The sequence below is a fragment of the Staphylococcus sp. HMSC065D05 genome, assembly GCF_001813195.1.
Taxonomy (GTDB): Bacteria; Bacillota; Bacilli; order Staphylococcales; family Staphylococcaceae; genus Staphylococcus; species Staphylococcus epidermidis.
On the sequence record NZ_KV811746.1, the window covers coordinates 71240 to 128910 of the forward strand.

The window sequence follows — 57671 nt, forward strand, 5'->3', positions numbered from 1 at the left end:
CCAAGCGGTAAGGCAACGGACTTTGACTCCGTCACGCGCTGGTTCGAATCCAGCTAGCCCAGCCATTAGAGCCATTAGCTCAGTTGGTAGAGCATCTGACTTTTAATCAGAGGGTCAGAGGTTCGAATCCTCTATGGCTCACTTTCTAGACATCTTCAATTGAAGGTGTCTTTTTTTATTTGTTAGAATTTTTTACTTTTATTTCTTATTTAAGAATTTTTATAAAATGTTATTTTGTCGTATGACAGTGTTAATAATGATTGGTATAATAATCAATATGGAAAAGTATTACCCGGAGGAGATGTTATGGATTTTTCCAATTTTTTTCAAAATCTGAGTACTATAAAAATTATTACTAGTCTACTGGATTTACTGATTGTTTGGTATGTGTTGTATCTTCTCATTACAGTTTTTAAAGGTACTAAAGCAATTCAATTATTAAAAGGGATAGTTGTCATTGTTATCGGCCAGCAAATCAGTAAAATTCTTAACTTAACAGCAACATCTAAATTGTTTGATATTGTAATTCAATGGGGTGTTTTAGCTCTCATTGTGATATTTCAACCTGAAATAAGAAGAGCCTTGGAACAATTAGGTAGAGGAAATTTTTTAAAACGATATACGAATACTTATAGTCGCGATGAAGAAAAGTTGATTCAATCTGTATCTAAAGCTGTTCAATATATGGCTAAGCGTCGCATTGGTGCGCTTATTGTTTTTGAAAAAGAGACAGGTTTGCAGGACTATATAGAAACTGGAATACCGATGAATTCTGATATATCTCAAGAGTTACTAACTAATGTATTTATCCCTAATACACCATTACACGATGGTGCAATGATAATTCAAGGAAGTAAGATTGCCGTTGCTGCAAGTTATTTACCATTATCAGATAGTGTTAAAATATCAAAAAGTTTAGGAACTAGACATAGAGCGGCAGTTGGAATTTCAGAAGTTTCTGATGCTTTTACTGTTGTTGTATCTGAAGAAACTGGTGATATATCAGTCACTTTTGATGGAAAATTAAGAAGAGATATTTCAAAAGATGTTTTTGAAGAATTGCTTGCTGAACATTGGTTTGGTGCACACTTTCAAAAGAAAGGTGTGAATTCATAAATGCTTGAAAGTAAATGGGGATTAAGATTTGTCGCTCTCATATTAGCAGTATTTTTCTTTTTATCAGTAAATAATGTATTCGGAAATATATTTAATACAGATGATTTATCACAAAAATCATCCAAAACCATTCAAGATGTACCCGTTGATGTTATTTATAATAATAAAGACCTACATGTAACTAAAATTCCTGAAAACGTCGATGTTAATTTAACAGGACCACAATCAAAATTAATCAAAATTGAAAACCCTGAAGATTTGAAAGTAGTCGTTGATCTTTCTGGAAAAAAAGCAGGGAAATATCAAAAAAAATATCAAGTTAAAGGCATAGATAGTGGTATCAACTATCAAATTAAACCTGAAGTAGCACACATTAACCTTGAAAATAAAATAACACGAGTTATGCATGTTCAACCAGACATTAGTAGTAATAGTTTAGACCCAAAATATAAAATAAGTAAACAAAGTATTTCACCAGAAACTGTAAAAGTGACTGGTGGAGAGCAACAGTTAAAAAATATAGCTTATTTAAAAGCAACCTTTAAAAATTCTAGTAAAGTGAACAAAGATACCAATGATGTTGCAGATGTTAGTGCATTTGATAAACAATTAAATAAATTAAATGTATCAATTAATCCAAATGAGGTTAATTTAAAAGTAACAGTTGAACCATTCAGTAAAATGGTTAAGGTACGTACAAAAACAACGGGTAAGCTTAATGAAAATAAAGAATTAGATAGTGTTAAACTAGAAGATAAAGAAGTAGAAATCTTTGGTAATAGAGATGAATTACAAAATATTAATGAAATTACTGCTGAAGTAGATATTGATGGCATTTCAGAATCTACAGAAAAAACAGTATCATTTAACTTACCTAAAGATGTGACTAAAGTGAATCCAAAGGAAACAAAAGCGTATATAAATGTTAAAAATTGATAGATACAAAAGGAGCGTTTAAAAATGGGAAAATATTTTGGTACTGATGGTGTTCGTGGTGTCGCTAACCAAGAACTCACACCTGAATTGGCTTTTAAACTAGGTAGATACGGAGGATATGTACTCGCACATAACAAAGGTGAAAAGCATCCTCGAGTTTTAGTAGGAAGAGATACAAGAGTATCAGGAGAAATGCTAGAATCTGCATTAATCGCTGGTTTAATTTCAATTGGCGCAGAAGTGATGCGTTTAGGTGTTATCTCAACACCAGGTGTGGCTTATTTGACTAAAGAAATGGAAGCAGCATTAGGTGTTATGATTTCTGCGTCACATAATCCGGTTGCTGATAATGGAATTAAATTTTTTGGTTCAGATGGCTTTAAATTGTCAGATGATCAAGAAAATGAAATTGAGCAATTATTAGATCAAACCAATCCTGATTTACCATGTCCTGTAGGAGAGGATATTGTACATTATTCAGATTATTTTGAAGGTGCACAAAAGTATCTAAGTTATCTTAAATCCACAGTCGATGTAAATTTTGAGGGTCTTAAAATAGTATTAGATGGTGCAAACGGGTCAACTTCTTCTTTAGCCCCATTCTTGTTTGGCGATTTAGAAGCGGATACTGAGACAATTGGATGTAATCCAGATGGTTATAATATTAATGAACAATGTGGCTCTACTCATCCAGAAAAATTAGCTGAAACGGTGTTAGAAACTGGAAGTGACTTTGGTTTAGCTTTTGATGGAGATGGAGATCGCATTATTGCGGTAGATGAAAATGGGCAAATTGTAGATGGAGATCAAATTATGTTCATTATTGGTCAAGAAATGTATAAAAACCAAGAACTCAATGAAAATATGATAGTTTCGACAGTTATGAGTAACCTTGGTTTCTACAAAGCTCTAGAAAAAGAAGGTATTCAGTCAAACAAAACTAAAGTGGGAGATCGCTATGTTGTCGAGGAAATGAGAAGAGGAAATTATAATCTTGGTGGTGAACAATCGGGTCATATCGTATTAATGGATTACAATACTACTGGTGATGGATTATTAACGGGTGTTCAATTGGCCTCTGTTATTAAAATGAGTGGTAAAACTCTAAGCGAGTTAGCTTCTCAAATGAAAAAGTATCCACAATCTCTAATTAATGTGAGAGTGACTGACAAATATCGTGTTGAAGAGAATATTCATGTTCAAGAGATAATGACGAAAGTTGAAACCGAGATGAACGGTGAAGGAAGAATTCTTGTTCGACCTTCTGGAACTGAACCTTTAGTACGTGTAATGGTTGAGGCTGCAACTGACGCGGATGCTGAAAGATATGCTCAAAGTATCGCTGACGTTGTTGAAGGAAAAATGGGTTTAGATAAATAATATTTTCATGTTTAAATTCATATATAACAGATTTATGATGTTACTATCATAAATCTGTTTTTTTAAAACAGAATTTTATCTTTTAAAAAGATTTGAAAAATATATTTTTTTATTTTGAGAATAATTCGCTGATGTATCTATTCAGAACTATTACTATTTATAAAAAATACTGTTAAATCGTTTGCAAATTAATTCGTTATCAGTGTACAATAAATATTAATGGAAAGGAGGAAAGTCTAGGTTATTAATAATTAAAGCGCCTGTGCAAAATGCTTAAATAGTTGTTAAGTATTAAAAGTAAAATAGTAGAGCTTTTATAGATAATTATTTGGCTTTTGTAGACGAGGAGGATAGTGATCGAATCAGATCGGCGGATGCTATCCCGGATGTGGCACATTCGTTAGCTTATTAAGTAAATCATTAAGGTGACTTAGTGGACAAAGTTAATAAGATCGCCAAACTAAATAAATTATTTTGGGAAACTACGGATAGCGTGTATAAAATTCATATAATAGCACGCTTATTTCATGATGTAATCGTTAATAATAATTATGATAGGGGATTATCAAATTTAACCAGTGATAATTAATCATAATAGCCGTGTTATCCCATTTGTTGGAGGATATTATATGTGTGGAATTGTAGGTTATATTGGCTACGATAATGCCAAAGAATTACTATTAAAAGGGTTAGAAAAATTAGAATATCGTGGTTATGACTCAGCAGGTATTGCTGTAGTTAATGATGATGGTACAAAACTTTTTAAAGAAAAGGGAAGAATTGCTGAATTACGTAAAGTTGCAGATAATAGTGATGAGGATGGTACGTTAGGAATTGGTCATACACGTTGGGCGACACATGGTGTTCCAAATTATGAAAATTCACACCCACATCAGTCAACATCTGGACGTTTTACATTAGTTCATAATGGTGTAATTGAAAATTACGAAGAATTAAAAGCTGAATATTTATCTGATGTCACTTTTTCATCAGAAACTGATACGGAAGTTATCGTACAATTAGTAGATTATTTTTCTAAGCAAGGATTAGCTACAGAAGATGCATTTACAAAAGTAGTTAAATTATTAAATGGGTCATATGCTTTAGGACTATTAGATGATAATGATAAAGATACTATTTATGTGGCTAAAAACAAGTCTCCGCTTTTAGTAGGTGTAGGTGAAGGTTTCAATGTTATTGCTTCTGATGCTCTAGCAATGTTACAAACTACAAATCAATACAAAGAGATACATGACCATGAAATAGTTATCGTTAAGCGAGACACAGTAGAAATTAAAGATCTTGAGGGGCATATTCAACAACGTGATACGTATACGGCAGAAATAGATGCTGCTGATGCAGAAAAAGGCGTATATGATCATTACATGTTAAAAGAAATTCATGAACAGCCTGCAGTGATGCGTCGTATAATTCAAGAATATCAAGATGAAAAAGGTAATTTAAAAATCGATGCAGAGATTATTAATGATGTAGCAGATGCTGATCGTATTTACATCGTTGCAGCTGGTACTAGTTATCATGCTGGATTGGTTGGTAAAGAATTTATTGAAAAATGGGCAGGTGTACCTACTGAGGTTCATGTAGCTTCTGAATTTGTATATAATATGCCACTTCTTTCTGAAAAACCACTATTTATTTATATTTCACAATCTGGTGAAACAGCTGATAGTCGTGCTGTTTTAGTTGAAACAAATAAATTAGGTCACAAATCATTAACAATTACTAATGTTGCTGGCTCAACATTATCACGTGAAGCGGATCATACATTACTTTTACATGCTGGACCTGAGATTGCAGTCGCATCTACAAAAGCATATACAGCGCAAATTGCTGTTTTATCTATCTTATCTCAAATTGTTGCTAAATATCATGGTCGTGAAACCGATGTTGATTTATTAAGAGAACTTGCTAAGGTTACTACTGCTATAGAAACAATTGTTGACGATGCACCTAAGATGGAGCAAATTGCAACGGATTTCTTAAAAACTACTCGTAATGCATTCTTCATTGGAAGAACAATTGATTATAATGTTAGTTTAGAAGGTGCATTAAAATTAAAAGAAATTTCTTATATTCAAGCTGAAGGATTTGCAGGTGGGGAATTAAAGCACGGAACAATCGCTTTGATTGAAGATGGCACACCTGTCATAGGTTTAGCTACCCAAGAAAACGTTAATCTATCAATTCGTGGAAATATGAAAGAAGTAGTAGCACGTGGTGCATATCCTTGTATGATTTCAATGGAAGGTTTGAATAAAGAAGGAGACACATACGTGATTCCACAAGTACATGAATTATTAACTCCATTAGTATCTGTAGTGACAATGCAATTAATCTCATATTATGCTGCATTACAACGAGATTTGGATGTGGATAAACCTCGTAACCTAGCCAAATCGGTTACAGTAGAGTAAAATGTTTATAATTTAGAGTAGCCTAAGTGGCTACTCTTTATTTTTTGAATTAATTTTAGAATTATGCTTCAATTAATTTTAACTAAGCGTCTAATGCCGTTGGTTAAGGACTTTAATGAGGTACCCTAAATTATTAATATTGGATGAACCTACAACTGGATTGGATTTTATATAAAGAGGCAACTATTTAAAACATTAGGTAAGCATATTTTAAATGATTCACAACTTTCTGTCATACATGTAACGCATATACATATAATAGAAGAAATGCCGTTATTTGTGAAAAAGTTTTACTTAAAGACATTTACATATTTAACAAGGGTAATATTAAAGATATTATGAGACCCTTATCGGATAACAAATTTTTTGGGAGAGATGTCATTGTAAATAAAAGAAGACGACAATATAGTATGTTCAAAGTGTAATCAAAGCCGTTGCACTTTAGTATGATAAGTGACACAATTTAAGTGTATAAGTTAGAGTCTTGAATGGAGGATAATATGAAAAATATAAAAGCAATTTTTTTAGATATGGATGGAACGATATTACATGAAAATAATAAAGCCTCGGAATATACTAAACAAGTGATTAATCAATTGAGAGAACAAAATTATAAAGTTTTCCTTGCTACTGGGAGATCTTATTCAGAAATCAGTCAACTTGTTCCAAATGGATTCACTGTAGATGGTATTATCAGTTCGAATGGAACTTCAGGTGAAATTCATGGAGATAATTTGTTTAGACATAGTTTAACTTTAAAACAAGTACAGAAAATTGTGGAATTGGCTAAAAAACAACATATTTATTATGAAGTTTTTCCTTTTGAAAGTGATCGCATATCTCTTAAAGAAGATGAAGATTGGATGAAAGAAATGATTTCCACTATAGAGCCACCTGACGCTGTAAGTCAAAGTGAGTGGTCATCGAGAAGAGAAGCAATTAAAGGAAAAATAGATTGGCAAGATACCTTACCTGATGCAAACTTTTCTAAAATATATTTATTCAGTCCCAAATTAGATAAAATAACTGATTTTCGCAATCATCTTGTTGAAAATCAAACAAATTTAGGTATTACCGTATCTAATTCTTCGCGTTATAATGCTGAAACGATGCCATATCATACTGATAAAGGTACAGGTATCAAGGAAATGATTGATCACTATGGTATTCAGCAAGAAGAAACTTTAGTTATTGGTGATAGTGATAATGATAGAGCTATGTTTAATTTTGGCCACCACACTGTTGCAATGAAAAATGCAAGACAAGAAATTAAAAATCTTACAGATGATATTACCGAATACACGAACGAAGAAGATGGTGCAGCACATTACTTAAAAACTCATTTATTAGATAACTAGTCTTCAAGTCAGTATCTTGTTATTAAACGGTCGATTACGATAGTTTATATCAGTAAAAATTTTGAATTTATAAAATAGGCAAATGGCCACTTTCATATTTAATCATGAAAGTGGCCATTTTTGATTTAAATTATATGTCTATCAACTGGTTCATTATGATTATTTAAAATATGCATAAGCATTAATAAAATATTAAAGAGGATTTTCACAAAAATATATTTACAATATAAAAAAACCAACATGAAAGATTATTAAAATTTCATGTTGGGCAAAATACTTTAAATTTAAATTAATAAGGTGATCTAAAGACAATCAACTATTTCTTATCAAATAGATTTTTAGATTGTTCTGTAACATTTTCTTTATTTTCATTTACTTTTTCTTTGATGGAATCATCTATGTTATTTTTTTGGATATCAGTTTTTTCTTGTTGTACATGTGTTTGTTGATCTTTCATTTTATCTATTTCTGTATCTTTTGAATCGGAAGTATTCAATGTAGTATCTACTTTGTCGTTTACAGTATCTTTGTTAACATCTTTATTTTTATGACGTCTTTTGCTTTTGATTGGTTGGTCACCACGTTTAACGAAATAATTAATAATTCCAAAAATCAAAATGTAATAAAGACATAGACGTAATACTATAGATACGATTCTAGCTATTATAACAATAGTTTGAGCCACCATTTGAGACATACTGCTTGTTAAGTATTGTACACCGAATAATAGCGGTCTGTTAATAATACTTGCAAGTAAACCAATAAGTAATACGCCAATGAAAAATTTAAACCAAGTTTTCTTACCGTTTTTAATACCTTTAAATCCTTCTTTTAGATTACTCATTACTTTACGAGATGAATCTTCTGTATAAGCAGTAGTATAATTAATAATGAATATAATTACAAACCAATAGAAAATTGATGAAATGAAACCTGTTATGAGTAACAACACAATTTGTATTGTGATTAAAATTCCCATTGGATTTTCGTAGCCACTTATTGATTGTTGTAAGCCAATAAATAATGGGCTAAGAGCTAAATTATATAACTTATTTAATAGCATTAGAATAAGTACGATTATAATAAACAGAACTAAAGTTATTAAAGCTAAGATTACTGATTTAGCATATTTGCCTTTTTTAAAAGCAAAAAATAAATCACTAAAGAGAACTTTCTCTTTATTAATAGCTTTTTGAATTGCATATACTGTACCAGTTATCAATGGGTAACCTACAAAAATAAATAATAAAGCTAAAATGAGTAAAATAAAAATAATAGATACAATAGGTTTTGTAGTAGGTTCACCGAGTTGAGCTAACATGGGTAACCTTTGGGCTCTTAATATAACTAATGAGAATGCAATATTAGAAGTAATATAGCAAATGACAAAAGTTAGTAATGAGATTAGTATTAACTTTAGATTATGTGGTTTTGCTTTTTGAAATCCGGATTTATAATAATTAAACAAATTTTAAGCACTCCTTTTTTTTCATATAAATACAATATCAAAATTCTAATAAATTTTAAATTAATATCTAACATAATAGAGCACAAAATGTTAGAATATGCTAATAAGATAACATTGAAGGGAGATAATATCATGAAATTTGCTGTTATCACTGATATTCATGGAAACTTTGATGCGCTTCAAACTGTTTTAGATGATATTGATAGTAGAGATGATATTGAAAAAATTTATAACCTAGGTGATAACATAGGGATTGGACATGAGACAAATAAAGTACTGGATACTATATTTGACCGAGATGATATGGAAATGATCGCAGGTAATCATGATGAAGCTATTATGTCACTCGTCAATGGAACACCTTATCCTGAAGATTTAAAAGGGAAGTTTTATGAGCATCATCAATGGATTGAAGGACATTTAGATGAGTCCTATTACGATGAAATTAATCAATTGCCAAGATATATTGAAATGACCGTAAAAGGGAAAAAGATTTTATTTATTCATTATGAAATTGAAAATGATAAAATGTCAGCTCCCATTGATGAACAACCTTTTGCGCCTATTACAAAAGATGACGAACAAGCTATTTCTAAATTATTTAAAGATAAAGAAGCCGATTTAATTTTATTTGGACATAACCATAGATTGCATATGTTTGATGATAAATCTACAGTATATTTTAATCCTGGATCAGTAGGTTTGAACAACGGTTCTAACACCGTATATGGTATTATTACCGTTAATGAAAAAGGAATTTCAGTAGAAAGAGTGAAATTAGCGTACAATAATGAAGAATTTTTAGCAGGTTTTGAAGAAAAGCAAGTACCAGCTAGAGAATTTATATTTAAGAATTTCATTTAAAGTAAGATGTTTATATGTGAAAAAGTAAATATTGAGATAGATTCATCTGAAATTTATAACAACTATTGAAAATTTTTAGAGCGTGGGAACATAAACTGATGTCCCACGCTCTAAATATATATAGGATGATTGAAATGGAGTTCTACTCACATCAACTCTCTTTTAAATTAAGATATGATTTTTAGGTTGAGTCTTTGAATGCAATAGAACCTTCAATCTACATCTTTATTTATAATCAAAAAGGATCGTTAGAAATAAACGCTCTAATGAGAGTGCTCATGTATACCTGAGCATAATGTTGATTCGTCGTGTTTGTGTTCTGGTGTTTCAAGTTGTATTGTCATATGCTGAATATTTAATTGCAATAGGTCACTTTCGATTGACTTTAGCATTGTTTCACACGTTTGAACTGATAAATATTCTGGTACAACTGCATGACAACTTAATGCATTCATATCATTTGAAATGGTCCATACATGACAATCATGTACATTTTGAATTCTTTCATCTTTACTAATTGCTTTAATTACAGCATTTAAATCTATATTGTTAGGCGTTCCTTCCATCAATATGTTAAGGGATGATTTAGAAATGCCGTAAGCACTTTTTAAAATAATTAACGAAACTAAAATACTGGCTAAAGGATCCACTAATGTAAAATTAAAACCCCAAATTAAGAGAGAAGCAACGATTGCACCAACAGAGCCGAACAAGTCTCCAAGTACATGTAAAAATGCGCCTCGCATATTAAGGTTGTGAGAGGTATCTCCTCCTTTAAACATGAGTATCGCTACAATGATATTTACCATAAGACCAATCACACTAATGATGAACATTTCCTTCGATTGAACCTCAGGAGGTTCTAAAAATCTTCGTATCGCTTCGATTATTATAATAATACTAATGATAAATAGGGTAACTCCGTTGAAAAGTGCTGCTAGAATCTCAAAACGTTTGTAACCATATGTTTTACTTTTGGTAGCATGCTTTTCAGCATATATAAAAGCTATAAGAGCTACTCCTAAGGATATGGCATCACTTAGCATGTGAAAACCATCAGACAATAATGCTAGACTATTTGCCAAGAACCCACCTATAATTTCTACAAGCATGAAGAGACTAATAATAATAAAAGAAAACATGAGTACTTTCTTATTATCTGTATGAACGTGTCCGTGTGCATGAGAATGATGATGTTGATGATTATGATTTGTCATTAGAAATTCCACCTTCACTAGGATGTTTGGCGTGGTGAATAGCTTGTTTAAGTAAAGTTGAAACGTGTCTATCATCTATAGAATAAATCATTGATTGCCCTTGTCTTTTAGATTTAACAAGATGAGTGCTTTTAAGTAGTTTCAATTGATGTGATACATTTGACTGAGTCATATTTAAAGAATGTGAAATATGTCCAACACTTGCTTCACCGTTTTCAAGAAACTCCATAATTCTGACACGATTAAAATCACTTAAAGCTTTGAAAATATGAGTGACTTTAATCAATATATCCTGATTGCTTTCATCGTTAATATGATATCCACTCATTGTAAATTCACACTCCAACATATGAATATTTGTTCATATATTAATATAATGAGAATATTGAAGTATGTCAATGATACACTAACGTTTAGTATTCTCTTGAAGTGGTAAATACAAAATACAATTTTTTGAAGGAGGACGTTTGAAATGAGTATTTTAGTTATTGGAGCAAATGGTGGCGTAGGTTCTAAACTAGTAAGTCAATTAAATGAAGAACACGTTGATTTTACAGCTGGTGTGCGTAAGGAAGATCAAGTTAAAGAATTAGAAAATAAAGGAATTAAAGCTACTTTAATAGATGTAGAAAAAAATAGTATTGATGATTTAAAAAATATCTTTACAGATTATGATAAAGTCATTTTTTCGGTTGGATCTGGAGGAAGTACTGGAGCGGATAAAACAATCATTGTTGATTTAGATGGTGCTGTAAAAACAATTAAAGCTAGTAAAGAAGCGGGTATCAAACATTACGTTATGGTATCAACGTACGATTCTAGACGTGAAGCATTTGATGCGAGTGGAGATTTAAAACCGTATACAATTGCAAAGCATTATGCTGATGATTACTTAAGAACATCAAATCTTAATTATACAATTGTACATCCAGGTTCACTTACAGATGATGCTGGAACTGGAAAAATAGAAGCTGATTTATATTTCGACAAACCAGGATCAATTCCACGTGAAGATGTTGCTACAGTTTTAAAAGAAGTAGTAACTTCTGATGGTTTTAATAATCAAGAATTCCAAATTTTAAGTGGCAATCATGATGTTAAAGATGCATTGAAAAACTATGAATCTTAACATTTAAAATTAAGTACGTATTAAAAATTATTTGTCATTTTTAAAACAATTTGATGCAAAATTCATTCTCTATTATCGATAGAATTGTTGTAGTTTGCTTTTAAATACTTCAATTTCTAATCAGTATTTGAGGGGGGCAAGATAAGAAAATCAAAAAGTCTTATCTTGTTCCCTTTTTATATTAAACGTTAAATATTTCAATGAGTATAATTACACTCATTGTTCTGCTTTTAAATGAACTTGAAAAAAGAGAAATGCTGGATTCTATTGAAGCCAATTTAACGCTTTGTTATTTTAAGGCGTCATTTACAGAAAATAATGGTATAGTAATGAATAAAGCGCTTTATTAGAATAGTAAAAATGATGCTATTCAATTTATTATGCAGTTGATATAATATGTAAGAATCCTACGTCAAATGGACACAGGATACAAAGTGTATAAAATGATAGTATATTCATATAGTAGTTTGTGAAATAATCATATATGCTACACTCAAAACGAGTGAGAAAGAGAGCTAGCTTCAAATACATATCTTAAAAGAAGAGCTATGTTGTATCAAAAGTATTTTTATTATTTAACATTGTGTGATATTCAAGCATAGATAATGATTAAAGTTTAGGCTTTTAATAATGGAGGTGTGAACATGCCGTTATTTTTAAAACCCATTTTTCTCGATAAAGTATGGGGCAGTGATAATCTTCGCCAATTTGGGTATCAACTACCTAATAATCATATAGGTGAATGTTGGGGAATTTCAGCACATCCACATGGCAAAAGTGTGATTGAAAATGGTATATTTGCTGGTCAAACATTGGATCAAGTATGGAACAATCATAGAGAAATGTTTGGAGATTTTCCAAGTAAAGATTTTCCGTTAATGGCTAAAATTGTAGATGCTGCTGCGCCATTGTCTATTCATGTACATCCAGACGATTCTTATGCATATGAACACGAAGAAGGTCAATATGGAAAATCTGAATGTTGGTACATCATTGAAGCTGATGAAGGTGCAAAGATTACTATAGGTACGTATGCGAAATCTCGTGATGAATTTGAAGAGCAATTGAAGCAAGGTACATTTGAAAAACATTTGAGAACAATACAAGTGCAACCAGGAGATTTTTACTTTATACCAGCTGGAACGATACATTCCATAGGTGCAGGCATTATGGCGTATGAAGTCATGCAATCATCAGATATTTCATATAGAATTTATGATTATCATAGAAAAACAGACAATAGTGAGGAACGTGAATTAAATATAGATAAGGCATTAGATGTTATTAATTATTCAAATGAACTACCTAATATCACTCCTCAAAATGAAGTGATAGAAAATCACAATTGTACACATATTGTATCGAGTGATTTTTTTACTATGGTTAAGTGGGATATTTCTGGTACTCTAAATTATATGAAGCCTAGAGAATTTTGCCTTGTTTCTGTTTTAGATGGACAAGGTAAACTTATTGTAGATGGTGATATATATGAAATATCTACAGGTTCAAACTTTGTGTTAACTTCTGAAGATTTAGATAGTGTTTTCGAAGGAGATTTCAAACTAATCATTAGTTACATTTAATAAGTATTAAAAAATATACCAATTTAAGTATAGGTGATATAAGGAGAGAGGCTTTGTGAAGCAATTTTTATATATTTCTCTAGTTTGTGGCATTATTTCAGGAGCAGGTATATTTTTACAATTACCGCATTATCCATCTATGATGATTCCAAGATTTGTGGCGATTCTTGGAATAATTAGCGCTGCAATCACAATAAGAGATAAGGAAATAAGTGGTATGCTTAAACTTGGTGGAATAATGATTAATATAATGCCGTTACTTGGGAGTGTTATTGCTAAATGAAAGATGACGATATGCAAGTGTCTAACGATGATACTTGCATTTTTAATTTTTAAAAGCAACTTTTAATGATAAGTGTTGTTTAGAATAGTGAATGATATTATGATAAAATAAATAAAAATATTTAATAATAATGATGATCACATTTAAGTGATTACTGATGAGACCCATGGTTGTTTAGAGTGAATGATATGAAAATAGAACATAAATTAATTTTAGGATAAGGAGCATTATAATGACTGAGGAAATTAACTATTTTTGGCTTAATTGTGGTTACAATAGATGGAATCATAATGAACCATTAGTGGGACAGACAGCGTTATTTGAATCTGGCGCACATTTTAATCCTACACAAGGATATAGAGCATTTAAAAAAGCTAAAGCTGGAGATCAAGTAATTTTTTATCAAGTACAAACAGATTCTGGTCTTTTAGGTATAGGTGAAATTATAAGTGTGCAATCCGGTGCTCAAAATAAAATAAGAGTAGAATTTAAATTTAAAGAAACGCTAAAACCACTTACAACTGATTATCTTAAAAGAAGTGAAGTACTCGATTTTCGTATGAGTAACATGAGAGAAACACTTTTCAACCAAATCAGAGAGTCAGAATTTGAGTTAATAGTTAGTTTAGGTAAAGGAAAATCAAAAATTCCTCGATATTTTTTATTAGCAGAAACAGAAGCGTTTGAACCTGGTAAAAACTATACTATATTTACTCATACATTTAATGGAATCAAAAGGAATGGTTATCATTTTTACACTCAACTAGAGGTAGGTGATAACATTATTATATATAATAAATATCAAAATCAATCGGTTATCGGTATTGGCGAAGTATCAAAGCATTTACATGAGAAACCACCTATACCAGGTCGAACGAATAGTACAGCTATTGAAATTTTTTATGAGAAAGATATTAAGCCCATTTCATTAGGTCATTTGAATAAACATCCTAAATTGAAGAATTTGTATTTCTTACAAGAAAATGCGAAACAGTCAATAGCAAGTATGTCACAAGCTCAATACGATGCCATTTTGGACATGAGTATGAATAATGGTATTAAACATCCTTTTGAAACAGTAAAAAAAGCAGAACTATCAACTCAAAATGCTGAAGATGATAGTTTAAAACCTTTTGTATTATTAGTTGTTGAGCAAAAAGGAGAAGGCTTAAAGGCTGCTGAAGAATTACTCCAAAAAACTAATGCAAACCCTGTGATTACAAGTGGACATCCAGATTTTACTGAAGATATGCTTTATGGTAAATATTTACCAAATGAGTCAGGAGCGCTATATTATCGTGAAGGATTCATTACACACCTAATGCCTAAGAAAGATAAAAGTTATTTAGTCATTGATAACTTCAATCGCATCGATGTGGATATTTTCCAAACATATATTAATGTACTTGAAGGCTATGAAGTGACATTACCAAGATATAATAAAGATGGAAGCATGATTAAGTGGTCAAAAAATAAGGATTCTTTTTATCATTTTAATCCTAATTGGCATATTATTGGTATTACATATGACTCTATAGAAAAAATTAAGCAAAAATATTCGTCACAGTTTTTAAAATATACGCGTATCGTCAAAGTGAATCATGACTAATCGTGTAATCAGTCGTATGAAGAACACATAACTGATTCATTTTATAAAGTAGATTATAACTATACATTTCCTAGTGATTTAAACCTTATTAAGTTAGAATGATGTTAACTTAATAAGGTTTATTTATTATACCTAAATGGGAATCTAAATAATTAAGCAATGAAAAAGGAGTGTATACACATGCCAATAATTTATTATGATGGAAATTGTGTTTATTGTTATAACTATGCAATTTGGTTAATTCAAAATGGACTTTCACATAAATATGAGTTTGCAACAATTAAAGGTCAAATAGGTAAACAATTTTTTGAAAATTATCCTGATGCTCAAAATAAGAATAGTGTTATTCTTCAAAAAGGGAATCATTTAGAATTTGAATCACAGGCTGTTGCAACATTGATATCTTCACTACCTAATCACTCTAAATTTCTTGGAATAGGATTAAGATTAATTCCTAAACCATTAAGAGATTTAGGATATCGATTATTTGCAAATAATCGAGATAAAATGTGGAAAACACATTGGCACAAGCCAACTGATTATGAAAAATCATTTTTTCTTGATGATAATGAAAGAATCAAACTAACCTAATTGATAAAATATGATTTAATTGATAATAAAAGAAGATGAACAAGCTCAAAATTAAAATCATTTAGACAGATATTTTGAGAAATCAAAGTAATATTTATTTTGTCTCTTAGTGTTATTTTACTTTACAAATTAGAATTATTATAATATAATAACTATTGTAAAAATGAGGTTTGAAGGAGTGTTTGATATGAGTCAACAACAAGATGTAGTCAAAGAATTAAATCAACAAGTCGCAAACTGGACGGTAGCTTATACAAAGTTGCATAATTTCCATTGGTACGTTAAAGGCCCTAATTTCTTTTCTTTACACACAAAATTCGAAGAATTATACAATGAAGCTAGTCAATATGTTGATGATTTAGCAGAAAGAATTTTGGCAATAGGTGGTAATCCAATAGGAACACTTTCCGAGTGTTTAGATAAATCAATAGTAAATGAAGCAGGAAAACATTATTCAGCTGAAGAAATGGTAGAAGAATTGTCTAAAGATTTTTCTAAAATCTCTAAACAATTAGAACAAGCAATTGAAGTGGTTGGAAGCGCTAGTGATGACGTTTCAGAAGATATGTTTATCGGCATGCAAACTTCAGTTGATAAGCATAATTGGATGCTACAATCTTATTTAGGTCATTAATTTTTAGTAACTTACATTTTAATTTTAAATTGACGATCTCAAAAATTTTTAGTGTAGCTATTAGAAAAGAGTGGAACGACAAACGCATTGAATGTTTGTCATCCCACTCTATTTTTATATTTTCTATTCAGCTATTTCGAGTGCTATTTCCATCATTTGAGTAAATGATGTTTGTCTCTCTTCTGCACTAGTGGCTTCATCTCTTAGAATATGATCACTCACTGTAAAAATACCTAAAGCCTTTTTATTTGCATGGATGGCATTTAAATATAAACCTGCAGACTCCATTTCGATACCTAAGATACCCATTTTTTTCCATGAATCATTAAAAGTTGAATCAGCATTATAAAATGTATCAGATGACAAAACGTTACCTACGTGTGATACGGCACCAATTTCATCAGCAGCTTTCTTAGCTTTCGCTACTAGATTAAAATCAGCAATAGGTGCAAAGTGACCTGGTATATTAAATTGATCAACATAATTTGAGTTTGTAGAAGCGGCTTGTGCAATAATTACATCATATAAATTGACATCTTCTTGAAGAGCGCCACACGAACCTACGCGAATGATTGTATCCACATCAAAGAAATGGTAAAGTTCATAAGAATAAATGCCAATACTTGGAATCCCCATCCCAGACCCCATTACAGAAACTTCTTTGCCTTTATAAGTTCCAGTGTAACCAAACATATTACGTACTGTATTGAATTGTTCAACATTTTCTAAAAAATTTTCAGCAATATATTGAGCACGTAATGGATCGCCTGGCATTAATACAGTTTTAGCTATTTTAACTCCATTTGGGTTAATGTGAGGTGTACTTTCTGTCATAATATATCTTCTCCTTAATAGTCAGTTCGCAATATCATTATAACCGTTATATTACCATTTTAAGATAACATTTGTTTATCTTTTTTGCGAATTTTTGTACTATGTAATTAAAGGTAAATATGTTTTGTTTTTTAAAGATATATTAAAGTTATGTGAAGATTTAATATTCTGAGATAGTAATAAACTAAAAACATGGAGGAAAAATGATGAATAAAGCAAAATTAATAGACCATACATTATTAAAACCTGATTCAACAAAGGAACAAATTGATACTATTATAAATGAAGCAAAAGCATATCAGTTTAAGTCTGTATGTGTGAACCCTACACATGTACAATATGCATCTGAACAACTTAAAGGAACTGATGTTTTAGTGTGTACTGTTATTGGATTTCCACTAGGTGCAACAACTACAGCAGTTAAATCTTATGAAACAAAAGATGCGATTAATAATGGCGCTCAAGAGATTGATATGGTGATAAACATTGGAGCACTTAAGGATGGTCGTTTTGATGAAGTGCAAAATGATATCGAAGCCGTCGTTCAAGCAGCCAATGGTAAAACAGTTAAGGTCATTATTGAGACTGTTTTATTAACTGAGAAAGAAAAGATTAAAGCATGTCAATTATCTGAAGCGGCAGGTGCACATTTTGTTAAAACATCCACAGGTTTTGCTGGTGGGGGTGCTACAGTTGAAGATGTAAAATTAATGAAAGATACTGTTGGTGATCGTTTAGAAGTGAAAGCGTCAGGTGGCGTGAGAAATCTAGAAGATTTTAACAATATGATTGAGGCGGGTGCTACACGCATTGGTGCTAGTGCCGGTGTGCAAATTATTCAAGGACTTGAGTCAAATACTGATTACTAATACTAAATTTATTGTCTAAGGGAATGATGAATAATGAGAATGATTGACATCATAGAAAAGAAACGAGACGGTAAGTCATTAACAAGAGAAGAAATAGAATTTTTTGTAAACGGATACACTCGTGGGGAAGTTCCAGATTACCAAGCTTCAAGTTTAGCTATGGCGATATTCTTTCAAGATATGAATGATGAAGAAAGAGCCGCATTGACAATGTCAATGGTTAACTCAGGAGAGAGAATCGACTTAAGCGATATCAATGGTATAAAGGTAGACAAGCATTCTACAGGGGGCGTCGGTGATACAACGACACTCGTTCTTGCCCCATTAGTAGCGGCAGTAGGTGTTCCAGTTGCAAAGATGAGTGGTCGTGGTCTAGGACATACGGGGGGTACGATAGATAAATTAGAATCAGTTAAGGGATTTAATGTTGAAATCAGTGAAAAAGATTTTATAAAACTTGTAAATGATAATCAAGTAGCAGTAATAGGCCAATCAGGCAATCTCACACCAGCTGATAAAAAATTATATGCATTGAGGGATGTAACAGGAACAGTTAATTCTATTCCCCTCATCGCTTCGTCCATAATGAGTAAGAAAATTGCTGCTGGTGCAGATGCAATTGTTCTAGATGTCAAAACTGGCAGTGGTGCGTTTATGAAGACGCTAGATGATGCCGAAGCGCTTGCGCATGCGATGGTTAGAATCGGTAATAATGTAGGTCGTAATACGATGGCTATTATTTCAGATATGAGTCAACCTTTAGGAAATGCAGTTGGTAATTCGCTCGAATTAAAAGAAGCTATCGCAACATTAAAAGGAAATGGACCGAAAGATCTAACAGAGCTTGTGTTAACACTTGGTTCTCAAATGGTTGTCTTAGCTGAACAAGCAGAATCTTTAGATGAAGCGCGTCAGATGTTAGTCGATGCTATAAAAACAGGAAAAGCTTTAAACAAATTCAAAACATTTCTATCGAATCAAGGAGGAGATGACTCAATTGTGGATTCTCCTGAAAAGTTGCCTAGCGCGAAATATCAAGTTGAATTTAAAGCTAAAAAAGATGGTTTTATAACTGAAATAATAGCTAATGAGATAGGCGTTGCTTCAATGATGTTAGGCGCTGGTCGTCAAACAAAAGAAGACGTTATTGATTTAGGTGTAGGTATCGTGTTAAATAAAAAAGTAGGAGAACATGTTGAGAAGGGTGAAAATATTTTAACTATTCATACAAACACCAAAAAGATCGATGATATTTTAAACAAACTAGACAATAGTATTACTATTGAGAGTAAGGGCGAAGCTCCAACCTTAATTCATAAAATAATAACCGAGTAGGAGATGTAAATGATGACTACACCGTTCAAAAGAATTCATCTAATAGTTATGGACTCAGTAGGTATAGGCGAAGGTCCTGATGCAGCGGCATTCAATGACGAAGGATCACACACTTTAAAGCATACTTTAGAAGGATTTAAGCAAAAGTTACCACATCTAGAACAACTTGGATTAGGAAATATTGCACCGCTTCCTGTTGTTTCAAAAGTTACGCATCCGGGTGCATTTTATACCAAACTAAGTGAAGCTTCAGTAGGCAAGGATACAATGACAGGACATTGGGAAATTATGGGGTTAAATATAATGCAACCATTTAAGGTTTATCCAAATGGTTTCCCAGCAGAGCTTGTTAAAGAGATTGAATCAATGACTGGACGCAAGGTTGTAGCAAATAGACCTGCTTCAGGAACTCAGATTATTGACGAGTGGGGCGAACATCAAATGAAAACTGGAGATTTAATAGTTTATACTAGTGCTGATCCAGTTTTACAGATTGCTGCACATGAAGACGTGATTCCACTTGAAGAACTTTACGAGATTTGTGAAAAAGTTCGTGAACTAACAAAAGATCCTAAATATTTAATAGGAAGAATCATTGCTCGACCATATGTTGGAGAACCTGGTAACTTCACTAGAACTTCTAATCGACATGATTACGCGTTAAAACCATTTGGACGAACAGTGATGAATAGCCTTAAAGATAATGGTTATGATGTAATCGCGATTGGTAAAATTAACGATATTTATGATGGTGAAGGCGTGACAGAAGCTATACGTACTAAAAATAATATGGACGGTATGGATCAATTGATTGAAGTTGTAAAAAAAGATTTTGAAGGCATCAGTTTCCTTAATTTAGTTGATTTTGATGCATTGTATGGCCATCGTCGTGATAAAGAAGGCTATGCTCAAGCAATTAAAGATTTTGATCTTCGTTTACCTGAATTAATGAATCATTTAAGAGAAGATGATTTAGTTATTATTACAGCTGATCATGGTAATGATCCAATTGCTAAAGGTACAGATCATACACGTGAATACATTCCACTTTTAATGTTTAGTCCAAAAATTAAAGATTATCATGAACTTTCACAAGACACGACATTTAGCTCTATCGGTGTTACAATAGCAGATAACTTCAACGTAGAATTACCTAAATATGGAAAAAGTTATTTAAAAGAAATGGGGGTTGAGCATCAATGAAGGTTTTAAGATTCTTATTAGGACTAGCATTTGGAACAGCTGGTGTTTTACATTTTACTAGAGAGAGACAATTTAGAAATATTGTTCCAGATTATTTACCTTTACAAAAAACTGCCGTATTGGTAACAGGGGTCATAGAAATCTTTTTTGGTATCATGTTGCTTATTAAAAGGCCAGCATCATGGTTGAAAAAGGGTATTAATTTATTCTTGTTAGCAGTGTTCCCAGCAAATATTTATATGGCTCGTAAAGGATTGCCATTAGGTGACAAAGAACTACCTAAATGGGCACTTTATTCTAGATTACCATTGCAATTTGTGCTTATTAAAGCCATTAAAAAATTATAATTTTTTCAGAAAATAAGACCTTCTAAAATGATAACTAGTTAGCATTTTAGAAGGTTTTTTTATAAAAAAAGAGAAATGTCGAAGGGAAGATTTATTCGACATTTCTCCATAATGATATTAATTAAGCGTTTTATGCTTAGTTGTATGGTTAAATGGTTAACTATTTATCTTCTCCATAGATGTCGTTCCATTGCTCTCTTTTATCTAAGAATGCTTGAGCAATTGTTTTAGCACCTTCTAAAGAATGACTTGCAGCCCAACCACATTGAACCTCATTACAAGCTGGAACTTCGCTAGCATTTAACACATCATGCAATGTTTGATCTATAATATTTAATACGTCATCGTAGTCGTCATGATTAATAAATGAAACATAGAATCCAGTTTGACAACCCATAGGACTTAAATCTACTACTTTATCAGTATGATTTCTAATGTTTTCTGCCATTAAATGCTCTAAGGAATGTAGACCAGGCATATCCATATGTTCCTTATTAGGCTGTTTGAAACGAATGTCATATTTGTGTATGACATCACCATTAAGACCCTCCATAGTACCGGCTAGACGAATAAAAGGTGCAACAACCTTAGTATGGTCTAAATTAAAGCTTTCTACATTCATTTTAGTCATGCATTTATCCTCCTTATTGCTATATAGCAATTTTTGTTTAATTCAATAAATAGATTGTAACAATACTCATATACATTTACAATTTTTCTAAACTAATAGACTGTTATCTTTTAAATTGTAAGAAAATTGTGTAAAAATTAATGACAACCAATATTAAATCCGATAAAATAAGTAATAATTAAAAAAGAATGATTGATACGCAAAGTTTCAAAGGGAGTTAGATACAATGCATAATAAACAAAAGATATTAGATTTTATAGAGAATAATAAATATGATTATGTTGAAATAAGTCATCGTATTCATGAACGCCCTGAATTAGGCAATGAAGAAATTTTTGCATCGAGAACGTTAATTGACCAATTAAGAGCAAATCGATTCGAAATCGAAACGGATATTGCAGGACATGCAACAGGATTTATAGCAACGTATGATTCTGATATGACTGGACCGGTTATAGGATTTCTAGCTGAATACGATGCTTTACCTGGTCTTGGTCACGCGTGCGGGCATAATATTATTGGTACTGCTAGCGTACTTGCTGCAGTAGCACTAAAAGAAGTCGTCGATGAAATTGGCGGTAAAGTAGTCGTTTTGGGATGTCCTGCTGAAGAAGGTGGGGAAAATGGCTCCGCAAAAGCTTCTTATGTTAAAGCAGGTGTCATTGATGAAATTGATGTGGCATTGATGATTCATCCTGGAAATGAAACCTATCGTACAATTAATACTTTAGCTGTGGATGTTCTAGATATTAAATTCTATGGACGTAGTGCGCATGCATCTGAAAATGCAGATGAAGCATTAAACGCTTTAGATGCAATGATTTCATATTTTAATGGTATCGCACAGTTAAGGCAACACATTAAAAAAGGACAACGAGTTCACGGGGTTATTTTAGACGGTGGTAAAGCGGCTAATATTATACCTGATTTTACACATGCGAGATTTTATACTCGAGCTACTTCGCGGAGAGAACTTGATGTTTTAACTGAAAAAGTAAACCAAATTGCAAGAGGTGCTGCGATTCAAACTGGGTGTGATTTTGAATTTGGTCCTATCCAGAATGGTGTAAACGAATTTATTAAAGCGCCTAAACTTGATGATTTATTTGAAAAATATGCAACTGAATTAGGAGAAGAAGTGATTGATGATGATTTTGGTTATGGATCTACAGATACAGGTAATGTAAGTCATGTTGTACCAACAATCCATCCACATATTAAAATTGGTTCTCGAAATCTTGTAGGACATACCCACCGCTTTAGAGAAGCGGCTGCAAGTTTACAAGGTGATCAGGCACTAATTCGAGGTGCAAAAATTTTAGCATTAATGGGACTAGAATTAATCGAAAATAAACCGTTGTTAGACGAAATAATTGAAGAGCATACGCATATAAAGGGGCATGTTAAGTAATGAATAATAAAGTAAATGGTCCGTTTCTCACACTTAGTGATTTGTATAATGATGACATTGTTTACACATCTCGACCTTCATATGTGTCGAATCCATGGTTGAAACCAGATGAACATCAATCAAATTTCTTAACTGGAAGAGAATTACTTATAGCTAATCGTTTTCCTGTCATTGTTCATGAGGCAAGTGTTACAAACAAATTAGAACAACTTTTTAATATAGTGGGTAGGGAAATTCCACCACATACTTATAAATTTAATAATCAAGAAACATATGAAAGCTTGATAAGGAATTTAGCTCTTCATCACGGTAAAAAAATCTACTTTCAATATATTCATGATGAAGATATTCTACCTAAAGAATATTATGCACTTGATAAAGATGTTTTTGTTGCTCTTAATAATAAAGCACGAATTCCGGAATGGACTAATAACAAATATCTACCACAAAGAGAAATTGTCTCAATTAAAGATTTTGAATCTCGTATTCAAACATGGTCGTATCCATTTGTCATAAAACCAGGCGATGATTTACCTACAGCAGGAGGATATGGTGTTATGATTTGTTATAATGATACAGATTTAGATAAAGCTATCACACGCATCAACAATGCATCAGCAGAGACTGAACATTTAATCATTGAACAAAAAATTAATGCAGTGAATAACTATTGTGTACAATTTGCTTATTCAGATGATATTGGTATCAAATACTTAGGAACAGCGCAACAGTTAACTAATGACTATGGATTTTACAACGGAAATGAAAATGTTAATGATGTGCCTCAGAATGTAATAGACGCTGGTAGAGAGATTATGGAAATAGGCGTAAGCAAAGGTTTTTTTGGTGTAGCAGGTTTTGACTTACTAGTAGATGATAAAAATGATGTTTATGCGATTGATTTAAATTTTAGGCAAAACGGATCAACGAGTATGCTACTTTTAGCAAAAGATTTAACTCATGGATATCATAAATTTTACAGTTACTTTTCTAATGGAGATAATACAAAATTCTATAATGCTATTTTAAAATACGTAGAATTAGGTGTACTTTATCCACTTTCCTATTACGATGGAGATTGGTATGGAAAGAATCAAGTTAATTCTAGATTTGGCTGCATTTGGCATGGAGAAAATAAAGAATTAATTAATCGATATGAACAACAATTTATATTGGAAGCTGGATTATAAGTGTATGATTCTTTAAGGATATTAAGTAGTGTTTGATAAAGAAGTTAGAATAATCAATCATGTCCCAGTTTACAAATAAGATTTGAATTTTAACATTATTGACTATCAATCGTTAGTATTTTAAGATTTAAAGTAAGAAACACTATGAATAACTTATGAATTGAGGGTTAAGTATGTCATACAAATATGAAGCATTTTTTAAAGATATTTTGATTAATGAATATATTTATTTTGCTTCAAAAAATAAAAAATTAATTAGAATACAACATGAGAATTTGCCATTTATTGCTATGTGGACAGACGAAAATGTTGCTGAGTCTTATTTGTTACATCATTCAATCGAATACGACAAAATCATTAGAGCAGATATTGACCGTTTTGTAACATATGAAATGGATGAAATCTTTGATCCTGGTGACAAAGTTTTAGTTAATGTGAATAATGGTGAAGAAGGAAACATTGTAGATATAGTTAAAATGACTGATGAGTTAATGTCTGAATTAGATGATATAAGAATGAGAGAGTTTGTTAAAGATGTCGCAAAATATGACGAAGTATACGGATTGACAAACAAAGGTGAAAAGAATTTTATTATGATTTCAGATGATGACCATAATAAACCTCACATCATGCCTGTTTGGAGTATTAAGAGTAGAGCGCGTAAAGTACGTGATCAAGATTTTGAAGAATGTGATTTAATTGAAATTGAAGGTAAAGTCTTTAGTGAATGGTTAGACAAGTTACGCGATGATAATAAAGCAGTAGCGATTGATTTGAAATCAGGTGTTGTAGGTACTGTTGTATCAGCGCAAAAATTGTCAAATGAAGCAACATTTTAATTGATTATATTAGAAAAAGTCTGCAACATGTGTTTATAGTATTTACACCCCAAAAGTTAGATTTTAGTTTAACTTTTGGGGTGATTTTTTATAAACGAATATTATAAATTTGATAGTAAAATGATGTTTGAAGCTAACACTGAGAAAATTCAACGTATAAAGTAAGTTAGATGGTAAGGTAAGTAACAATCAATACCAATTTGCTTCCACTCATCTTCCTATTAGAGGTAAAGTGCTCCTAAAGCGCCTGAAAAAGCACCATTCTCAATATAGTATGGTTTAAATCCTCTTAGAACAGTGTAATTCTCAACAACTTCACGTAGTAATTGATTGTTATTAAATGATGAACCGATATATACAACGTGCTTAGTCTTATATTCACGTGCTAAAGTAATAGCCATAGTTGTTATAACTTCACCAACGACACCAATTGCAGAGGCAAGTTTGTTAGCTGAAGTAAACTGATTATCTAAGTGATGTAATACATTTCCAAAATTTGCTGCTGTTAAATCTCCAGGAATTGGTGGTTCAGTATCTTTATAAATATGTTTTACTTTTAAATCAATGGCATCACGATCACCATTTTGAGCTAAATTCGTTAATTCTTTATAATCTGTTATATTGGACAATAAATAGCCTAAACCTTGTATCATCCCACCTCCGGTACCTACACCTCCAACACGTTGTTGCTCTTTTCCGTCAAAATAGTGGAAAGAAGTACCTGTTCCTACATTAGCAAAAATGTAATGTTCAATTTGATGACCTTGTTCATCCAATAAAATTTCTAAACCTTTTGATGATGCATCGAACTCTACAAATATTTCAGGTGATTGATGAATTTGATCTGCTATTACTCCAGCATTTCCACCTGTAAGCTTTAATGTTTCAATTTCTTCATTGTTAAGCCAATCTATGACTTTTTGGATGTTAGTTGTTAATTCAGTTCTGTAATATCTGCGATTGTCATGCTCTTGTACAATTTTAATTAAAGTGCCTCCAGCATCAATTCCAATCTTCATATGTCTATCACTCCATAACAATTATTGTCACTCATTATAGTATAGTAAATTAACTGAAAAACAAGTGAATATTTATAGAAAGCTCTTATTAAGATACACTTATTTTAATAATAAAGTTAATAATAAATATAGGGTAGTCATTATAGTGATGACATACATATTAATAAAATGAGGTTGTAATGAGTTGAATTAGGGTAAAATGATGTTGAGCAAGAGAAAATGTTATACATAACGAGTCCGATAGTCATAATTATTTAATTCATATATAATATAAATGGTAATTAATAGATAGGGGTAAAGCAATGTTTATAAAAAGGGATTTTGATGATATTACAGTTCAAGTATATGAAGAAAAATATAGAAATGCACTTAACCAATTTGAATTAAGTGAAAGACAACAAATATATTCTTCATTACCTCAAACTGTTTTAGATGATGCATTAAAAGATGAAAATCGAATTGCCAATGTAGCTTTAAATAAAGAAGGAAAAGTAGTGGGGTTCTTCGTATTGCATCGTTATTATCAACATGAAGGTTATGATACACCAAACAATGTTGTTTATGTACGTTCATTGTCAGTTAATGAAAAGTTTCAAGGCCATGGATATGGGACAAAAATGATGATGTTTTTACCAGAGTATGTTCAAGCATTATTTCCTGATTTTACACATTTATACTTAGTAGTAGACGCTGAAAATCAAAGCGCTTGGAACGTTTATGAACGTGCAGGTTTTATGCATACAGCTACAAAAGAAGAAGGACCTATCGGGAAAGAAAGACTCTATTATTTAGATTTAGATTCAAAACATGTGTCTTCTTTAAGGTTAAAAGAGGGGGAGTCAGCATATAGTGATGATATTCATGTGATTAATTTGCTTAAAGATGATGTAAAGGTAGGGTTTATTGCACTAGAACAAAATGATAATAAAATGAATATTTCTGCAATCGAGGTTAATAAGCAAAATAGAAATGAAGGAATTGCAGAAAGTGCTTTACGTCAATTAGCAACGTATATACGTAAACATTTTGAAAACATTGAAGTTTTATCAATTACTTTATATGGCGAACGTAATGAGTTAAAACCATTGTGCTTGAATAGTAATTTTGTAGCAATAGAGGAAACTGAGGATTATACACGTTTTGAAAAATATATTAATTATTAACAGTGATTGCTAAATCACAACTTGTCATTTATAATTTATTTTTGTTACTATTAATAAATGATTATTTGACGTTAATTTAAAGAAAATCCTTTGAAAGGAAGTATTTTTATATGAAAATTCAAGATTACACAAAAGAAATGATTGATGAGAAATCATTTATCGACATGGCCTATACTTTATTAAATGATAAACAAACAACGATGAATTTATATGATATTATTGATGAATTTAAATCTTTAGGTGGATATGAGTATGAAGATATTGAAAATCGAATAGTCCAATTCTATACCGATTTAAACACAGATGGTCGTTTTTTAAATGTAGGAGAAAATCTTTGGGGTCTACGTGACTGGTACTCTGTAGATGATATTGAGGAAAAAATCGCACCAACAATTCAAAAATTCGATATTCTAGATGACGAAGATGAAGAAGATCAAAACCTTAAATTATTAGGTGATGACGACACTGATGAAGATGACGATATTCCTGCTCAAACAGAAGATCAAGAAACATTAGACGAGTCAGATAATGATGAAGATGATGTTGAAATGAATGATACAGATATCGTTATTGATGAAGACGAAGACGAAGATATTGCTGAAGGTGAAGAAGAAGCCTTTGAAGACGCCGAAGACTTTAATGATTAATCAAGTAACTATATTTTAATTTAAAAATATGTCTCGCTTTATAACAGAAACATTAAAGTGGGACTTTTATTTTTATTTAAAAGGTGGTAGTATTTTATTTGGGCTCCTTTAATTAGGACACGTGTATTAAATAGATACGCTCCCCTTACAATTGCTGTGAGAGGGAGCGATTTTTTTATTTTTAATATTCATAATGAAATGTAAAAGTGAATCAAATTGTTGAGTAATATACCAAATTTATTTCATTATTATTGTTAAATACATAGTTTACTCACAGTTTTTAATAGATTTTATCAATCATTAAATAGTTTACTAAATTATACAGGAGGTCAGACAATGACAAAGTTTATTTTTGTAACAGGCGGGGTTGTGTCATCATTAGGAAAAGGGATAACAGCCGCTTCTCTAGGAAGATTACTTAAAGATAGAGGACTTAAAGTTACAATACAAAAATTCGATCCATATTTAAATGTAGACCCAGGTACAATGAGTCCTTATCAACATGGTGAAGTGTTCGTTACAGATGATGGTGCTGAGACTGATTTAGACTTAGGACATTATGAACGTTTTATAGATATTAATTTAAATAAATATTCAAATGTTACTGCCGGAAAAGTATATTCACATGTGTTGAAAAAAGAGCGTCGTGGTGATTACTTGGGTGGTACTGTACAAGTTATTCCTCATATTACAAACGAAATTAAAGAAAGATTGCTATTAGCTGGTGAGAGTACTAATGCGGATGTTGTAATTACTGAAATTGGTGGAACAACAGGTGATATAGAGTCTTTACCTTTCTTGGAAGCCATTCGTCAAATTAGAAGCGACTTAGGTCGTGAAAATGTAATGTATGTACATTGTACTTTGCTTCCATATATTAAAGCTGCTGGGGAAATGAAAACAAAACCTACACAGCATAGTGTTAAAGAATTACGAGGCCTAGGTATCCAACCTGATTTAATAGTAGTACGAACAGAATACGAAATGACACAAGATTTGAAAGACAAAATCGCGCTATTCTGTGATATCAAAAAGGAAAGTGTTATAGAATGTAGAGATGCAGATTCTCTTTATGAAATTCCGTTACAACTTAGTAAGCAAAATATGGATGACATTGTTATTCAACGTTTACAATTAAATGCCAAGTATGAAACGCAACTGGATGAGTGGAAACATCTATTAGATACCGTTAATCATTTAGATGGTAAAATTACAATTGGTTTAGTTGGTAAATATGTGAGCTTACAAGATGCTTATCTATCAGTTGTTGAATCACTTAAGCATGCTGGTTATCCATTTAAAAAAGATGTTGTGGTAAAATGGATTGATTCAAGTGAAGTTAATGATCATAATGTTGAGGCTTATTTATCCGACGTTGATGGTATTTTAGTTCCTGGTGGATTTGGATTCAGAGCAAGTGAAGGTAAAATTGCAGCTATTCGTTATGCCCGTGAGAATAACATACCGTTCTTTGGCATTTGTTTAGGTATGCAATTGGCAACTGTTGAATTTGCGCGTCATGTTTTAGGCTATGAAGGTGCGCATTCAGCAGAATTAGATCCAAGTACACCTTATCCAATTATAGATTTATTACCAGAACAAAAGGATATTGAAGATTTAGGTGGAACCCTAAGACTTGGTCTTTATCCTTGCCACATTAAAGAAGGTACATTGGCAGAGAAAATTTATAATAAAAATGATATTGAAGAACGTCATCGTCATAGATATGAATTCAATAACGAATTTAGGGAACAATTAGAAAGTAACGGTATGGTCTTTTCAGGGACAAGTCCAGATGGTCGTTTAGTAGAAATTATAGAAATACCTAAAAATGATTTCTTTATTGCATGTCAATTCCATCCTGAATTCTTATCAAGACCTAATCGTCCACAGCTTATATTTAAATCATTTGTAGAAGCGGCGTTAAATTACCAACAAAAATAATTGTTTTGATGCACAAACAATATAAAGCTAAATAAAAATGGTCATTTCCTTAAAAGCAAAAGGAAATGACCATTTTTTAATTGTCCATTAAACTTTATCAGTGTACTTTATTTATCATTATACATTAGATGTTTTGGTTATAATTATTATACGTTCTTGCTTCATCAGTTAATTACACGGATGAAATTATTTTATAGAAAATAATTGAACGACTACACACATATTCTACAAATCCAAATCTCTAGTCATTTCAATCATTTGAGTATAAATATCATAATAAATATAATTTAAGGCCATCGGATGTGGTTGAATGATTTTATCATAATCTTCTGTGTAAACAATGGGCCTAGGTGTTGATAAATTAACATAATGAATTAAATGATTTGGAAAATCATCTCGTTTAGGGTTATTACAAATAAGCACTAAATCGACATCTAAATCAATAAGTTGGAGTACATCACTTTCAACTTCCGAAGTGTAGTATGGTGAAAATAACAGTACCCTATCTGTAGTATCTATATCGTTAAAATTTTGTAAATCTTCAAGTGGTAAACTAGACGCTAATTTTTCATGGCTTTGTAATATGAATGATTCATAGAATTTTAAATCATCGTACCCTTTGATATAGACATGTCCTTCTCCACCAATTGCTTGAATGAGGCATTGAGCTGCCATTTGAATATCTAACTCTTGTTTTTCAAGCCGATTAAAAATACCAGTTAATTGTGTGTTTAAGATTTTTGACATTGTAAACCTCCAATCTCTTTACTGAAATATTGTAAATAATCCTAGGTAGATATGCAATATGTGAACATTTTTCGAAATGTATTCGCTTCCAAAAACGTAAAAACAATTAAATTCGAAAAATATCAATATTAAATAAAATATTCGAATGCAATCAGTATATATTTTTGATATAATGACGTTGAAAAAAACGTGCACTGATGCACTCAAGGAGGAACTTTCATGCCTTTAGTTTCAATGAAAGAAATGTTAATCGATGCGAAAGAAAACGGTTATGCGGTTGGTCAATACAATCTTAATAACCTCGAATTTACACAAGCTATTTTAGAAGCGTCTCAAGAAGAGAATGCGCCAGTTATTCTAGGTGTTTCTGAAGGGGCAGCTCGTTATATGAGTGGCTTTTATACAGTTGTGAAAATGGTAGAAGGTTTAATGCATGACTTAAACATCACAATCCCAGTAGCAATTCATTTAGACCACGGTTCAAGCTTTGAAAAATGTAAAGAAGCAATTGATGCTGGATTCACATCTGTAATGATTGATGCATCTCATAGTCCTTTTGAAGAAAATGTTGAAATCACTTCTAAAGTAGTTGAGTATGCTCACGATAGAGGCGTTTCTGTAGAAGCTGAATTAGGTACAGTTGGTGGACAAGAAGACGACGTAGTTGCTGATGGCGTTATCTATGCAGACCCTAAAGAATGTCAAGAACTAGTAGAAAAAACTGGAATTGATACTTTAGCACCAGCATTAGGTTCTGTACATGGACCATATAAAGGCGAACCTAAATTAGGATTTAAAGAGATGGAAGAAATTGGTGCTTCAACTGGATTACCTTTAGTACTACACGGTGGTACAGGTATTCCGACTAAAGATATTCAAAAAGCTATTCCTTATGGTACTGCTAAAATTAACGTGAATACTGAAAATCAAATTGCGTCTGCTAAAGCAGTTCGTGAAGTATTAAACAACGACAAAGATGTGTATGATCCACGTAAATATTTAGGACCACCACGTGAAGCTATTAAAGAGACAGTTAAAGGTAAAATTAGAGAATTCGGTACTTCCAATCGCGCTAAATAATTTAAATATCTTTGTTATTGGTCATTGAACATAAGTTCAGTGACCTCTTTTTATGCTATAATAATGACAGAAAATTACATTTTATGGTTACAATATTCAATATTGGGAAGATTTCATATAATAAAATAGCTTACAAACGAATAATTAACAAAATAAATGATTAACTGAAAAGATAAGTGGTATTAGTTCATTGACTATTCTTAGTCGTAATTAGCAATCTTTATAAAAAGCAAAATGATGCTATAAATAAATTGTATTTATTGTAAAAATAAGTATTTTACAAATAAAGTAAAATTATCTTATAATGCTAATAATGTGATATTTTAAAAAGAAGGAAACAAAGGAGAAAAGTGATATGGCTCAAGAGGTAATAAAAATTAGAGGTGGACAAACACTAAAAGGAGAAGTAGAAATTAGTGGAGCAAAAAATAGTGCAGTTGCTATTATCCCCGCAACTTTATTAGCTCAAGGACAAGTAAAGTTGGATGGCCTTCCTCAAATCTCTGATGTCGAAACTCTAGTAAGTTTGTTAGAAGATTTAAATATTAAAGCAAGATTAAATGGTAAACAATTAGAAGTGGATACTACACAAATAGAGAATGCACCTCTACCTAATAATAAAGTTGAGTCTTTACGTGCTTCTTATTATATGATGGGTGCAATGCTTGGTCGTTTTAAAAAATGTGTAATTGGATTGCCGGGTGGATGTCCACTCGGACCAAGACCTATTGACCAACATATTAAGGGGTTCAAAGCATTAGGTGCAGAAATTGACGAATCTAGCAATACATCCATGAAATTAGTAGCAAAAGAACTTAGAGGCGCTCATATATTTTTAGATATGGTAAGTGTTGGAGCGACGATTAATATTATGCTTGCGGCAGTTCATGCTAAAGGTCAAACTGTTATTGATAATGCAGCCAAAGAACCTGAAGTTGTAGATGTTGCGAACTTTTTAATGAGTATGGGTGCTGATATTAGAGGAGCTGGTACAACATCAATAAAAATTAATGGTGTTGAGGAACTAAAAGGTTCAGAGTATCAAATTATTCCAGATAGAATTGAAGCTGGTTCTTATATGTGTATGGCCGCAGCAATGGGTGAAGAGGTCATTTTACATAATATAGTCCCTAAACATGTTGAAGCTTTAACTGTTAAGTTAAAAGAGTTAGGTGTAGATATTGAAATAGAAGATGAAAAAATTATCATTCGTAAACAAACACCGTATAAAAATGTAGATATAAAAACGCTTGTTTATCCAGGTTTTGCAACTGATTTACAACAACCTATTACACCATTATTATTCATGACAGAAGGGCCTTCATTTGTGACTGATACTATTTATCCAGCGCGTTTTAAACATGTAGAAGAATTACAGCGTATGGGCGCTAATATTAAATCGGATGAGGGAACAGCTGTAATTAAACCTTCGACACTTAATGGAGCTGAAGTATATGCAAGTGATTTACGTGCAGGCGCTTGCTTAATTACTGCAGGTTTAATAGCTGAAGGTGTGACAACAATATTTAATGTAAAACATATTTATAGAGGATATACTAACATCGTTGAACATCTTAAAGCACTTGGTGCTGATATTTGGACGGAAACGGTTTAATTCTTAACACAATTTTTAAATTAACAACATTTATATTTGAGTGATATGTAATAGTGAGTGTATCAGAATTCAAGTTAAATACGTTGTTTCTCTGCAACAAATCCCAAACTTATAATGTTTGTAAAATGATCTGATGAATTAATCTAATTTAGGATGTTTAAATAGAGTACAATAAAGATTGATTTAAGCGCAATTTAAATTTAGTGATTGACTTACTTATAAGTTAAGAAAGTCTGGGACATTATTGTCTCAGGCTCTTTTTGATTCGAAATCAAATTTGAGAAATGTAATTTCATATTTCAATTATAGTAAGCGCATTTTAGTAACTAGTATTTATTTAAATCAACCTGTGAGCAAGTTATGTTTATTATCTGTAAAAATAGGATAGTATATGTATATAAGTTTTCTAAGGAGTGAATATAATAAGATGAGAAATTTCACTAAACAATATATAAACGGTGAATGGGTTGATAGTGCAAGCGGCGAAACTATTGATGTTATTAATCCTGCAACTGAAGAAGTAATGGGTAAAATTGCTAACGGTAACGAAGAAGATGTTAATAAAGCTGTAGATGCTGCAGATAAAGTATATTTAGAATTTAGACATAGTTCTGTTGATGAAAGAAGAGAACTTTTAGATAAGATTGTAAAAGAATATCAAAATAGAAAAAATGATTTAATTGAAGCAATTACCGATGAACTAGGAGCGCCTTTATCAGTTTCCGAGAACGTTCATTATCAAATGGGATTGAATCACTTTACAGCTGCAAGAGATGCTTTAGATAGCTTCCAATTTGAAGAACAACGTGGCGATGATTTGGTTGTTAAAGAAGCCATTGGAGTTGCTGGACTTGTTACACCTTGGAATTTCCCTACAAACCAAACTTCACTTAAATTAGCTGCTGCGTTTGCTGCTGGAAGTCCTGTTGTTCTAAAACCATCTGAAGAAACACCATTTGCTGCAATTATTTTAGCAGAAATTTTTGATAAAGCAGGCGTACCTAAAGGTGTGTTTAACTTAGTTAATGGTGATGGATCTGGAGTAGGAAATCCTTTAAGTGAACATCCTAAAGTAAGAATGATGTCATTTACAGGTTCTGGTCCTACAGGTTCAAAAATTATGGAAAAAGCTGCAAAAGACTTCAAAAAAGTGTCTCTAGAATTGGGTGGGAAATCACCTTATATCGTATTAGATGACGTTGATGTTGAAGAAGCTGCTAATGCAACAACGAAAAAAGTTGTTAACAATACAGGGCAAGTTTGTACTGCAGGAACACGTGTACTTATTCCTGAAAGTATTAAAGAAGACTACTTAACAGCAGTTAAAGAAGCATTTAGTAAAGTTAAAGTAGGTCAACCAAGAGAAGAAGGAACTCAAGTAGGTCCTATTATTAGTAAAAAACAATTCGATCAAGTTCAGGATTACATTGATAAAGGTATCAATGAAGGAGCAGAGTTATTCTACGGCGGTCCTGGTAAACCAGAAGGATTAGATAAAGGTTATTTTGCGCGTCCAACTATATTTATTAATGTAGATAATCACATGACGATTGCACAAGAAGAAATTTTCGGACCTGTTATGTCTGTAATCACTTATAATAATCTTGACGAAGCTATTGAAATTGCTAATGATACGAAATATGGTCTTGCTGGCTATGTTATTGGTAAAGATAAAGATACATTGAGACATGTCGCTCGTTCAATCGAAGCTGGTACAATTGAAATTAATGAAGCTGGTAGAAAACCAGACTTACCATTCGGTGGTTATAAAGAATCTGGCTTAGGTCGTGAATGGGGCGATTATGGTATCGAAGAATTCTTAGAAGTAAAATCAATAGCTGGATATTTTAAATAATTAGTAAATTAAATTAAAAGTTGCAATTAAACAAAACACGGAACTAATTTTGTTCTGTGTTTTGTTTTTTATGTTAAAATTCCTAAAATCATTTTGTAATTAAAATGAAAATTTGCTATAGTTAGTCTAGTAATTAGAAGGTTGAGAAATATATAAACGTATAAATATAGCTATAATGTGACTTTTTATTATTGACAGTCACATAAGTATCAAGATAAACATCTATTATTTGGTTAAGCTAACTATACGTTTATTATTTTTGAACTTCGTAAAATAAATAATTAATGAAATGGGTGCAAGTCTATGCCTGGTAGAGAACGAACATCTCCGCAGTATGAATCTTTCCACGAATTATATAAAAACAATACTACTAAAGAGCTCACTCAAAAAGCCAAATCTTTAAAATTAACTAATTACAGTAAATTAAATAAAAAAGAATTGGTACTTGCCATTATGGAAGCACAAATGGAAAAAGATGGTAATTACTATATGGAAGGAATATTAGATGATATTCAACAAGATGGATATGGTTTCTTAAGAACCGTTAACTATTCTAAAGGTGAGAAGGATATTTATATTTCTGCAAGCCAAATTCGACGTTTTGAAATAAAACGTGGTGATAAAGTAACGGGTAAAGTTCGTAAACCAAAAGATAATGAAAAATATTATGGTCTACTTCAAGTTGATTTTGTGAACGATCATAATGCAGAAGAAGTCAAAAAGCGTCCTCACTTCCAAGCTTTAACACCTCTTTATCCTGAAGAAAGAATCCTATTAGAAACGCAATCTACAAATTATTCCACTCGTATAATGGATTTAGTCACACCAATAGGTCTTGGTCAACGTGGTCTTATTGTTGCACCACCTAAAGCTGGTAAGACAAGTTTATTAAAAGAAATCGCTAATGCAATAGCGAGTAATAAACCTGAAGCGAATTTATTTATCTTACTAGTAGGTGAGCGTCCAGAAGAAGTGACGGATATTGAAAGATCGGTTGAATCTGCAGAAGTCGTTCATTCGACTTTCGATGAACCACCAGAACATCATGTTAAAGTTGCTGAATTATTATTAGAGCGTGCAAAGCGATTAGTTGAAATTGGAGAAGATGTAATTATACTTATGGACTCCATAACACGTTTGGCTCGAGCATATAATTTAGTCATACCACCTAGTGGACGTACATTGTCAGGTGGGCTTGATCCCGCTTCATTACACAAACCTAAAGCGTTTTTTGGTGCAGCACGTAACATTGAAGCTGGGGGAAGTTTGACAATTTTAGCTACTGCTTTAGTTGAGACAGGATCTCGTATGGATGATATGATTTATGAAGAGTTCAAGGGTACAGGTAATATGGAATTACATCTTGATCGCAAGTTATCAGAACGTAGAATATTCCCAGCGATAGACATAGGTCGTAGTTCAACACGAAAAGAAGAGCTATTAATCACTAAAGCGGAATTAGATTCATTATGGCAATTACGAAATTTATTTACCGATTCAACAGACTTTACAGAACGTTTTATTAGAAAACTTAAGCGTTCGAAAAATAATAAAGAATTCTTTAAGCAATTGCAAAAAGCAGCTGAAGAGAGTACTAAAACAGGAAGACCAATTATTTAAACTCGTAGATTAAGGGTTGCGTTTTCCATATATTACTATTATAATTACACAGTATTGGGTAAAAAACTCACAAATAACTCTGTTCCAGATGGTTCAGGGCAAAGGAGCTGAAAAAAATGAAACAAGGAATTCATCCTGAATACCACAAAGTTATCTTTTTAGATACAACAACAAACTTTAAATTTTTAAGTGGTTCTACAAAAACATCTTCAGAAACTATGGAATGGGAAGATGGAAATGAATACCCAGTTATTCGTTTAGATGTATCATCAGATTCTCATCCATTCTATACTGGACGTCAAAAATTCGCAGCAGCGGATGGTCGTGTGGAACGTTTCAACAAAAAGTTTGGACTCAAATCAAACAACAACTAATTTTGGATTTCAACTGTCTACTTTCCCGTTTGGGTATTGTAGACAGTTTTTTATTATAGAGTTTCGTTGAATCATCAACTCTATATCAAAGCTCTTTATATCTATAAAATCTATCGATAAGTATAAACATTTATAGAGATGTGTAAAATCTTTTATAGATTATTCGTTTAATTATTAAATTTCATAATACACCTGTAAATTATGATTCTTACTTTGAAAATACATTTATATACATAAAAAATATGATATAATTAAGCGATTATGTTTTGAAAAAGGTGGAACTATCAATGTATGAAACGTACCATTCAGGTTGGATTGAAACCATAACAGGAAGTATGTTTAGTGGAAAATCTGAAGAACTTATACGTCGCTTAAGACGTGGAATCTACGCTAAACAAAAGGTGGTTGTTTTCAAACCAGCAATTGATGATCGTTACCATAAAGAAAAGGTCGTCTCACATAATGGTAATGAGATAGAAGCGATTAATATATCTACAGCTCAAGAAATTTTAAATCATAAGCTAGAAGAAGTAAACGTCATCGGAATTGATGAAGTGCAATTTTTTGAAGATGATATTGTCAACATAGTTGAAAAATTAGCCGAAAACGGGCATCGTGTTATTGTAGCAGGTTTAGATATGGACTTTAGAGGAGAACCGTTTAAACCTATGCCCAAGTTGCTCGCAGTTAGTGAACATATTACAAAGTTGCAAGCAGTATGTTCTGTATGTGGTTCACCCTCGAGTCGTACACAGCGGTTAATAAATGGTGAACCGGCAAAAGAAGATGATCCCATCATATTGGTTGGTGCAAATGAAAGTTACGAGCCACGTTGTAGAGCACATCATATAGTTGCGCCTAGTGAAAATGAGAAGGAGGAAATGTAGTGTTTGATCAATTAGATATAGTAGAAGAACGATATGAACAATTAAATGAATTACTGAGTGATCCTGATGTAGTGAATGACGCTGATAAATTAAGAAAATATTCAAAAGAACAAGCTGACTTACAAAAGACTGTTGATGTGTATAGAAGTTATAAGACCAAAAAAGAAGAATTACAAGATATTGAGGATATGTTAAGTGAAACATCTGATAAAGAAGAAGTTGAAATGCTAAAAGAAGAAAGTAGCGCTTTAAAAACAGAATTACCTGATATGGAAGAAGAATTAAAAATCTTACTTATACCTAAAGATCCTAATGATGATAAAGATGTTATTGTCGAAATTCGTGCAGCTGCAGGGGGAGATGAAGCTGCAATATTTGCTGGGGATTTAATGAGAATGTATTCAAAATACGCCGAGGCAAACGGATTTAAAACAGAAATAGTAGAAGCTTCAGAAAGTGATCATGGTGGATATAAGGAAGTGAGTTTCTCAGTATCTGGTACAGGTGCTTACAGTAAATTAAAATTTGAAAATGGTGCACATAGAGTCCAACGTGTGCCTGAAACAGAATCAGGAGGGCGAATTCACACTTCCACTGCAACTGTTGCTGTATTACCTGAAGCTGAAGATGTCGAAATTGAGATACGTAATGAAGATTTAAAAATTGATACTTATCGTTCCAGTGGTGCTGGTGGTCAGCACGTTAATACGACTGACTCTGCAGTACGTATTACACACTTGCCGACGGGTGTTATAGCAACTTCTTCTGAAAAGTCTCAAATTCAAAACCGAGAAAAAGCAATGAAAGTTTTAAAAGCGCGATTGTATGATATGAAATTGCAAGAAGAACAACAAAAATATGCTTCTCAAAGAAAATCAGCTGTTGGTACAGGCGATCGCTCTGAAAGAATAAGAACTTATAATTATCCTCAAAGTCGTGTGACAGATCATCGGATTGGTTTAACGCTTCAAAAGTTAAATCAAATTATGGAAGGACATTTAGACGAGATTGTGGAGGCACTCACACTTTCAGAACAAACTGAGAAATTGAAAGAATTAAACAATGGTGAATTATAAAGAAAAGTTTGCAGAAGCCAAGACAATTGCTATAAATGAAGGGTTTGAATCAACTCGTGCCGAATGGTTGTTTTTAGATGTTTTTGGTTGGTCAAAAACAGATTATTTAATTCATAAAGATGAACAAATGTCTTTGACATCGATTAACAAATTGGATAAAGCGTTGGATAGGATGGTCACTGGAGAACCTATCCAATACATTGTTGGATTTCAGTCATTTTATGGTTATCAATTTAAAGTGAATCAACACTGTCTTATACCAAGGCCTGAAACTGAGGAAGTTATGCTGCATTTTTTAGAATTGTGTAAAAAGACTGATACCATAGCAGATATTGGAACTGGAAGTGGTGCTATAGCAATTACGCTTAAGTTACTGCAACCTGAATTAAATGTTATTGCAACAGATTTGTATGAAGATGCTTTAAGTGTAGCTAAGCAAAATGCAAGTCACTATCACCAAAATATTCAGTTTTTGCGTGGAAATGCTTTGAAACCGCTAATTGAAAAAGATATAAAATTGGATGGGTTAATATCTAATCCACCATACATAGGTCATAGCGAAATAATAGATATGGAGTCAACAGTACTAAATTATGAGCCGCATCATGCTCTATTCGCTGAGAAAAACGGATTTGCTATTTATGAGTCAATATTAGAAGATTTACCATTTGTAATGAAACAAGGCGGACATGTTGTTTTTGAAATTGGTTATCAACAAGGAGATATCTTAAAAAGAATGATTCAAGATTTATATCCTGAAAAAGAAGTAGAGATTTTCAAAGATATCAATGGAAATCAGCGAATTATATCTATTATTTGGTAGTTAAACAATTTATACGATATTGTTTTTATAGTTGTTTTGTTTATGAAAAACATGACTTTCGATCAGCAACATAGCACGGGTGGAATTTTAATTCAACTTTTTGAAAATGAATTAAATTCTGCCCTTATTTCTTTACAGCATACAATCACAGAAGAGGTGAAAACATGCACACACAAATATGGGATTTAAGAATGTATAAAAATAATGTTAGTCAATATCCACATATTGATGAGATAAAACAAACTTTCCTAGATGGAGGTTTAGTAGCGATACCTACTGAAACAGTATATGGTCTTGGGGCGAATGCTAGAAACGAAGAAGCAGTCGAAAATATCTATGTTGCAAAAGGACGTCCGTCAGATAATCCGTTAATCGTCCATATTCACAGTATTGAACAACTCGATGATTTTGTAGAGCATATCGATGATAAGGTTAAAGTATTAATGGATGAATTTTGGCCGGGACCTATTTCTTTTATATTACCACTTAAACAGGGTTATCTTTGCAGTAAAGTGACTGGTGGATTAGAATCTATCGCTGTTAGAATGCCTAGTCATAAAATAGGGAGAGCATTACTTCAAATTGTAGATGAACCCATAGCAGCTCCTAGTGCTAATATTAGTGGTCGTCCGTCACCAACAACCTTTGAACATGTGAATAGAGATTTAAATGGCAAAGTCAACGGTATAGTTAATGGTGATCAATGTGAAGAGGGGCTTGAAAGTACTGTGATTGATTGCACACAGTTTCCGTTTCGTATCGCGCGACCAGGTTCAATTACACAAGATATGATAGAAACTAAACTACCGCATTCGATAAATCGTCAAATATATGAGGAAAATGAAAAGCCTATCGCACCTGGGATGAAATATAAACATTATTCTCCAGAAACCCCATTAACAATTGTTAAAGATTTAAATAAAAAAATAGCTAATGATGATAAATGGTCAAAAGTAGCATTTGTATTTCCACAGAGTCAAAGAAGTTTGATTCCCGAAAATAGCATTTTTATATCATTATGTGAAAATAAGGAAGATTTTAAATCAGCAGGCCATAATTTATATGAAATTTTACATGAACTTGACCAGAATGAAGAAATAGAAGAGGCATATATTTATGGATTTGAAGATAATCATCATACTGAAGCTATCATGAATCGAATGTTAAAAGCAGCAAGTTATAAACTAGTTAAAGGTGAAAAGCTATGAAAATAATTTTTGTATGTAGTGGCAACACTTGTCGAAGCCCACTGGCTGAAAGTATAGCCAAGTCCCTTTTACCAAACGATAGCATAGCTTCAAGAGGACTATTCGCAGTTGAGGGACAGGCCATATCTAAGGAATCGTTAGAATTAATTCATAAGTACGGTTTACCTGAACCATCGCTAGCACAAACTTTTCGTATAGATGATCTTGATGCTGATATTATACTTACCATGACGCAAGATCATAAAGACTTGATATTTTCTATGTATGGACGACAATCTAATGTCTTTACATTAAATGAGTATGTAGGTGACACACAGGAAATTGATGACCCATTTGGTGGCTCATTCGATGTTTATGAACAAACTTATATCAAAATTTATGATTTAGTCGACAAAATAAAATTTAAACACGAGTAAAGTAAAATATATATAATTAGTATATGTTAAGCTTTAAATAAGTTATAATTAAGGAGTATAGCAAGTTTGCTATGTTCCTTTTTATTTTTTACAAAGGGGTGGGTTCAAATGCGTGATTTACAACAACTGCTTGATGAATTGAAAGATATGTCATTCTTTAACCCAGGCGAAATGTGTATCATTGGTTGTTCAACTTCTGAAGTTATAGGTAAACGTATTGGTTCTGTTGGATCGATGGACGTAGCTAAAGAAATTTATGAAAATTTGAAACAACTAGAGATTGATACAGGCGTGACATTTGCTTTTCAAGGATGTGAACATATTAACCGGGCAGTAACGATAGATAGAGCAAATTTCAACCCATTGACTATGGAAGAAGTTACTGTCATTCCAGACGTTCATGCAGGTGGTAGTTTATCCACTTACGCTTATCAACAAATGGAAGATCCTATTGTTGTTGAGCATATTACTGTTTCAAAAGGTATAGATATAGGTCAGACCTTAATTGGAATGCATATTAAACATGTGTGTGTTCCTGTAAGAACAAGTGTTAAACAAATTGGAGAAGCTATCGTTACCATAGCGACATCTAGACCTAAGAAAATTGGTGGCGAACGAGCTAAATATCAATAAATATTGTGGAAGAAGGGGATTCAAATGTCTTATATCGAGAAGAAGGATAAAGTTGTTTACGATGCTATTCAAAAGGAGTTTCAACGACAAAATAGTAATATTGAACTTATTGCATCAGAAAATTTCGTATCACAAGCAGTTATGGAAGCTCAAGGTTCAGTATTAACGAATAAATATGCTGAGGGTTATCCTGGACGTCGTTATTATGGCGGGTGTGAGCACGTAGATGTAACTGAGGCCATTGCCATTGATAGAGCAAAATCTTTATTTGGAGCAGAACATGTTAATGTCCAACCCCATTCAGGTTCTCAAGCTAATATGGCTGTGTATTTGGTTGCTTTAGAAATGGGCGATACTGTGTTAGGTATGAACTTGAGTCATGGTGGGCATTTAACTCATGGGGCACCTGTCAATTTTAGTGGTAAATTTTATCATTTTGTTGAATATGGTGTGGACCAAGAAAATGAATTAATTAACTATGATGAAGTGAGACGTTTAGCAATTGAGCATCAACCTAAATTAATTGTAGCTGGTGCTTCAGCATATTCAAGAACTATTGACTTTAAAAAATTTAAAGAAATTGCAGACGAAGTAGGAGCTAAATTGATGGTAGATATGGCACATATTGCTGGTTTAGTAGCTGCTGGTTTACATCCTAATCCTGTAGAATATGCTGATTTTGTGACTACTACAACTCATAAAACTTTACGTGGTCCACGTGGTGGTATGATTTTATGTAAAGAAGAATATAAAAAAGATATAGATAAAACAATCTTCCCAGGTATTCAAGGTGGTCCACTAGAACATGTCATCGCTGCAAAAGCTGTTGCATTTGGAGAAGCTTTGAACGACGATTTTAAAGATTATCAAAATCAAGTCATTAAAAATGCACAAGCTTTAGCTCAAACATTAATTGAAGAAGGGTTCAGAGTTGTATCTGGCGGAACAGACAATCATTTAGTTGCAGTTGATGTTAAAGGTTCTATCAATATGACTGGTAAATTAGCTGAAGAGACACTTGATAAAGTAGGAATTACATGTAATAAGAATACTATTCCATTTGATAAAGAAAAACCGTTTGTAACAAGTGGTGTTAGACTAGGAACACCTGCAGCTACAACTCGTGGTTTTGATGAATCTGCATTTGTGGAAGTAGCAAAAATTATTAGTTTAGCATTAAATAACTATGATAATGATACTAAACTAAATGAAGCTAAAGAGAGGGTTCACGCACTCACATCTAAATATCCATTATATAATTAATAGATATACACATTGGAGGAAAATGATTATGAGTAAAGTACATGTTTTTGATCACCCATTAATACAACACAAACTAAGTTATATTAGAGACGCTCACACTGGAACAAAAGAGTTTAGAGAACTTGTAGATGAAGTCGGTATGTTAATGGCCTATGAAGTAACTAGAGACTTAGAACTGCAAGATGTTGAAATACAAACGCCTGTGACTAAAATGACAGCTAAACGTTTGGCAGGTAAAAAGTTAGCAATTGTACCTATTTTAAGAGCTGGTTTAGGCATGACAGATGGTGTGTTAAGTCTTGTTCCTGCTGCTAGGGTAGGACATATAGGACTTTATAGAGATCCAGAGACTCTTGAAGCGGTAGAGTACTTTGCGAAAATGCCTCAAGATATCGATGAACGTCAAATTATTGTGGTTGATCCTATGCTTGCTACTGGTGCTTCAGCTATTGAAGCAATTTCTTCATTAAAAAAACGAGGAGCTAAAAGTATACGTTTTATGTGTTTAATAGCTGCCCCTGAAGGCGTTGAAAAAATGCAAGAAGCACACCCAGATGTAGATATATACATTGCAGCATTAGATGAAAAATTAAATGACAAAGCGTATATTACACCTGGTTTAGGTGATGCAGGGGATAGATTATTCGGTACTAAATAATAGATTCGGAGATAGATATTTTTGAAGAAAAAAGTTATGACCATATTTGGAACTAGGCCTGAAGCTATAAAAATGGCTCCGTTGATTAAAACGTTAGAAAAAGATTCTAACCTGGAACCCGTTGTTGTAGTCACCGCCCAACATAGGGAGATGCTTGATTCAGTGTTGAATACTTTTAATATAAGTGCAGATTATGATTTGAATATTATGAAAGCTGGTCAAACACTGTCTGAAGTAACATCTGAAGCAATGAAAAAGTTAGAAGATATCATACAAAAGGAAGTGCCTGATATGGTACTTGTTCATGGTGATACAGTGACAACCTTTTCTGGAGCATTAGCTGCATTTTATAGTCAAACACCTATAGGACATGTTGAAGCTGGATTAAGGAGTTATAATAAATATTCACCTTATCCAGAAGAAATAAATAGACAAATGGTTGGGGTAATGGCAGATTTGCACTTTGCCCCAACCTATAATGCTGCACAGAATTTAGTAAAAGAGGGTAAATTAGCCAAACATATAGCTATCACTGGTAATACAGCTATTGACGCAATGAAATATACAATCGATTACCAATATTCATCATCTATTATACAAAAACATAAAAATAAAAACTTTATTTTACTCACAGCACATAGACGTGAAAACATAGGTAAACCTATGATAAACGTGTTTAAAGCGATTAGAAAGTTGATTGATGAATATCATGATTTAGCGTTGGTCTATCCTATGCATATGAATCCTAAAGTAAGAGATATAGCGCAAAAATATTTAGGAAATCACCCTAGGATTGAATTGATAGAACCACTTGATGTGGTTGATTTTCATAATTTTGCTAAACAAGCATATCTCATTATGACTGACTCTGGTGGAATACAAGAGGAGGCACCATCATTACATAAACCTGTTTTAGTATTGAGAGATAGTACTGAAAGACCGGAGGGTGTAGATGCTGGAACTTTGAGAGTCATTGGTACGAATGAAGAAGATGTCTATAATGAAACTAAAAAATTATTAGAAAAACCAGACCTTTATCAAAAAATGAGTCAAGCTGTTAATCCATATGGCGATGGACAAGCTAGTGAGAGAATTGTGCAACATATAAAATATTATTTTAATTTGACAAATGACAGACCCAATCATTTTGAATATACAAAAGATTTATAAAATGACAAATGTGAATTTTTTGTGACAAAAACCAGTGAAAATTTAACAAGAATTTGAATAGAATTGACACCATACAACCGGCTATATTATCATTTAGATTGTATGAGTGGAACGGTTTACATGATTGGTATAGGACACTCGGAGGCTATAAAATGCGTCGTTTCAACATCATTTTCAAACAATATTTGCAATATTATCTTTATTTATTGGTAATAGTTGGAATATTGTACTCAATTTCACCCCGCCCATTTTTTTTGGGTCTTATGATAGGTACATGTGGTTCTTTAGTAAATACATACATCTTTGAGATTTATTTAGCTAAATCCATGCATAAAGAATCGACACAAATGTCTACTGGTAGTACTTGGAGGTATTTAGTGGCAATTATTGCATGTGTATTATGGTTATTCTTTAAAGAACACATTAATATTATCGGAGTTTTAATTGGGTTAATGATTTCTTATATTGTAATCATATTGCGCCCTCTACTACAAAGGGAGTAAAAATTTAATAGAAAGAGGTGAGTTTATGGATCACAAATCCCCACTCGTTAGTTGGAACGTCTTTGGTTTCGATATTGTTTTTAATCTGGCCAGTGTTTTAATGGTAGTGATTACAGCAATTTTAGTTTTTATTTTAGCTATAGTTTGCACTCGAAACTTAAAGAAACGACCAACTGGAAAACAAAACTTCATTGAATGGGTATTTGATTTTGTTAGAGGTATTATTGAAAGTAATATGGCCTGGAAAAAAGGTGGGAATTTCCACTTCTTAGCAGTGACATTAATTCTTTTCATTTTTGTAGCCAACATGCTTGGTTTACCGTTCGCAATTGTCACTCATGACCATACGCTATGGTGGAAATCACCAACAGCAGACGCTACGGTAACTCTAACGTTATCTACAACTATGATTTTGTTAACGCACTATTACGGTATTAAAATGCGTGGAACAAAAGCTTATGCAGCTGGATATTTTAAACCTTTCTGGCCATTGGCTATTATTAATGTATTCGAAGAATTCACTTCTACATTAACTTTAGGTCTACGTTTGTACGGTAATATTTTTGCAGGTGAATTATTACTCGGTTTACTTGCATCATTGTTCTTTGAACAACCTGCATGGGGTTGGATAATTAGTATTCCTGGATTAATAGTTTGGCAAGCGTTCTCTATATTCGTGGGAACGATTCAAGCATATATCTTTGTAATGCTTTCAATGGTTTACATGTCACATAAAGTGGCAGACGGACATTAATATAATTTAGTAACTATATAAATATTAGGAGGAAATTTTATTATGAATTTAATCGCAGCGGCAATCGCAATTGGTTTATCAGCATTAGGTGCAGGTATTGGTAACGGTCTTATCGTATCTAGAACAGTTGAAGGTGTAGCACGTCAACCAGAAGCACGTGGTCAATTAATGGGTATCATGTTCATTGGTGTTGGTTTAGTTGAGGCATTACCAATCATCGGTGTTGTAATTGCATTCATGACATTTGCTGGATAAGACATTTTATAAGGCGAAGTCTAACGAGAGACTATCGCCGTTCGTTTTGTTTTTTATAGCTTAGTGATTATTTTGACGAAAGGAGTGTCATGAGCCCGTGACTGCAACAGCTAATACATTTATTCTCGGTGCAGGAGTTGAATGGGGGACAACAATTGTAACACTCGCAACATTTGTAATCCTCATCATACTTTTGAAGAAATTTGCTTGGGGTCCATTAAAAGAAGTAATGGATAAACGTGAACGTGATATCAATAAAGATATTGACGACGCAGAACAAGCTAAGATAAATGCTCAAAAACTTGAAGAAGAAAATAGAAAGACACTTAAAGAAACTCAAGATGAAGTTCAAAAAATCTTAGATGATGCTAAGATTCAAGCACGTAAGCAGCATGAAGAAATTATTCATGAAGCTAACGAAAAAGCTAATGGTATGATTGAAACTGCTCAAAGTGAAATTAATAGTCAAAAAGAACGTGCAATTTCTGATATTAATAATCAAGTTTCTGAACTATCAGTACTTATTGCATCTAAAGTTCTTAGAAAAGAAATTTCAGAGCAAGATCAAAAAGAATTAGTTGAAAAGTATTTAAAAGAGGCAGGGGATAAATAATGGCAAAGGTAGCAAAAAAATATGCCAAAGCATTATTTGATGTCGCTCTAGATACAAATCAACTAGATGTTGTCTATGAAGATTTAGAAACAATTAGCCATTCATCGTTTGATTTCATAAAACAACTTAAAGCAATTGATAGTAATCCAAGTTTAACTGCAAATCAACGTAAAGAATTTGTAGAAAGAGTTTACAACGAAGCAAATCCATATGTGGTAAATACTTTAAAAGTATTAGCAGATAACCGACATATTTCAATTGTAGAGAATGTTTTTAAATCATTCCAAAATTTATATAACAAACACTACAAACAAGATTTTGCTATTATTGAATCGACTTACGAGTTAAGCGAAGATGAAATATCAAGAATTGTAGAACTTATAAAAAAGCAAACTGAATTGTCAAATGTAATTGTTAACACTAAAATCAATCAAGATCTAATTGGTGGATTTAGAGTTAAGGTTGGAACTACAGTTATGGATGGTAGTGTTAGAAATGACCTTGTTCAATTACAAAGAAAATTTGAAAGAGCTAACTAATATTTAAAGAGGAGTGACATAGATGGCCATAAAAGCTGAAGAAATCAGTGCATTGCTTCGCTCACAAATTGAAAATTATGAGTCAGAAATGTCCGTTACAGATGTTGGTACAGTACTCCAAATTGGTGACGGTATCGCATTAATTCACGGACTTAACGACGTTATGGCTGGTGAGCTAGTAGAATTCCATAACGGTGTTCTTGGTTTAGCACAAAACCTTGAAGAATCTAATGTGGGTGTGGTTATTTTAGGACCATATGAAGAAATTAGTGAAGGTGACGAAGTTAAACGTACTGGCCGAATTATGGAAGTACCAGTCGGAGAGGAAATGATAGGAAGAGTTGTTAATCCTCTTGGACAACCTATTGACGGGCAAGGTCCAATCAATGCGACTAAAACCCGTCCTGTGGAGAAAAAAGCAACTGGCGTAATGGATCGTAAATCTGTAGATGAACCATTACAAACAGGTATCAAAGCAATTGATGCTTTAGTACCTATTGGTCGAGGTCAACGTGAATTAATCATTGGTGACCGTCAAACTGGTAAAACAACAGTTGCAATTGATTCAATCTTAAACCAAAAAGATCAAGATACAATTTGTATTTATGTTGCAATAGGTCAAAAAGATTCAACTGTTCGTGCAAATGTTGAAAAATTAAGACAAGCAGGTGCTTTAGACTACACAATCGTTGTATCTGCATCCGCAGCTGATCCAGCACCATTACTTTATATTGCGCCATATTCTGGTGTAACTATGGGTGAAGAGTTCATGTTTAATGGAAAACATGTTCTTATCGTTTACGATGATTTAACTAAGCAAGCGGCAGCATACCGTGAGTTATCATTATTACTACGTAGACCACCAGGTCGTGAAGCATATCCTGGGGACGTCTTCTACCTACACAGTAGATTATTAGAAAGAGCTGCAAAACTTAACGATGATCTTGGAGGCGGTTCAATTACTGCTTTACCAATCATTGAAACTCAAGCTGGCGATATCTCAGCTTACGTTCCAACAAATGTTATCTCAATTACTGACGGACAAATATTCTTGCAATCTGATTTATTCTTCTCAGGTGTTAGACCAGCGATTAATGCTGGACAATCAGTATCTCGTGTTGGTGGTTCAGCTCAAATTAAAGCGATGAAAAAAGTTGCAGGAACATTACGTTTAGACTTGGCTTCATATCGTGAGTTAGAATCATTTGCGCAATTTGGTTCTGATTTAGATGAATTCACAGCTAAAAAGTTGGCGCGTGGTGAACGTACTGTTGAAGTCTTAAAACAAGGTCAAAACAACCCACTGCCTGTAGAACATCAAGTACTTATCATTTTTGCATTAACTAAAGGTTACTTAGATGATATTCCTGTACAAGATATCACTCGTTTTGAAGAGGAATTTAACCACTGGGCTGATTCAAATGCAACTGAGTTATTAAATGAAATTAGAGAAACTGGTGCTTTACCAGATGCTGATAAATTTGATTCTGCTATCACAGAATTTAAAAAAGGCTTTAATAAATCAGTAGAATAAAATCTAATTTAATCGTAATATAGAGAGTACATTCTAAATCTTATAAATCGTTAAATTAAGATTAATACTCCAAAGGTGGTGAGATAATGGCCTCTCTTAAAGAGATAGACAGTCGTATTAAATCGACAAGTAAGATGAAGCAAATCACTAAGGCGATGAACATGGTTTCTAGTTCAAAATTACGTAGAGCTGAGAAAAATACTAAATCATTTAGACCTTATATGGAAAAGATGCAAGATGCTATTACAGCTGTAGCTGGTTCAAATAGTACCTCTAATCATCCAATGCTTAAATCTAGAGATATTAAAAGAAGTGGTTACTTAGTAATTACTAGTGATAAAGGCTTAGCCGGTGCCTATAGTACAAATGTTTTAAAAAGCTTAGTAAACGATATCAAATCTAAACACAACGACAGTAGTGAATATAGTCTAATCGTTTTAGGTCAGCAAGGTGTAGATTTCTTCAAACATAGAGGATATGAAATTGAAAGTTCTTTAGTTGAAGTTCCAGATCAACCTTCATTTAAGTCTATTCAATCTATAGCTAAACATGCTATTGATTTATTTAGCGAGGAAAACATAGATGAATTGACTATTTATTACAGTCATTATGTTAGTGTCTTAGAAAATAAACCTGCAACTAAACAAGTTTTACCATTATCTCAAGAAGATTCAGGTCAAGGACATGGTCAAATGTCTTCATACGAATTTGAACCAGATAAAGAATCTATTTTAAGCGTTATTTTGCCACAATACGTTGAAAGTTTAATCTACGGTACAATCTTAGATGCAAAAGCTAGTGAACACGCTTCACGTATGACAGCAATGAGAAATGCTTCAGATAATGCGACAGAACTAATCGATGATTTATCATTAGAATACAATAGAGCGAGACAAGCTGCGATTACTCAACAAATTACTGAAATTGTGGGTGGATCATCAGCTCTTGAGTAATAATAAAAGGAGGAAATCAACATGGGAATTGGCCGTGTAACTCAAGTTATGGGTCCAGTAATAGATGTTCGTTTTGAACATAACGAAGTACCTGAGATAAATAATGCATTACACATCGAAGTTCCTAAAGAAGATGGAACGCTTCAATTAACGTTAGAAGTTGCACTTCAATTAGGTGACGATGTAGTTCGTACAATTGCAATGGACTCAACTGACGGCGTTCAAAGAGGAATGGAAGTTAAAGATACAGGTAGAGACATTAGTGTACCTGTCGGTGACGTAACTCTAGGAAGAGTGTTTAACGTACTAGGAGAAACTATTGACTTAGATGAAAAAATTGATGATTCAGTACGACGTGACCCTATCCATAGACAAGCTCCAGGATTCGACGAATTATCAACAAAAGTAGAAATCTTAGAAACTGGTATTAAAGTAGTAGACTTATTAGCACCTTACATAAAAGGTGGTAAAATTGGATTATTTGGTGGTGCCGGTGTAGGTAAAACCGTACTAATCCAAGAACTTATTAATAACATCGCTCAAGAACACGGTGGTATTTCAGTATTCGCTGGTGTTGGTGAACGTACACGTGAAGGTAATGATCTTTACTATGAAATGAGCGACAGTGGTGTTATCAAGAAAACTGCAATGGTCTTTGGTCAAATGAACGAGCCACCTGGTGCACGTATGCGTGTAGCATTATCCGGATTAACAATGGCTGAATATTTCCGAGATGAAGAAGGTCAAGATGTGTTATTATTCATTGATAACATTTTCAGATTCACTCAAGCTGGTTCAGAAGTTTCTGCGTTATTAGGTCGTATGCCATCAGCTGTTGGTTATCAACCTACACTTGCTACAGAAATGGGTCAATTACAAGAACGTATAAGTTCAACAAATAAAGGTTCAGTTACATCAATTCAAGCTGTTTTCGTACCAGCCGATGACTATACTGACCCTGCGCCAGCAACAACGTTCGCGCACTTAGATTCAACAACAAACTTAGAGCGTAAATTAACAGAAATGGGTATTTATCCAGCTGTAGACCCGCTTGCTTCTACATCTAGAGCTTTGGAACCTTCAGTAGTAGGTCAAGAGCATTATGATGTGGCACGTGAAGTTCAATCTACTTTACAAAAATATAGAGAGTTACAAGATATAATTGCAATTCTTGGTATGGATGAATTATCTGATGAAGATAAGCAAACTGTGGAACGAGCACGTAGAATTCAATTCTTCTTATCACAAAACTTCCACGTTGCAGAACAATTCACTGGACAAAAAGGTTCATATGTACCTGTTAAAACAACAGTTGCAGACTTCAGAGATATTTTAGATGGTAAGTATGACCATATCCCTGAAGACGCATTCCGTTTAGTAGGTAGCATGGAAGACGTAATTGAGAAAGCAAAAGATATGGGTGTTGAAGTCTAATAATTAGGAGGTATGGATAATGAATACACTTAGACTAAATATTGTCACTCCTAATGGTTCTGTCTATGAACGTGAAGACGTTGAGATGGCTGTCTTACAAACAACAGCTGGAGAGATGGGGATTATGTATGGTCACATTCCAACTGTTGCTGCATTAAAAACAGGTCATGTGAAAGTTAATTTTCACAACGGAAATGAATTTATTGCAGTAAGTGATGGCTTTATTGAAGCAAGACAACATCAATTATCAATTATCGTCCAAACGGCCGAACCTGCTAGTGAAATCGATGTTGAAAGAGCTAAATTAGCTAAGTCGAGAGCAGAATCACATTTAGAAGATGATGATGATAATACAGACATAAATAGAGCTAAAAGAGCACTTGAACGAGCAAATAATCGTTTACGTGTTGCAGAATTACAATAATTAAAAAAGGTTCGATAGTATATTTTAATGACTATCGAACCTTTTTTTAAATTCTAAAATATTAAAAACTAATATCCATTTTTATAAGTATCTTTATTGCCTCTTTTCGTGTACAATGTTATACAGTAATCTTACGAAGGAGCTTAATATGGATTATCTTGGTCAGTTCGCAATTGTACATTTAATCTTACATGTTGTTTGTATTTGCGTAGCTTATTGGGCTTTAAATTCCATAAAATTAGATCAACTTTTTAAAAAGGGCTACCCATTACAAGTTCAAGTTTGTATGATTTTTATTTCTATTTTACTGGGTACGGCAGTCAGTAACTTTATAGTTGATTTATTGCAATATTCAACTCAAGTGAAATACTTGATAAAATAACTTTGTAATTGTTATTTAATTTATAGGTTAAATGTGATCATATGACGAATATTTAATTATAATGTTGGGAAATGAATAACTGATTAGAGTTTTAAGTGGAGGATTAAAGATGGATAAAATAGTAATAAATGGTGGAAATCGTTTAACAGGTGAAGTAAATGTTGAAGGAGCTAAAAATGCTGTATTACCTGTACTTACAGCGTCATTACTTGCTTCAGAAGGACAAAGTAAACTAGTTAATGTCCCAGAGTTAAGTGATGTTGAAACAATCAATAATGTATTATCTACACTCAATGCAAATGTAGAGTATGATAAAGATAAAAATGCAGTTAAAGTTGATGCAACTAAAACTTTAAATGAAGAAGCTCCTTATGAATATGTGAGTAAAATGCGAGCAAGCATCTTGGTTATGGGACCATTACTCGCTCGATTAGGGCATGCTATTGTTGCTTTGCCAGGAGGATGTGCGATTGGAACACGTCCTATTGAGCAGCACATTAAAGGATTTGAAGCTTTAGGTGCAGACATTCATTTAGAAAATGGAAATATTTATGCAAATGCTAAAGATGGATTAAAGGGAGCACATATCCATTTAGATTTTCCGAGTGTAGGTGCAACTCAAAATATTATTATGGCAGCGTCCTTGGCATCAGGAAAATCTATCATTGAGAATGTCGCTAAAGAACCTGAAATTGTTGATTTAGCTAATTATATTAATGAAATGGGCGGTAAAATCACAGGTGCTGGTACTGATACCATTACGATACATGGTGTTGAAAAACTTTACGGTGTTGAACATGCAATTATACCAGATAGAATTGAAGCTGGAACGCTACTTATCGCAGGTGCAATAACTCGTGGTGACATATTTGTACGTGGTGCAATTAAAGAACATATGGCTAGTTTAATATATAAGCTTGAAGAGATGGGGATAGATCTTGAATATAATGAAGAAGGTATAAGAGTTACAGCAAATGGAGATTTAAATCCAGTAGATGTAAAAACTTTACCTCACCCAGGTTTCCCAACTGATATGCAATCTCAAATGATGGCTTTATTATTAACAGCAAATGGACACAAAGTGATTACTGAGACAGTTTTTGAAAATAGATTTATGCATGTTGCAGAATTTAGAAGAATGAATGCGAATATAAGTGTTGAAGGAAGAAGTGCTAAAATTGAAGGAAAAAGCCATTTACAAGGTGCTCAAGTTAAAGCCACGGATTTAAGAGCTGCTGCAGCCTTAATCTTAGCTGGTTTAGTTGCCGAGGGAACTACGCAAGTGACTGAGTTAAAGCATCTTGATAGAGGATACGTCAATTTGCATGGAAAACTAAAAAGTCTAGGTGCAAACATAGAACGAGTTAATCAATAATATTATTACAGCTTAAGCACGGAGGTTTTAAAAATGGAAACGATTTTTGATTATAATCAAATTAAACAAATTATCCCACACAGACAACCTTTTTTACTAATAGATAAAATTGTAGAATATGATGAAGGTAAAAGATGTGTAGGACTAAAGCAAGTATCGGGTAATGAACCATTTTTCCAGGGACATTTCCCTAATTACGCTGTGATGCCTGGTGTTCTCATAACGGAGGCTTTAGCGCAAACTGGTGCAGTAGCTATGTTAAATAGCGAAGAAAATAAAGGAAAAATAGCATTATTTGCAGGCATTGATAAGTGTCGCTTCAAAAAACAAGTCGTACCTGGAGATACATTAATGTTGGAAGTTGAAATAACTAAAATAAAAGGCCCTATAGGTAAAGGTTCGGCTAAAGCGACTGTTGATGGCCAACTTGCTTGTAGCTGTGAACTTACTTTTGCTATTCAAGATGCTTAACCTTAGATAATTAAACTCTTAAGGTAAAATAATTCGTATTGTGATAATAAAATAGTAAAAACATATTTAAAGAAAGTTGCACAGATTATTGACCTAACTTTTCATGTCTATTGAATTTCTGGTTGAAATGCTCTAAGTCAGGTCTCGTCTGAAAATATAAGTATCAATAGTAGTGCTTTTTAATATAGTAATTAGTGTTCGTATAGAGCCTGGAACAATGGTTAATTCATGTTCTAGGCTTTATTTATGTTCAACATTTAAATTTGTATATGATTTAAATATATGAAAATTAAATGTTTTATAATTACCCTATGTGTTTATCTTTCGATTTTCTCATCTTTCAACTTAGGTTTTGATTGCATCATACGATTAAATGTTTTTTTTAACTTTTCACCAGTAAGTCCTTCATCAACTAATTCTTCTAATAAACTCTCAGCGTATTCTTGTCTCAAAGTGTAGATGTGACATTCTAAAACGACTGACATTGAATATTTAAAATTTTTAACGCTTTTAACTGTTGCATTAAATAACGCTGGATCGTTAGCAGGTCTTGTAATAACTACTCTAATATCTAAAAGTTGTTTGTTTTCCTTATATTGATTAAATGTTTCATAGTGTTCATTTGAAATAACTATTTCTAGTAACCACCCAGTGCCACTTCCCTCTTTATTTATAATCACACCATCTTCAATGGCGTATTCGGATATAGCACCATGTTCATTCACAATTTGAAATCTTACTGCCTTAAAAGTTTTCATAATATCACTTCTCCAAATTTTTTTATTCATACAAAAATATAAATTTATGTCAGATTTAGATATAATACTTCAATATTTTCTTTAAATATATCAAAATCTCATCATCATTTACTAACAATTTCAATAAAATTGTGGTTTTGACCAGTGAACTAAGCTCAGTTATGATTAGAGCATAAGAAGGAGGTGACACATGTTAAATAAAATAGTCATTGTTGGTAGAATGACGAAAGATGCTCAAATATATGAAAAGGAGGATAACAAAATAGCAACATTTTGCGTTGCTACAGAAAGAAACTACAAAGATGATAATAACGAAATTTCTTCAGATTATTTGCTTTGTAAAGCTTTCGGTAAAACTGCCACTAATATTGAAAAGTACACTAGTCAAGGTACTTTAGTAGGTATAACTGGGCAAATGCGTTCAAGAAAATATGAAAAAGAAGGCCAAACACATTTTGTTACAGAATTATACGTTGAAACAATTAAATTCATGTCCCCAAAAAATAAAAACAATGAAACTCCCTCTGATAATCAATTTGAAAACAACACTTATCAACCTGATGATTTAGAAATAATTCATATTTAAACAACTAACTTTTCCTTTAAAACTCCATCCTATATTTAATAAATTAATTTATCCTTTCTTTCAATTATACTCGAGCGGCCTTTGTTAATCATAAAACATTAATTAAAGGTCGCTTTAAATACATATCAAAGGCCTATAATTTTGATAATTATCTGATAAATTTCATTTATATTACAACGATATTGTGATAATGTGACTCGAAAAAACTATCATGATAGGAATCATTACGGTTATTCATTAGAATTAGTATACTATTTAATGTAATTGCAGTGTAAAAAACTGGCGTTTATTTTTATTTCAGTGTAACCTGCACGATTTTTATAGATGTTACAGTAGGTTACGTAAACAAATTAAGAAAACAAATCACTTTTAGGAGGATTTTTAATAATGAAAAAAACATTAGTTGCATCATCATTAGCTATAGGACTAGGCGTTGTAGCAGGCAACGCAGGACATGACGCACATGCAAGTGAGACTACAAATGTTGATAAAGCAGAATTAGCTCAAAAAGCGTTAACTAATGATCAATCACTAAATGAAAGCCCTGTTCAAGAAGGTGCTTATAACATTAATTTTGATTACAATGGCAATTCTTATCATTTTGAATCTGATGGTTCTACTTGGAGTTGGAGTTATGAATCAACAAACAATGCTACGCAACCTGTTCAACCAAGCCAATCTCAAGTAGCAACACAACAACAACCTGTACAAGTATCAGCACCACAAAATGAGCAAACAGCGCAACCACAAACAAAATCAACATCTGCAAGTCAAACTTCTTCAAGTAAAGCTTCAAGTGGTTCATCAGTAAATGTAAATTCACATTTACAACAAATTGCTCAACGTGAATCAGGTGGCGATATTCATGCAATAAACCCATCTTCAGGTGCAGCAGGTAAATATCAATTCTTACAATCAACTTGGGATTCTGTTGCTCCAAGTCAATATAAAGGTGTATCACCTGCAAAAGCTCCAGAAAGCGTACAAGACAAAGCAGCAGTAAAATTATATAATACTGGTGGCCCAGGTCATTGGGTAACTGCTTAATTAAAATATGAAGTATGTACCATCTTCTCGAATTTGAGAAGATGGTTTTTTATTATACGACTTATTTGATTTACATGTAATCGTTTGCTATGGTTGATAATGAATCATATATTATTTACTACTAGGGGAGCCAAAAGGCTGAGATGAATGTATTCAGACCCTTATAACCTGATTTGGTTAATACCAACGTAGGAAAGTAGTTATTAACTATTCGTCATTAAGATGTCTTGGTCTAACTACTTTCCTCGTTGGGAAGTAGTTTTATTTTTTGAGGAGGCTAATTATGACATTTTCAAAAGAGTTGAGGGAAGCATCAAAACCTATTATTGATGACATTTACAATGATGGTTTTATTCAAGATTTACTAGCAGGTAAGTTATCTAATCAAGCTGTAAGACAATACTTAAGAGCAGACGCTTCTTATTTAAAAGAGTTTACAAATATTTATGCAATGCTCATACCCAAAATGAGTTCCATGGATGATGTTAAATTTCTAGTAGAACAAATTGAATTTATGTTAGAAGGAGAAGTTGAAGCGCATGAGGTTCTAGCTGATTTCATTAATGAACCATATGAAGAAATA

At 32.6% G+C, this 57671-nt stretch carries 59 protein-coding genes, 1 tRNA gene and 1 riboswitch (1 of these 61 cut by a window edge); of the genes, 52 read left to right on the forward strand and 8 right to left on the reverse strand.

The features are described 5' to 3' along the window. The first annotated feature begins 68 nt into the window (after window positions 1-68). The 6 genes from HMPREF2897_RS05380 (at window position 69) to HMPREF2897_RS05405 (ending at window position 7225) form a co-directional block, all read left to right on the forward strand. Window positions 69-141 (forward strand) — tRNA-Lys (locus tag HMPREF2897_RS05380). Between the two features lie 165 nt (window positions 142-306). Next, window positions 307-1116, forward strand: a complete 810-nt coding sequence (gene cdaA / locus HMPREF2897_RS05385; protein ID WP_002475624.1) for a diadenylate cyclase CdaA — start codon at window positions 307-309, stop codon at window positions 1114-1116. After that, window positions 1117-2052: a CdaR family protein gene (locus HMPREF2897_RS05390; protein WP_002447826.1), complete on the forward strand. Its 936-nt coding sequence runs from the start codon at window positions 1117-1119 to the stop codon at window positions 2050-2052. A 24-nt stretch (window positions 2053-2076) separates the two neighbouring features. Next, window positions 2077-3432 (forward strand): phosphoglucosamine mutase, encoded by a 1356-nt coding sequence (gene glmM / locus HMPREF2897_RS05395; RefSeq protein WP_070592785.1) that lies wholly within the window; start codon window positions 2077-2079, stop codon window positions 3430-3432. A gap of 629 nt (window positions 3433-4061) precedes the next feature. Next, on the forward strand, window positions 4062-5867 hold the full coding sequence (glmS, locus tag HMPREF2897_RS05400) for a glutamine--fructose-6-phosphate transaminase (isomerizing) (protein WP_002475615.1): 1806 nt from the start codon (window positions 4062-4064) through the stop codon (window positions 5865-5867). A gap of 500 nt (window positions 5868-6367) precedes the next feature. Then, complete coding sequence (locus HMPREF2897_RS05405; RefSeq protein WP_002475620.1) at window positions 6368-7225, forward strand: HAD family hydrolase; 858 nt, start codon at window positions 6368-6370, stop codon at window positions 7223-7225. 316 nt (window positions 7226-7541) lie between these two features. Here the strand turns inward: HMPREF2897_RS05405 and HMPREF2897_RS05410 are convergent, their stop codons facing one another. After that, window positions 7542-8693 carry a flagellar type III secretion system protein FlhB gene (locus HMPREF2897_RS05410; protein ID WP_070592786.1) on the reverse strand — a complete coding sequence of 384 codons (1152 nt, stop codon included), beginning with the start codon at window positions 8691-8693 and terminating at the stop codon, window positions 7542-7544. Window positions 8694-8825: 132 nt separating this feature from the next. Here HMPREF2897_RS05410 and HMPREF2897_RS05415 point away from each other — a divergent pair, with 132 nt between their 5' ends. After that, window positions 8826-9557: a metallophosphoesterase family protein gene (locus HMPREF2897_RS05415; RefSeq protein ID WP_002490707.1), complete on the forward strand. Its 732-nt coding sequence runs from the start codon at window positions 8826-8828 to the stop codon at window positions 9555-9557. A gap of 263 nt (window positions 9558-9820) precedes the next feature. Here the strand turns inward: HMPREF2897_RS05415 and czrB are convergent, their stop codons facing one another. Both czrB and czrA read right to left on the reverse strand, forming a co-directional pair. Further along, window positions 9821-10774 carry a CDF family zinc efflux transporter CzrB gene (gene czrB / locus HMPREF2897_RS05420; RefSeq protein WP_070592787.1) on the reverse strand — a complete coding sequence of 318 codons (954 nt, stop codon included), beginning with the start codon at window positions 10772-10774 and terminating at the stop codon, window positions 9821-9823. Next, window positions 10761-11102, reverse strand: a complete 342-nt coding sequence (gene czrA, locus HMPREF2897_RS05425) for a Zn(II)-responsive metalloregulatory transcriptional repressor CzrA (RefSeq protein WP_002475625.1) — start codon at window positions 11100-11102, stop codon at window positions 10761-10763. The genes czrB and czrA overlap by 14 nt, the downstream gene beginning before the upstream one ends. A gap of 144 nt (window positions 11103-11246) precedes the next feature. Between czrA and HMPREF2897_RS05430 the strand changes: the two genes are divergently transcribed. The 6 genes from HMPREF2897_RS05430 (at window position 11247) to HMPREF2897_RS05455 (ending at window position 16603) form a co-directional block, all read left to right on the forward strand. After that, window positions 11247-11903, forward strand: a complete 657-nt coding sequence (locus HMPREF2897_RS05430; protein ID WP_002447817.1) for an SDR family oxidoreductase — start codon at window positions 11247-11249, stop codon at window positions 11901-11903. Window positions 11904-12547: 644 nt separating this feature from the next. Next, on the forward strand, window positions 12548-13486 hold the full coding sequence (locus HMPREF2897_RS05435; RefSeq protein ID WP_002447815.1) for a type I phosphomannose isomerase catalytic subunit: 939 nt from the start codon (window positions 12548-12550) through the stop codon (window positions 13484-13486). 55 nt (window positions 13487-13541) lie between these two features. Further along, a complete protein-coding gene (locus HMPREF2897_RS05440) occupies window positions 13542-13769 on the forward strand; it encodes a hypothetical protein (RefSeq protein WP_002458728.1) in 228 nt (75 codons plus the stop codon). A 232-nt stretch (window positions 13770-14001) separates the two neighbouring features. After that, window positions 14002-15378, forward strand: coding sequence for an EVE domain-containing protein (locus tag HMPREF2897_RS05445; protein WP_002491193.1), 1377 nt, complete (start codon window positions 14002-14004; stop codon window positions 15376-15378). A gap of 180 nt (window positions 15379-15558) precedes the next feature. Continuing rightward, window positions 15559-15969 (forward strand): thiol-disulfide oxidoreductase DCC family protein, encoded by a 411-nt coding sequence (locus tag HMPREF2897_RS05450; protein WP_002487070.1) that lies wholly within the window; start codon window positions 15559-15561, stop codon window positions 15967-15969. 187 nt (window positions 15970-16156) lie between these two features. Next, window positions 16157-16603, forward strand: coding sequence for a Dps family protein (locus HMPREF2897_RS05455; RefSeq protein WP_070592788.1), 447 nt, complete (start codon window positions 16157-16159; stop codon window positions 16601-16603). A 123-nt stretch (window positions 16604-16726) separates the two neighbouring features. Here HMPREF2897_RS05455 and deoD read toward each other — a convergent pair whose 3' ends face one another. After that, window positions 16727-17437, reverse strand: coding sequence for a purine-nucleoside phosphorylase (gene deoD, locus HMPREF2897_RS05460; RefSeq protein ID WP_002447810.1), 711 nt, complete (start codon window positions 17435-17437; stop codon window positions 16727-16729). Between the two features lie 206 nt (window positions 17438-17643). On the opposite strand from deoD, the gene deoC reads away from it, so the two are divergent. Genes deoC through HMPREF2897_RS05480 form a run of 4 tightly spaced genes read left to right on the forward strand, consistent with a single transcriptional unit; the run spans window position 17644 to window position 21191 of the window. Then, window positions 17644-18306 (forward strand): deoxyribose-phosphate aldolase, encoded by a 663-nt coding sequence (gene deoC, locus HMPREF2897_RS05465; RefSeq protein ID WP_002458726.1) that lies wholly within the window; start codon window positions 17644-17646, stop codon window positions 18304-18306. Between the two features lie 33 nt (window positions 18307-18339). After that, entirely contained in the window at window positions 18340-19641 is a 1302-nt protein-coding gene (locus HMPREF2897_RS05470) for a pyrimidine-nucleoside phosphorylase (RefSeq protein WP_070592789.1), read from the forward strand. A 12-nt stretch (window positions 19642-19653) separates the two neighbouring features. Further along, a complete protein-coding gene (deoB, locus tag HMPREF2897_RS05475; protein WP_002458724.1) occupies window positions 19654-20844 on the forward strand; it encodes a phosphopentomutase in 1191 nt (396 codons plus the stop codon). Continuing rightward, window positions 20841-21191 carry a DoxX family protein gene (locus HMPREF2897_RS05480; RefSeq protein ID WP_001829969.1) on the forward strand — a complete coding sequence of 117 codons (351 nt, stop codon included), beginning with the start codon at window positions 20841-20843 and terminating at the stop codon, window positions 21189-21191. Before deoB ends, HMPREF2897_RS05480 begins: the two co-directional genes overlap by 4 nt. Before the next feature lie 160 nt (window positions 21192-21351). Here HMPREF2897_RS05480 and HMPREF2897_RS05485 read toward each other — a convergent pair whose 3' ends face one another. Beyond that, entirely contained in the window at window positions 21352-21822 is a 471-nt protein-coding gene (locus HMPREF2897_RS05485) for an S-ribosylhomocysteine lyase (protein ID WP_070592790.1), read from the reverse strand. A gap of 226 nt (window positions 21823-22048) precedes the next feature. Here HMPREF2897_RS05485 and HMPREF2897_RS05490 point away from each other — a divergent pair, with 226 nt between their 5' ends. The 3 genes from HMPREF2897_RS05490 (at window position 22049) to HMPREF2897_RS05500 (ending at window position 25262) form a co-directional block, all read left to right on the forward strand. Then, window positions 22049-23233, forward strand: a complete 1185-nt coding sequence (locus HMPREF2897_RS05490) for a M20 family metallopeptidase (protein WP_001829962.1) — start codon at window positions 22049-22051, stop codon at window positions 23231-23233. Continuing rightward, window positions 23233-24423: an L-aspartate--L-methionine ligase LdmS gene (locus HMPREF2897_RS05495; protein WP_002447807.1), complete on the forward strand. Its 1191-nt coding sequence runs from the start codon at window positions 23233-23235 to the stop codon at window positions 24421-24423. The genes HMPREF2897_RS05490 and HMPREF2897_RS05495 overlap by 1 nt, the downstream gene beginning before the upstream one ends. A gap of 173 nt (window positions 24424-24596) precedes the next feature. Beyond that, on the forward strand, window positions 24597-25262 hold the full coding sequence (locus HMPREF2897_RS05500) for a DUF2750 domain-containing protein (RefSeq protein ID WP_002447806.1): 666 nt from the start codon (window positions 24597-24599) through the stop codon (window positions 25260-25262). A gap of 221 nt (window positions 25263-25483) precedes the next feature. On the opposite strand, the gene coaW is transcribed toward HMPREF2897_RS05500, so the two are convergent. Next, complete coding sequence (gene coaW / locus HMPREF2897_RS05505) at window positions 25484-26281, reverse strand: type II pantothenate kinase (protein ID WP_002458722.1); 798 nt, start codon at window positions 26279-26281, stop codon at window positions 25484-25486. A gap of 302 nt (window positions 26282-26583) precedes the next feature. Here coaW and HMPREF2897_RS05510 point away from each other — a divergent pair, with 302 nt between their 5' ends. The 3 genes from HMPREF2897_RS05510 to HMPREF2897_RS05520 all read left to right on the forward strand — a co-directional run bounded on the left by HMPREF2897_RS05510 (window position 26584) and on the right by HMPREF2897_RS05520 (window position 30035). Further along, window positions 26584-27444, forward strand: a complete 861-nt coding sequence (locus tag HMPREF2897_RS05510) for a GNAT family N-acetyltransferase (RefSeq protein ID WP_002447804.1) — start codon at window positions 26584-26586, stop codon at window positions 27442-27444. Between the two features lie 110 nt (window positions 27445-27554). Next, the gene (gene rpoE, locus HMPREF2897_RS05515) at window positions 27555-28091 is read left to right on the forward strand and encodes a DNA-directed RNA polymerase subunit delta (protein ID WP_002491186.1); all 537 of its coding nucleotides are present in this window, start codon (window positions 27555-27557) and stop codon (window positions 28089-28091) included. Between the two features lie 336 nt (window positions 28092-28427). Next, a complete protein-coding gene (locus HMPREF2897_RS05520) occupies window positions 28428-30035 on the forward strand; it encodes a CTP synthase (protein WP_002491188.1) in 1608 nt (535 codons plus the stop codon). Between the two features lie 225 nt (window positions 30036-30260). Here HMPREF2897_RS05520 and HMPREF2897_RS05525 read toward each other — a convergent pair whose 3' ends face one another. Next, window positions 30261-30782, reverse strand: a complete 522-nt coding sequence (locus tag HMPREF2897_RS05525; RefSeq protein WP_001829945.1) for a DUF2529 domain-containing protein — start codon at window positions 30780-30782, stop codon at window positions 30261-30263. Between the two features lie 219 nt (window positions 30783-31001). Between HMPREF2897_RS05525 and fdaB the strand changes: the two genes are divergently transcribed. From fdaB to fabZ, 26 genes are all read left to right on the forward strand, one after another. Further along, entirely contained in the window at window positions 31002-31862 is an 861-nt protein-coding gene (fdaB, locus tag HMPREF2897_RS05530) for a class IIb fructose-bisphosphate aldolase FdaB (protein WP_070592791.1), read from the forward strand. 355 nt (window positions 31863-32217) lie between these two features. Further along, window positions 32218-33477, forward strand: a complete 1260-nt coding sequence (locus HMPREF2897_RS05535; RefSeq protein ID WP_002447801.1) for a UDP-N-acetylglucosamine 1-carboxyvinyltransferase — start codon at window positions 32218-32220, stop codon at window positions 33475-33477. Between the two features lie 427 nt (window positions 33478-33904). After that, a complete protein-coding gene (locus HMPREF2897_RS05540; protein WP_002475465.1) occupies window positions 33905-35332 on the forward strand; it encodes an aldehyde dehydrogenase family protein in 1428 nt (475 codons plus the stop codon). Window positions 35333-35635: 303 nt separating this feature from the next. Beyond that, a complete protein-coding gene (gene rho, locus HMPREF2897_RS05545) occupies window positions 35636-36952 on the forward strand; it encodes a transcription termination factor Rho (RefSeq protein WP_002447799.1) in 1317 nt (438 codons plus the stop codon). A gap of 116 nt (window positions 36953-37068) precedes the next feature. Then, the gene (locus HMPREF2897_RS05550) at window positions 37069-37326 is read left to right on the forward strand and encodes a type B 50S ribosomal protein L31 (RefSeq protein ID WP_001829959.1); all 258 of its coding nucleotides are present in this window, start codon (window positions 37069-37071) and stop codon (window positions 37324-37326) included. Window positions 37327-37613: 287 nt separating this feature from the next. Further along, a complete protein-coding gene (locus HMPREF2897_RS05555; protein WP_002447798.1) occupies window positions 37614-38213 on the forward strand; it encodes a thymidine kinase in 600 nt (199 codons plus the stop codon). Further along, window positions 38213-39289, forward strand: coding sequence for a peptide chain release factor 1 (gene prfA, locus HMPREF2897_RS05560; RefSeq protein ID WP_002447797.1), 1077 nt, complete (start codon window positions 38213-38215; stop codon window positions 39287-39289). Before HMPREF2897_RS05555 ends, prfA begins: the two co-directional genes overlap by 1 nt. Continuing rightward, on the forward strand, window positions 39276-40112 hold the full coding sequence (prmC, locus tag HMPREF2897_RS05565; protein ID WP_002447796.1) for a peptide chain release factor N(5)-glutamine methyltransferase: 837 nt from the start codon (window positions 39276-39278) through the stop codon (window positions 40110-40112). Before prfA ends, prmC begins: the two co-directional genes overlap by 14 nt. A gap of 164 nt (window positions 40113-40276) precedes the next feature. Then, complete coding sequence (locus HMPREF2897_RS05570; RefSeq protein ID WP_002447794.1) at window positions 40277-41320, forward strand: L-threonylcarbamoyladenylate synthase; 1044 nt, start codon at window positions 40277-40279, stop codon at window positions 41318-41320. Next, the gene (locus tag HMPREF2897_RS05575) at window positions 41317-41736 is read left to right on the forward strand and encodes a low molecular weight protein arginine phosphatase (RefSeq protein ID WP_002447793.1); all 420 of its coding nucleotides are present in this window, start codon (window positions 41317-41319) and stop codon (window positions 41734-41736) included. The genes HMPREF2897_RS05570 and HMPREF2897_RS05575 overlap by 4 nt, the downstream gene beginning before the upstream one ends. A 108-nt stretch (window positions 41737-41844) precedes the next feature. Further along, window positions 41845-42369, forward strand: a complete 525-nt coding sequence (locus tag HMPREF2897_RS05580; protein WP_002447792.1) for a TIGR01440 family protein — start codon at window positions 41845-41847, stop codon at window positions 42367-42369. Window positions 42370-42393: 24 nt separating this feature from the next. Further along, window positions 42394-43632: a serine hydroxymethyltransferase gene (gene glyA, locus HMPREF2897_RS05585; RefSeq protein WP_002447791.1), complete on the forward strand. Its 1239-nt coding sequence runs from the start codon at window positions 42394-42396 to the stop codon at window positions 43630-43632. Window positions 43633-43660: 28 nt separating this feature from the next. Then, entirely contained in the window at window positions 43661-44290 is a 630-nt protein-coding gene (gene upp, locus HMPREF2897_RS05590; protein ID WP_002458713.1) for a uracil phosphoribosyltransferase, read from the forward strand. Window positions 44291-44326: 36 nt separating this feature from the next. Further along, window positions 44327-45460, forward strand: a complete 1134-nt coding sequence (gene wecB / locus HMPREF2897_RS05595; protein WP_032602800.1) for a non-hydrolyzing UDP-N-acetylglucosamine 2-epimerase — start codon at window positions 44327-44329, stop codon at window positions 45458-45460. Between the two features lie 152 nt (window positions 45461-45612). Beyond that, complete coding sequence (locus HMPREF2897_RS05600; RefSeq protein ID WP_002491197.1) at window positions 45613-45963, forward strand: ATP synthase subunit I; 351 nt, start codon at window positions 45613-45615, stop codon at window positions 45961-45963. Between the two features lie 25 nt (window positions 45964-45988). Further along, a complete protein-coding gene (gene atpB / locus HMPREF2897_RS05605) occupies window positions 45989-46717 on the forward strand; it encodes a F0F1 ATP synthase subunit A (protein ID WP_001829936.1) in 729 nt (242 codons plus the stop codon). A gap of 42 nt (window positions 46718-46759) precedes the next feature. After that, on the forward strand, window positions 46760-46972 hold the full coding sequence (gene atpE, locus HMPREF2897_RS05610; RefSeq protein WP_001048816.1) for a F0F1 ATP synthase subunit C: 213 nt from the start codon (window positions 46760-46762) through the stop codon (window positions 46970-46972). Between the two features lie 97 nt (window positions 46973-47069). Further along, on the forward strand, window positions 47070-47585 hold the full coding sequence (locus tag HMPREF2897_RS05615; RefSeq protein WP_002447787.1) for a F0F1 ATP synthase subunit B: 516 nt from the start codon (window positions 47070-47072) through the stop codon (window positions 47583-47585). Then, on the forward strand, window positions 47585-48124 hold the full coding sequence (locus HMPREF2897_RS05620) for a F0F1 ATP synthase subunit delta (protein ID WP_002447786.1): 540 nt from the start codon (window positions 47585-47587) through the stop codon (window positions 48122-48124). Before HMPREF2897_RS05615 ends, HMPREF2897_RS05620 begins: the two co-directional genes overlap by 1 nt. 22 nt (window positions 48125-48146) lie before the next feature. Then, complete coding sequence (atpA, locus tag HMPREF2897_RS05625; protein ID WP_002447785.1) at window positions 48147-49658, forward strand: F0F1 ATP synthase subunit alpha; 1512 nt, start codon at window positions 48147-48149, stop codon at window positions 49656-49658. Window positions 49659-49744: 86 nt separating this feature from the next. Then, on the forward strand, window positions 49745-50611 hold the full coding sequence (gene atpG / locus HMPREF2897_RS05630; protein WP_002447784.1) for an ATP synthase F1 subunit gamma: 867 nt from the start codon (window positions 49745-49747) through the stop codon (window positions 50609-50611). Between the two features lie 21 nt (window positions 50612-50632). Next, window positions 50633-52045, forward strand: a complete 1413-nt coding sequence (atpD, locus tag HMPREF2897_RS05635; protein ID WP_002447783.1) for a F0F1 ATP synthase subunit beta — start codon at window positions 50633-50635, stop codon at window positions 52043-52045. A gap of 19 nt (window positions 52046-52064) precedes the next feature. Continuing rightward, window positions 52065-52469, forward strand: a complete 405-nt coding sequence (locus HMPREF2897_RS05640) for a F0F1 ATP synthase subunit epsilon (protein WP_002447782.1) — start codon at window positions 52065-52067, stop codon at window positions 52467-52469. Window positions 52470-52617: 148 nt separating this feature from the next. Continuing rightward, window positions 52618-52851 carry a DUF1146 family protein gene (locus HMPREF2897_RS05645; RefSeq protein WP_002495678.1) on the forward strand — a complete coding sequence of 78 codons (234 nt, stop codon included), beginning with the start codon at window positions 52618-52620 and terminating at the stop codon, window positions 52849-52851. A 109-nt stretch (window positions 52852-52960) separates the two neighbouring features. Beyond that, window positions 52961-54226, forward strand: coding sequence for a UDP-N-acetylglucosamine 1-carboxyvinyltransferase (gene murA, locus HMPREF2897_RS05650; protein ID WP_002447780.1), 1266 nt, complete (start codon window positions 52961-52963; stop codon window positions 54224-54226). 33 nt (window positions 54227-54259) lie between these two features. Then, window positions 54260-54697 (forward strand): 3-hydroxyacyl-ACP dehydratase FabZ, encoded by a 438-nt coding sequence (gene fabZ / locus HMPREF2897_RS05655; protein ID WP_002447779.1) that lies wholly within the window; start codon window positions 54260-54262, stop codon window positions 54695-54697. A gap of 317 nt (window positions 54698-55014) precedes the next feature. Here fabZ and HMPREF2897_RS05660 read toward each other — a convergent pair whose 3' ends face one another. Further along, window positions 55015-55455, reverse strand: a complete 441-nt coding sequence (locus HMPREF2897_RS05660; RefSeq protein WP_002458706.1) for a YwpF-like family protein — start codon at window positions 55453-55455, stop codon at window positions 55015-55017. 190 nt (window positions 55456-55645) lie between these two features. Here HMPREF2897_RS05660 and HMPREF2897_RS05665 point away from each other — a divergent pair, with 190 nt between their 5' ends. From HMPREF2897_RS05665 to tenA, 3 genes are all read left to right on the forward strand, one after another. Further along, the gene (locus tag HMPREF2897_RS05665) at window positions 55646-56041 is read left to right on the forward strand and encodes a single-stranded DNA-binding protein (RefSeq protein WP_002447777.1); all 396 of its coding nucleotides are present in this window, start codon (window positions 55646-55648) and stop codon (window positions 56039-56041) included. 387 nt (window positions 56042-56428) lie between these two features. Further along, window positions 56429-57088, forward strand: a complete 660-nt coding sequence (locus HMPREF2897_RS05670; RefSeq protein ID WP_002447776.1) for a transglycosylase family protein — start codon at window positions 56429-56431, stop codon at window positions 57086-57088. A 113-nt stretch (window positions 57089-57201) separates the two neighbouring features. Next, window positions 57202-57300: riboswitch (TPP riboswitch) on the forward strand. 71 nt (window positions 57301-57371) lie between these two features. Further along, window positions 57372-57671 carry the start of a thiaminase II gene (gene tenA / locus HMPREF2897_RS05675; RefSeq protein ID WP_070592792.1) on the forward strand. It continues 390 nt past the right edge of the window, so 300 of the gene's 690 nt are visible here — the first part of the coding sequence; its start codon is at window positions 57372-57374; its stop codon lies off the right edge, out of view.

What these genes read in the sequence shown, in the direction of transcription:
- HMPREF2897_RS05660 (WP_002458706.1), bottom strand. Translation starts at nt 55,455, where the DNA reads ATGAAAACTTTTAAGGCAGTAAGATTTCAAATTGTGAATGAACATGGT.
- atpG (WP_002447784.1), top strand. Translation starts at nt 49,745, where the DNA reads ATGGCCTCTCTTAAAGAGATAGACAGTCGTATTAAATCGACAAGTAAG.
- HMPREF2897_RS05415 (WP_002490707.1), top strand. Translation starts at nt 8,826, where the DNA reads ATGAAATTTGCTGTTATCACTGATATTCATGGAAACTTTGATGCGCTT.
- HMPREF2897_RS05495 (WP_002447807.1), top strand. Translation starts at nt 23,233, where the DNA reads ATGAATAATAAAGTAAATGGTCCGTTTCTCACACTTAGTGATTTGTAT.
- deoD (WP_002447810.1), bottom strand. Translation starts at nt 17,437, where the DNA reads ATGACAGAAAGTACACCTCACATTAACCCAAATGGAGTTAAAATAGCT.
- czrA (WP_002475625.1), bottom strand. Translation starts at nt 11,102, where the DNA reads ATGAGTGGATATCATATTAACGATGAAAGCAATCAGGATATATTGATT.
- prmC (WP_002447796.1), top strand. Translation starts at nt 39,276, where the DNA reads ATGGTGAATTATAAAGAAAAGTTTGCAGAAGCCAAGACAATTGCTATA.
- murA (WP_002447780.1), top strand. Translation starts at nt 52,961, where the DNA reads ATGGATAAAATAGTAATAAATGGTGGAAATCGTTTAACAGGTGAAGTA.
- coaW (WP_002458722.1), bottom strand. Translation starts at nt 26,281, where the DNA reads ATGAAGATTGGAATTGATGCTGGAGGCACTTTAATTAAAATTGTACAA.
- HMPREF2897_RS05470 (WP_070592789.1), top strand. Translation starts at nt 18,340, where the DNA reads ATGAGAATGATTGACATCATAGAAAAGAAACGAGACGGTAAGTCATTA.
- HMPREF2897_RS05490 (WP_001829962.1), top strand. Translation starts at nt 22,049, where the DNA reads ATGCATAATAAACAAAAGATATTAGATTTTATAGAGAATAATAAATAT.
- HMPREF2897_RS05390 (WP_002447826.1), top strand. Translation starts at nt 1,117, where the DNA reads ATGCTTGAAAGTAAATGGGGATTAAGATTTGTCGCTCTCATATTAGCA.
- HMPREF2897_RS05430 (WP_002447817.1), top strand. Translation starts at nt 11,247, where the DNA reads ATGAGTATTTTAGTTATTGGAGCAAATGGTGGCGTAGGTTCTAAACTA.
- HMPREF2897_RS05405 (WP_002475620.1), top strand. Translation starts at nt 6,368, where the DNA reads ATGAAAAATATAAAAGCAATTTTTTTAGATATGGATGGAACGATATTA.
- czrB (WP_070592787.1), bottom strand. Translation starts at nt 10,774, where the DNA reads ATGACAAATCATAATCATCAACATCATCATTCTCATGCACACGGACAC.
- rho (WP_002447799.1), top strand. Translation starts at nt 35,636, where the DNA reads ATGCCTGGTAGAGAACGAACATCTCCGCAGTATGAATCTTTCCACGAA.
- HMPREF2897_RS05620 (WP_002447786.1), top strand. Translation starts at nt 47,585, where the DNA reads ATGGCAAAGGTAGCAAAAAAATATGCCAAAGCATTATTTGATGTCGCT.
- HMPREF2897_RS05555 (WP_002447798.1), top strand. Translation starts at nt 37,614, where the DNA reads ATGTATGAAACGTACCATTCAGGTTGGATTGAAACCATAACAGGAAGT.
- HMPREF2897_RS05455 (WP_070592788.1), top strand. Translation starts at nt 16,157, where the DNA reads ATGAGTCAACAACAAGATGTAGTCAAAGAATTAAATCAACAAGTCGCA.
- HMPREF2897_RS05575 (WP_002447793.1), top strand. Translation starts at nt 41,317, where the DNA reads ATGAAAATAATTTTTGTATGTAGTGGCAACACTTGTCGAAGCCCACTG.
- deoC (WP_002458726.1), top strand. Translation starts at nt 17,644, where the DNA reads ATGAATAAAGCAAAATTAATAGACCATACATTATTAAAACCTGATTCA.
- HMPREF2897_RS05480 (WP_001829969.1), top strand. Translation starts at nt 20,841, where the DNA reads ATGAAGGTTTTAAGATTCTTATTAGGACTAGCATTTGGAACAGCTGGT.
- deoB (WP_002458724.1), top strand. Translation starts at nt 19,654, where the DNA reads ATGACTACACCGTTCAAAAGAATTCATCTAATAGTTATGGACTCAGTA.
- HMPREF2897_RS05450 (WP_002487070.1), top strand. Translation starts at nt 15,559, where the DNA reads ATGCCAATAATTTATTATGATGGAAATTGTGTTTATTGTTATAACTAT.
- HMPREF2897_RS05665 (WP_002447777.1), top strand. Translation starts at nt 55,646, where the DNA reads ATGTTAAATAAAATAGTCATTGTTGGTAGAATGACGAAAGATGCTCAA.
- HMPREF2897_RS05600 (WP_002491197.1), top strand. Translation starts at nt 45,613, where the DNA reads ATGCGTCGTTTCAACATCATTTTCAAACAATATTTGCAATATTATCTT.
- HMPREF2897_RS05485 (WP_070592790.1), bottom strand. Translation starts at nt 21,822, where the DNA reads ATGACTAAAATGAATGTAGAAAGCTTTAATTTAGACCATACTAAGGTT.
- HMPREF2897_RS05525 (WP_001829945.1), bottom strand. Translation starts at nt 30,782, where the DNA reads ATGTCAAAAATCTTAAACACACAATTAACTGGTATTTTTAATCGGCTT.
- HMPREF2897_RS05570 (WP_002447794.1), top strand. Translation starts at nt 40,277, where the DNA reads ATGCACACACAAATATGGGATTTAAGAATGTATAAAAATAATGTTAGT.
- wecB (WP_032602800.1), top strand. Translation starts at nt 44,327, where the DNA reads ATGACCATATTTGGAACTAGGCCTGAAGCTATAAAAATGGCTCCGTTG.
- glyA (WP_002447791.1), top strand. Translation starts at nt 42,394, where the DNA reads ATGTCTTATATCGAGAAGAAGGATAAAGTTGTTTACGATGCTATTCAA.
- atpA (WP_002447785.1), top strand. Translation starts at nt 48,147, where the DNA reads ATGGCCATAAAAGCTGAAGAAATCAGTGCATTGCTTCGCTCACAAATT.
- HMPREF2897_RS05435 (WP_002447815.1), top strand. Translation starts at nt 12,548, where the DNA reads ATGCCGTTATTTTTAAAACCCATTTTTCTCGATAAAGTATGGGGCAGT.
- glmM (WP_070592785.1), top strand. Translation starts at nt 2,077, where the DNA reads ATGGGAAAATATTTTGGTACTGATGGTGTTCGTGGTGTCGCTAACCAA.
- atpD (WP_002447783.1), top strand. Translation starts at nt 50,633, where the DNA reads ATGGGAATTGGCCGTGTAACTCAAGTTATGGGTCCAGTAATAGATGTT.
- fabZ (WP_002447779.1), top strand. Translation starts at nt 54,260, where the DNA reads ATGGAAACGATTTTTGATTATAATCAAATTAAACAAATTATCCCACAC.
- HMPREF2897_RS05520 (WP_002491188.1), top strand. Translation starts at nt 28,428, where the DNA reads ATGACAAAGTTTATTTTTGTAACAGGCGGGGTTGTGTCATCATTAGGA.
- HMPREF2897_RS05540 (WP_002475465.1), top strand. Translation starts at nt 33,905, where the DNA reads ATGAGAAATTTCACTAAACAATATATAAACGGTGAATGGGTTGATAGT.
- HMPREF2897_RS05645 (WP_002495678.1), top strand. Translation starts at nt 52,618, where the DNA reads ATGGATTATCTTGGTCAGTTCGCAATTGTACATTTAATCTTACATGTT.
- glmS (WP_002475615.1), top strand. Translation starts at nt 4,062, where the DNA reads ATGTGTGGAATTGTAGGTTATATTGGCTACGATAATGCCAAAGAATTA.
- cdaA (WP_002475624.1), top strand. Translation starts at nt 307, where the DNA reads ATGGATTTTTCCAATTTTTTTCAAAATCTGAGTACTATAAAAATTATT.
- HMPREF2897_RS05510 (WP_002447804.1), top strand. Translation starts at nt 26,584, where the DNA reads ATGTTTATAAAAAGGGATTTTGATGATATTACAGTTCAAGTATATGAA.
- HMPREF2897_RS05640 (WP_002447782.1), top strand. Translation starts at nt 52,065, where the DNA reads ATGAATACACTTAGACTAAATATTGTCACTCCTAATGGTTCTGTCTAT.
- HMPREF2897_RS05580 (WP_002447792.1), top strand. Translation starts at nt 41,845, where the DNA reads ATGCGTGATTTACAACAACTGCTTGATGAATTGAAAGATATGTCATTC.
- atpE (WP_001048816.1), top strand. Translation starts at nt 46,760, where the DNA reads ATGAATTTAATCGCAGCGGCAATCGCAATTGGTTTATCAGCATTAGGT.
- HMPREF2897_RS05535 (WP_002447801.1), top strand. Translation starts at nt 32,218, where the DNA reads ATGGCTCAAGAGGTAATAAAAATTAGAGGTGGACAAACACTAAAAGGA.
- atpB (WP_001829936.1), top strand. Translation starts at nt 45,989, where the DNA reads ATGGATCACAAATCCCCACTCGTTAGTTGGAACGTCTTTGGTTTCGAT.
- HMPREF2897_RS05445 (WP_002491193.1), top strand. Translation starts at nt 14,002, where the DNA reads ATGACTGAGGAAATTAACTATTTTTGGCTTAATTGTGGTTACAATAGA.
- HMPREF2897_RS05670 (WP_002447776.1), top strand. Translation starts at nt 56,429, where the DNA reads ATGAAAAAAACATTAGTTGCATCATCATTAGCTATAGGACTAGGCGTT.
- rpoE (WP_002491186.1), top strand. Translation starts at nt 27,555, where the DNA reads ATGAAAATTCAAGATTACACAAAAGAAATGATTGATGAGAAATCATTT.
- upp (WP_002458713.1), top strand. Translation starts at nt 43,661, where the DNA reads ATGAGTAAAGTACATGTTTTTGATCACCCATTAATACAACACAAACTA.
- fdaB (WP_070592791.1), top strand. Translation starts at nt 31,002, where the DNA reads ATGCCTTTAGTTTCAATGAAAGAAATGTTAATCGATGCGAAAGAAAAC.
- HMPREF2897_RS05550 (WP_001829959.1), top strand. Translation starts at nt 37,069, where the DNA reads ATGAAACAAGGAATTCATCCTGAATACCACAAAGTTATCTTTTTAGAT.
- HMPREF2897_RS05500 (WP_002447806.1), top strand. Translation starts at nt 24,597, where the DNA reads ATGTCATACAAATATGAAGCATTTTTTAAAGATATTTTGATTAATGAA.